This is a genomic window from Flavobacterium sp. KACC 22763 (assembly GCF_028736155.1).
In the GTDB taxonomy this organism is placed as follows: domain Bacteria; phylum Bacteroidota; class Bacteroidia; order Flavobacteriales; family Flavobacteriaceae; genus Flavobacterium.
The window spans coordinates 3,460,294-3,517,964 of the sequence record NZ_CP117879.1 but is presented as its reverse complement, the minus strand read 5'-3'; the positions used below and the strand labels follow the sequence as shown (position 1 = coordinate 3,517,964).

The following is a 57,671-nucleotide window of genomic DNA, read 5'->3' as shown; positions in this document are numbered from 1 at the left end:
TAAAACTTCTCTTCAGAAAGCATTCCGTATTCTAAAACGATTTTAATATCGTTCCATTTTGCTTCAAAATCAGTACGGTTTTCGTTAAATAAAGCTTTTAATTTATCTGCTACTTTACGAGTAATGTAGTTAGAAATTTTCTTAACCGCACCATCAGCCTGTAATCCAGAACGAGAAACGTTTAACGGAATATCTGGAGAATCGATCACACCTTTTAGCATCGTCAAGAATTCAGGAACAATTCCTTCTACGTTATCTGTAACGTAAACTTGGTTTTGATACAGCTGAATTTTATCTTTCTGGATCTGCATGTCATTTCCTAATTTTGGGAAATACAAAATACCAGTTAAGTTAAAAGGATAATCGACATTTAAATGAATGTGGAATAATGGCTCCTCAAACTGCATTGGATACAATTCTCTGTAGAAGTTTTTGTAATCTTCATCAGATAATTCAGAAGGCTGTTTTGTCCAAGCTGGATTTGGATTGTTAATGATGTTGTCAGTTTCAACAGTTTCATTAACGTAATCTTCTGGAGCATCTTCTGGTTTTGGAAGCGTTTCAGTTCTTGTTCCGAATTTAATCGGAATAGGCATGAATTTGTTGTATTTGTTTAATAAGCCACTGATTTTAGAATCGTCTAAGAACTCCAAAGAATCTTCTGCAATATGAAGAATGATTTCTGTACCACGTGAAGTTTTGTCAGCTGGTTCTAAAGTGAATTCAGGACTTCCGTCACATGTCCAGTGTGCAGCCGGTTCATCTTTGTACGATTTTGTAATGATTTCAACTTTTTCAGCTACCATAAAAGCAGAGTAGAAACCAAGACCAAAATGTCCAATAATTCCAGAATCTTTAGCAGAATCTTTGTATTTGTCTAAGAATTCTTCAGCACCAGAAAACGCTACTTGATTAATGTATTTTTCAACTTCATCAGCCGTCATACCTAAACCTTGGTCGATAATGTGGATTTTTTTACCTTCTTTGTCCACTTTAACTTCGATAATCGGGTTTCCGTATTCAACTTTAGCTTCGCCAATGCTGATAAGATGTTTTAATTTTAAAGTAGCATCAGTACCGTTAGAAACAAGCTCACGCAAGAAAATTTCGTGGTCACTGTACAAGAACTTTTTAATTAAGGGAAAAATGTTTTCTACTGAAACATTAATTTTACCTGTTGCCATATTTTTTAATTTTTGATTTAATTTGATGATTTTCATTTGTTCAAATAGAATACCAATTGTTTTTTGGGTGACAAAATGTCGGAAATGTTAATTTTGAAAGAAAATAATTGGATTCTAGAACTAAAAATATCTCAACGAATCGTATATTTGTGGTACAATAATTGTTAAAAAGACAAATATTAATCTAAAAAAATTGTACAAAATGAAGAAGAGTATTTTAATGTGTATGATTGCCGCTCTATTTTTTGCGTGTAAATCATCTTCGTCCACAACAGCTTCATCTTCTGAGGCTACTACACTTTCAACTAAACTTGACAAGAAAACGCAGGTAGCCCTAAAAGGAAATTGGGTTCTAACTAATGTATCTTATCCTGGTTCAGATTATATCAAAGTAAATTCTTTTGATCTTGCCGATTCTAAATGTTTTATTGGAAGTACTTGGAGTTTTATTTCTAATAATAATAAAGGAAATATGGCTTTAACATCACCAAGTTGTACTGGATTTTCTTCTCCAATTGTATGGAGTATAAACAGCCAAGGTTTGTTTGTGCTTAAAATTCTTAATGCAGGCGAAAAAGCTAAAAAAGTAAGAGATGGTTATTTGCTAAAAGTTGCTGGAGTAACTGAAAGTTCATTTCAGTTAGTAGATAATATAAATGTTGGAGGTCAGGTAAAAGATGTGGTCTACCAATTTCAAAGAGCTAATTAATATTTTAAAGGTATAAAAAATGAGAAAGATAAAGGTTTTAGGATTAAGTAGTTTACTGGTATTAGCTAGCTTTTTTACAAGTTGCGATTCAGTAAAAAATGCCAATAATACACAAAAAGGAGCTGGAATTGGTGCTGTTGCAGGTGGTGTTATTGGAGGTATTCTAGGAAATAATATTGGTCGAGGCGGTAACGCTGCACTAGGAGCGGTAATTGGAGCTGCTGTAGGTGGTGGAACTGGAGCTTTGATTGGAAATAAAATGGATAAGCAAGCTCGTGAAATCGATCAGGCGCTTCCAGGTGCTGATGTTGAAAGAGTTGGTGAAGGAATTCACTTGACTTTGAACGAAAACGCTGTTCGTTTTGATACTAATAAATCAACTTTAACTACTCAAGCAAAAGCTAATTTAGATAAGTTGATCCCTGTTTTTACAGATTACGGAGATACTAATATTGAAATTTTTGGTTATACTGATAATACTGGTAAACCAGAATATAACTTGACGCTTTCAGGACAAAGAGCCGCTTCTGTTCAAGCTTATTTAGTTTCTAAAGGATTAAAAGCAAGCCGTTTTAAAACTTCAGGTTTAGGAATTGCAGATCCGATTGCAACAAATGACACTCCAGAAGGAAGAGCGCAAAACCGTCGTGTTGAATTCTCTATTACAGCAAACGACAAAATGGTAAATGATGCAAAAGCGGAGGCTGGGAAATAATTTCAAAACAAAATAAAATATAAAAAAAAGCTGCTTCATAATTGAAACAGCTTTTTTTTGTTAATGATTCTTTTGCTTTGATTTTTCGTAAAAAGCATAAAGTTGATTGCAGTTTTCAATGACATTTTCTAAATCATTTTCTTTTAGAAATTTTTCTACAACAACTGCCTCTTCAGAATTGTTCTTAATGGATAAGTATTTTAAAAACCAATATTGATAATCGTTCAATTCGTTAATTTCTTCTGCTTTAATTGCTGATATTTTTTTGTTCAGCTTTTCAAAATCAAAGCGATATGCTAATTCGTAAAGGACTAAAAGTTCAAGTTTTTGTTTCTTTTGCAAATAGTTTTCGTCACTTTTCTTTAATTCATCTTTAGCATCTTTTAAATATTCATTAGCAACACGAACTATTCTTCCTTTAATATTGTTATTTACTAATAGAGAATAATTGTAATATTTCTGCGATATCCGAATAGCTGTATTGTATTTTTGAGTTTGGTAGAAACCAATTAATTCTGTGGCTAGATATTCTGTAGATAAACTATATTGTATTAATTCTCTTCTTAGATCAGAAGCAGTTTGATAACCTGTAAATTGATGAATAATTTTTCCGTTAGGATCAATAATAAATATACTGGGAAGAAGCCTAATCTGGTATTTATAAGCAATGTCCCGATTCACATCGACATCTATTTTTAAGGTTACAAAATCTTTAAGAATTGTTTGAATCTGGACATCATTCCAAGCATTTAAATCCATTTGCTTGCAAGGACCACACCATTTTGCAGTAAAATCTACAAGTATCAGTTTGTGTGTGCTTAAAGCTGCCTTTTGGGCATCTTCCATAGAAGTAAACCACGCTGCCTCAATTCTATATGATGTAAAAAGCAATATTATTAAAGGGAGCAATTTTTTCATAAATTAATTATAAATTTCAAACAAATAAAGTAAAAAAAAGATTACAGATAAAATTATGATGTTAATTTTTAAATAATTTTTCTGACAATAAACTTACTTAAGAAGAGTTTCATAATTGAAGCAGCTTTTTTTTGACTTTAGAAATTAAACATTGTAAATTTGACGTCTCATATTACAACTCATGCTCGACATACAAAATATATCTTTTTCGTACACCGAAAGCCCCGTTATAAAAAACATTTCTTTTTCTATTGAAAAAGGCCAGAACATTGCCATTATTGGCGAGAGTGGCTGCGGAAAAAGTACGCTGCTCAAGCTTATATATGGACTTTACGATCTGGACGAGGGAAAGATTTTTTATGAAGATAAACCAGTTTTGGGACCAAAGTTTAATTTGATTCCAGGAATGCCTTACATGAAATATCTAGCCCAAGATTTTGATTTATCTCCTTATGAAACTGTAGCAGAAAACGTAGGTAAGTTTCTATCAAATGGTTTTGCAAACATGAAAAAACTTCGTGTTCAGGAATTATTGGAGATGGTAGAAATGGATCAGTTTTCTAATGTAAAGACCAAATTCTTAAGTGGTGGACAACAACAGAGAGTTGCTTTGGTAAGAGTTTTGGCTTTAGAACCAGAAGTGATTTTGCTAGATGAGCCATTTAGTCAGATTGATGCTTTTAGAAAAAATGCATTGCGACGTAATTTATTTCGTTACCTAAAGCAAAAAGGAATTACCTGTATTATTGCAACGCATGACAGTACTGATGCTTTGTCTTTTGCAGATCAGGCAATCGTGATGCGAAACGGAGAAGTCTTAGTAAAAGATGATCCTTCAAAAATATATGAAGATCCGCAAATTAAATATGTCGCTTCTTTGTTTGGAGAAGTAAATGAAATTCCAACTCATTTATTATTATCGTACGAAGACGAAACTCATAAAACATTAGTTTATCCACATCAGTTTAAAATGGTTTCAGAATCAAAACTAATGGTAAAGATTAGAAGAACTTATTTTAGAGGAGGCCATTATTTGATTGAAACGGTTTATAAAAGACAATTGATTTTCTTTGAAAGCGAAATAGATTTACCGCTTGAGCAAGAAGTGTTTTTAGCATTAAATTATTTATAATTAGAGAATGTGTCAATTAGAAAATTAGATAATTTCTAATTGTTAAAATAATAAACCCGACAGGTTTCAAAACTGTCGGGTTTACTTTTGGAATCAAATTGTGATTTAGTTTTTCAGATATTTTTCTAAAAACTGATCTTGTTCCCATAATAAGTGTAGAATGTTTTCTTTAGCCACATAACTATGAGATTCTTTTGGAAGAATAACCATTCTTGCAGGCGCTCCCAAACCTTTTAATGCTTGAAAGTAACGTTCTGTCTGCAAAGTAAATGTACCTGGATTATTATCTGCTTCTCCATGAACTAATAAAATTGGCGTTTTCATTTTTTCGGCATTCATAAATGGAGACATGGTATTGTAAACTTCGGGAGCTTCCCAGTAATTTCTCTGTTCAGATTGGAATCCGAATGGGGTTAAAGTCCTATTGTAAGCGCCGCTTCTTGCTATTCCGCAGGCAAAAAGATCAGAATGTGTCAATAAATTTGCCGTCATAAATGCTCCGTAAGAGTGTCCGCCAACAGCAACTTTTTTGCGGTTAATATATCCTAAAGCATCGACAGCATCAATCGCAGCGGCAGCATTATCGACTAATTGCGAAATAAAGTTGTCGTTTGGTTCTGTAGTTCCTTCACCAATAATTGGAAAAGCGGCATCGTCTAAAACAACATATCCTTTTGTAACCCAATATACAAATGATCCGTAGTAAGGAAATGTAAATTCGTTAGAATTTTGAGTCGATTGCGAAGCGCTGTTTCTATCTTTATATTCGGCTGGATAAGCCCAGATTAATAAAGGCAATTTTTCTTTTTTAGTTTTATCGTAACCGGCAGGAAGGTATAAAGTTCCTGAAAGTTCTAATCCGTCTTTACGTTTGTACTTAATAACTTCTTTGCTTACGTTTTTAATGCTTTCAAACGGATTTTTGAAATCAGTAACTTGTGTTAAGCTATTTTGTTTTTTAATATTTCTGAAAAAATAATTCGGATATTCACTTTTTGACTGAATTTGAACTAAGACTTTGCCAGACTTAAAATCTTCAATTTCTAAAATATCCTCTTTTTTATCTTTGTATGGAGAAGTATAAATACGCTTTGATTTTAAAGTTTCCAGATTGAATTCGTCAACAAAAGGAAATTGTCCATCTTTGGTGTAACCTTCGCCAATTCTGTACAAGTTGTTTTTTTCGATAGCTAAAACATATTTATTATAGGCATTTTTTCTTGTTTCAAAAACTCCAGGATCTGAATAAACATCTTGAGAATTTCTATCGGTAATCAATTTTGGCTGCTCACTTGGATTTGATGGATTTATTAAAAAAGTTCTAGTATTTCTCGTGTCGTACCATTCTTCTGAAAGAACCGCTAAATTGTCGTTCCCCCAAGTAATATCGCTGAAACGCTGTGGTGTTTTTGCCAATGAAGAAGCTTCTTTGTCAAAAGGTGCATCCCAAAGAAAAACTTCATCTCTAAAATCAACTTTATTTGCTGGGTCTCCTTCATCTAAAGCCACAACATAAGATAAAGTTGCAGGTTTGTCGTTTCTCCACGCCATTTCTCTTTTTCCTTTTCGAACAGCCATAAAACCTTTTGGCATAATTTCGTTTAAAGGAACCTCGTTTACCACTTTAATTTCCCTTCCAGTTAAATCATAAATAATAGTTTTAGAAGGAAATCTATACAAAGGAACTACATAAGAAAATGGTTTTTGAATGGTAGTCAGCATAATGTAATTGCCGTCTGGCGAAATTCTTTCTCCAAAATACATAGCAGCTTCTTTATACAAAGCAGCATTGCCATTTAGTTTTACTTTGTACAATTCAGAAGTTATACAGTTTTCAAAATTAGCTTCGTCGTTTTTGTTTTTGAGCATATCAGGATAAGTTCTGTTTTGAGATTTCTCTCCCGATGTATTCGAAATAATTGGCCCGGTAGGCAGATCTTTTTTAGAATCTAAGAGTGGCTGTCTATTTTTAGGAAGCATTTTTACTAAGATAGTTTCACTGTCCAAAAACCAGCTAAACGGATTTCCAAGATTTGCATTTACTCTAGCTTCTGTAAGTTTTTCAGCCTGTGCTGTTGCCACATCCAAAACCCAAAGTTCAACACCCGAATTTGTAGTATTAGAGAATAAGATTTTTTTGTCGTTTGGCGACCAGAGAATGTTTGTTATTTTTGGATTTTCAGGAAGGCCTTTAACCTGAATTTCTTCCTTACCACTTATTTTTCTTAGTTTTAGATTGTTTAGGTAAGTTGCAGTGCTTGAAATATTAGTTATGGGATTAATTCTTAAACCTGCCAAACGAACTTCATCTTGATTCAGATCATCGAGTGTTTTATAGGTATTGCGATACATTAAGAGCATGTTTTCTTTTTTCGTGTCCATAGACACAGAAGGTGCTCTTTGGTAATCTGCCAAATCCAAAATGGATTTAGAAGGTTTTTGATAAGTTAGATTTTCTTGGGCAAAAGAGAAAAAACTTATATTTAAAAATAAAAACAGCGTGACCTTTAATTTCATAGTTTAAATTTTTGGTGTTTATAATAGTATTCAAAATGTTTGTCTAAAATACTTTTATGTTGTTACATCTTAGGTCTGATTTTTAATTTTTTTCAATGTTTGTGTCTTAATATTGCCTTTTCAAGAAGTAAATGATGATAAGTCACCTTAGAATTAAAATATATTAAATTGCTAATAACGAAAAAAAAAGTATTTTGTGTACGTATATTTTAAAGTATGCGTAAATTTGCAATCCAATTTTTTAATAAATAATAATAGATTATGTATCATTCAAAAATAGCTGGTTTAGGATATTATGTTCCTTCCAATGTCGTAACTAACGATGATTTGTCTAAGATAATGGATACCAATGATGAATGGATTCAGGAAAGAACTGGAATTCAAGAAAGAAGACACATCATTCGTGGAGAAGACACTACGACTTCAATGGGAGTAAAAGCAGCTAAAATTGCAATAGAACGTTCTGGTGTTGCCAAAGAAGATATTGATTTTGTAGTTTTTGCTACATTAAGTCCAGATTATTATTTTCCAGGACCTGGAGTTTTGGTTCAAAGAGATTTGGGTTTAAGAACAGTTGGAGCATTAGATGTTAGAAATCAATGTTCTGGTTTCGTTTACGCAATTTCTGTGGCAGACCAATACATTAAAACAGGAATGTACAAAAACATTTTGGTAATTGGTTCTGAAGTTCACTCTACAGGATTAGACATGACAACACGCGGACGTGGAGTTTCAGTAATTTTTGGAGATGGAGCAGGAGCAGCAGTTTTAAGCCGTGAGGAAGATTTAACAAAAGGAATCTTGTCCACTCATTTACACTCTGAAGGAGAACATGCTGAAGAATTGGCACTGCAAGCGCCAGGAATGGGAGCACGCTGGGTAACAGATATTATTGCTGACAATGATCCAAACGACGAAAGTTATTATCCTTATATGAATGGACAGTTTGTATTTAAAAATGCTGTAGTTCGTTTTGCAGAAGTAATCAATGAAGGATTAGAAGCAAATGGATTGCAGGTTTCAGATATCGACATGTTAATTCCGCATCAGGCAAATTTGAGAATTTCGCAATTCATTCAAAATAAATTTAAATTAACAGACGATCAAGTTCATAATAATATTCAGAAATACGGAAATACAACAGCAGCGTCTATTCCGATTGCTTTGACAGAAGCTTGGGAACAAGGAAAAATCAAATCTGGAGATACTGTTGTTTTAGCAGCCTTTGGAAGCGGATTCACTTGGGCAAGTGCTATCATTAAATGGTAAAATAATCATCTTACATTATATTTTTTTAAAACCTGCTTCTATATTTGGAGCAGGTTTTTTTATACAGATTTGTCAGGCTGAGCGGAGTCGAAGCCCACGTTTCAATAGGAGCGCCCTTCGACTCCGCTCAGGGAGACAAATCTTTGACGATAACATGTGATTGATTTCTATTTGTCAGGCTGAGCGAAGTCGAAGCCCCGTTCCAATTGGCACGCTCTTCCATTTAATATTTTTGAATTAAATTTCTTACTTTTATTTGCAAAATAGAAATTATGAAAAGATATTACGTTTACATATTGAAATGCTCTGATGGAAGTTATTACACAGGAATGACAAATGATATAAATAGAAGATTAAATGAGCATGATTATGGGTTAAATAAAGAAAGCTATACTTTTAATAAACGACCTTTAGAGTTAGTGTTTTGCACAGAGTTTAATGACGTTATCCAAGCAATAGCATTTGAAAAACAAGTAAAAGGCTGGAGTAGAAAAAAGAAAGAAGCTATAATAAAAGATAAATGGGAGGATTTGAAAAAACTTTCTCAATGTTTGAATAAAACAACTCATGAAAATTTTAATAAAAAGGATGTTTAGTAGTAAATTAGCAGTCGATTTTGCTCAGTAGAACACAAGCTATTTGTCAGGCTGAGCGGAGTCGAAGCTCACGTTCCAACAGGAGCGCCCTTCGACTCCGCTCAGGGAGACAAAGATTGAACATAATTGTTTTGAAGTTTGTAAGGCTGAGTGAAACGAAAGCCCTTTTAATAAAATCAAAATGAAAAAAAATCAACTAGAAATAGCTTGTTTTAATTATGAATCGGCATTAATTGCTCAAGCAAATGGTGCGGACAGAATTGAACTATGTGAAAACATGAAACTGGGAGGAACAACGCCAAACTCAATTTTAGTGGTAAAAGTCCGTGAAAGTTTAAATATAAAAATGCATGTTATTATAAGACCTCGAGGTGGCGATTTTGTTTATTCGGATGAAGAGCTTACCGAAATGAAGCAAGATATTAAACACTATAAAAAGCTGGGTGTTGACGGTTTTGTTTTTGGAATTTTAAAGGAAAACGGAAAAGTCAATAAAAAGCAGAATAAAGAATTGGTACATCTAGCGCATCCGCTATCATGTACTTTTCATCGTGCTTTTGACGTGGTTAAAAATCCAGAAAAATCGCTTGAATCTATTATTGACTGTGGTTTCAAAACAATTCTGACTTCTGGTCAAGGAGTAAATGTTGAAGAAGGAATTGTTGCTTTAGAAAGACTTCAAGAACTAGCCGGCGATAGAATAGAAATTATGCCTGGTGGTGGTTTGCGATCTTCGAATATAAAATTACTGCAAGAAAAATTAGATCTGACTTTTTATCATTCGTCTGCAATCACCGATAATTCTGAAATTGCAAATCCCGAAGAAATAAAGGAATTACGAAACTTCTTGTAATAATGTATAAAACAAAAAAAGTCTGGAGTTGGCAAGCTCCAGACTTTTTTTCTACAAGAAATTATTCAAAAATTATTTAAAATCTTCTCAGACAAGATTAGAACATTCCGCCCCCGCCTTGGCTAGTATTGTCCTCTCTTTGTTTGCGCTGTAATTTTTTGATTTTTCCACCTCCAAAGTTGTAAGTCAAACCAAAGTAAACCGTTTGGCTTTCCCATTTAAACTGACCTGCTTGAGGATAAGGATTTTCAGTATCGAAAGCATATTTCATAGTGTTGAATACGTCATTGAAACGAACACTTAAATTCATTTTGTTGTCTAGCAACGTATAACGCGTACCAATATCCATTTTGTACATTTCGTGGCTGTTGTTTTGAAGTCCATCTGTAGCGCCTCTATAGAATCCGAAAGCTAAAAAGCTTAAGCGTTTGTTTACTTTAAAGTTAGAATTCATACGTCCATTAAATGCAGCAACAGTAACTGTTTTATTTTTAGGCCCAATTTCATTTTTTTCTGGAATAAAACCATATATAACTCCTGATTGATCAATACTAGAAAAATCAATCGATGGCTGGATGTCCCACCATTTTGTAATTTTATAATTGAATGACATTTCAAATCCATAAGCAGTATTGTGATCAAAATTTGTATAACTCATAATTTGCTTTTGCTCACTTGGATCGTTAGGATCTGGATATAAAATTCTGCTGATTTGATCATTAATGCTTCTCACAAAAACACCCGCTGTAAAACTTCCTTTTTCAAGAGTTTTAGTATAATTTACTTCGACAGAGTTAGTAAATTGCGGTCTTAATTCTGGGTTTCCTATCGAAGTTACTAATGGAGTAGCAAATTCACGAATAGGTTTTGTCTGCTCTAAACTCGGACGGTCTACACGACGGCTGTAGCTTAATTGCAAAGTATTTTTCTCAGTGATATTGTATGTTAAATAAGCAGATGGATACAAAGTGATATAATCATCATCAAATTTAGTTTGCCCGTAATTTAAGTTTGCTTGTACTTTATAACTTTCAAAACGCGCTCCAACTTGATAGCTTAGTTTTTTGAATTTCTGTCCAAATGTTACATAAGCAGAATAAATATCTGTGTCATAAGTATAGTGAGACGTTTGGTCTGCTACTGGTAATAAAGGATTTCCAGTAATATAATCGTTAGCCGTTCTTGTAATTCTAGCTTCTGCACCAGCTTCAAGAGTTGTTTTTTCGTTTAACGGATTAACATAATCTACGTTTACAGTGCTTAATTTTCTAGTGCCTTGTAGAAAATCATCGTATACAACATCTGAAGCACTATTGTCAATTTTAGTGGTTTTAGTATCAAAAGAAGCATTTTGTGATTCTTTATTATCGCTATAGTTTGCTTCAAAATCTAAAGTGTGACCTTCTTTTTTAAAGATATGTTTGTATGCCAAATTGTATGTCCCAACTCTGTCAGGTCCCCAATATCTTGATTTTTGGAAAATGTTTGAAATGTCAGACCCCGTTACATTATTGTAATCAATATCAGTATCTACGTAACCTTTACCAGTTGATTTGTTTTGGTTGGTATAGATCGATAAAGTATTATGATCGTCAATTAAATAATCCATTCCGATTTTGTATAAGTACGAATCGTTATCATTCAATACATTAATGTTTTGAGTGATATCTTGATCAAATCTTTGTATGAAACCTTTATTTTGGTATGTTCCAAAGTTTTGTCCCACATTTCCAAAGAAATTTACTTTACCCGTTTTATAGTTTAAATCTAAAGACTGATTATACTTCGCAGTTTTACCAAAAGTAATACCTCCACTGTAAGTTCCATTAAAACCAGTATTAGCATTTTTATGCAAGACAATATTGATGATTCCAGACATTCCTTCCGGATTATATTTTGCACTTGGATTGGTAATCAGCTCAATTTTTTTAATAGAAGTAGACGGAATCTGTTTCAATAACTGAGCAGGATCAATGTTTGTAGGACGACCATCAATTAATACACGAACATTATCGTTTCCGCGAAGCGAAAGTTTTCCGTCCTGATCTACATTCACAGAAGGAATATTGTTCATAATATCTGATGCTGAAGCTCCAGCTGTAGTTAAATCTTTACCAACATTAACTACTTTTCTATCGATTTTTTGTTCAATAGTAGAACGTTCAGCAACAATATTTACACCTTTAAGCTGTGTAGCTTCTTCCTCAAGAGCTACATTTACAGTTGCCGATTTTTTGTTTTCGCTCAAAAGAACAGATCCAATATATTTTCTAAATCCGATATATTGAATTTCGATCGTGTAACTTTTTAAGGCAATATTTTTAAATGAAAAGTCTCCGTTGTCATCTGTATTTACTCCAGAAACTACTTTTCCATTTTCTTTAAGCGAAACAGTGGCGTAAGAAATCGGCGCGCTGTTTGACTTTTCTGTAATTTTTCCAGAAACATTTCCAGTATTCTGGGCTTGTGCAGTTGCGATTATTCCAAATAACGCAAACAGAAAGAATTTTAATTTCATGATTTTTTTACTGATTATTTTTGATTTGATTGATGATGATTTCGTTTTGTTAGCTTTTTCTTTTTGTTTTTCCTGACTTCAAAAAAAATTAAAGTCTCTATTAAGACTCTTTTAGGGTTGATATGTTACAAGAAATTTCAGAAAAAAGCATATTTTTTTTCTCATAGGCTGTTTTGTAATAGATTAGCCTTTTGGTTTTTTGATAATTTTAACAATTAATATTTATGCTTTTTTGTCAAATTGAAACTCTTTTCTTGAATTTAATATGTTTTTGATTTTCTCTAATTGATGAATAAGCAGTATCTTTGCTCACTTTAAAATAAGTTTACATGTCATTATCACAAATTCTTACACCTTCTATACAAAAAGCAATACAAACATTATTTGATGTTACTGTTGATAAAATCGAGTTTCAAACTACTAGAAAAGAGTTTGAAGGAGATATTACGATGGTAATTTTTCCTTTATTGAAGGTGATTAAAAGTAATCCGGTTGAATTGGGGAACAAAATTGGAAATTATCTAGTTGAGAATGTTTCTGAAGTTGCTCGCTTTAACGTAGTTTCTGGTTTCTTGAATATTGTTATTTCAGACAGCTATTATGTAAATTTCTTTAACGGAATAAAAGATCAAAAACAATTCGGATTTGTAGCTTCAAACCCAGATGAGAAGGCGATTATGGTAGAATATTCTTCTCCAAATACCAATAAACCTTTGCACTTAGGACACGTTCGTAACAATTTATTAGGCTATTCTGTTGCAGAGATTTTAAAAGCTTCGGGTAAAAAAGTCTATAAAACGCAAATTATCAATGATAGAGGAATTCATATCTGTAAATCGATGTTGGCTTGGGAAAAATTCGGAAACGGAGAAACTCCTGAAACTTCTGGTTTAAAAGGAGATAAACTAGTTGGTAAATATTATGTAGAGTTTGATAAAGCTTACAAAAACGAAATTAGCGGTTTGATCGAAGCTGGTAAAACTGAAGAAGAAGCAAAAAAACAAGCGCCAATTATTATTGAAGCGCAAGATATGCTTAAGAAATGGGAAGCTGGTGATGAAGAAGTGATTGCACTTTGGAAAAAAATGAACGAGTGGGTTTATGAAGGTTTTGCAACAACTTACGCCAATCTTGGAGTTAATTTTGATAGATATTACTACGAAAGCAACACATACCTTTTAGGTAAAGATGTTGTACAAGTAGGTTTAGACAAAGGTGTTTTTGAAAAAGATCCAGATGGTTCTGTTTGGATTGATTTGACAGACGAAGGTCTTGATCGTAAAATTGTTTTACGTTCTGATGGAACAGCAGTTTATATGACGCAAGATATTGGAACCGCAATTCAGCGTGTTAAAGACATGCCAGATGTTGGGGGAATGGTTTACACAGTTGGAAACGAGCAAGATCATCACTTCAAAGTTTTATTCTTAATCTTGAAAAAATTAGGTTTTGATTGGTCTTCAACTTTATATCATTTGTCATACGGAATGGTTGATTTACCTTCTGGAAAAATGAAAAGTCGCGAAGGAACTGTCGTAGATGCAGACGACTTAATGCAGGATATGACCGATACAGCGAAACAAATTTCTGAAGATTTAGGAAAACTAGATAGCTATTCTGCAGAAGAAAAAGCGAAATTGTATAAAACGATTGGTTTAGGAGCTTTGAAATATTACATTTTGAAAATAGATCCTAAAAAACGTATTTTATTTAATCCAGAAGAATCTGTAGATTTTGCAGGAAATACAGGACCTTTCATTCAATATACGTATGCAAGAATCCAATCGATAATCCGTAAAGCCGATTTTGATTTTTCTAATAAAATTGAAATCGAAGAGTTGCACGAGAAAGAGAAAGAATTGGTAAAACAAATCGAACTTTTCCCAGAAGTAATTCAGAATGCGGCTCAAAACCATAGTCCAGCATTAATTGCCAATTATACTTATGATTTAGTAAAAGAATATAACTCTTTTTATCAGTCAGTACACATTTTAGGAGAAGTTGATTTGACTAAAAAAATATTCAGAGTGCAGCTTTCTCAAAAAGTTGCAGAAGTAATTAAATCTGCATTCCAATTATTAGGAATTGAAGTTCCAGAAAGAATGTAAGATTTAAAAATATATACAAGGAGTCAAAAGCCAATAGTTCAAAACTATTGGCTTTTTTTATTGCTTTTTTGACTTTGATGGGATATGCGAGGTGAAATTCTTATATAATTTTGCGATGGCTTTTGTAAGTATTACAATGCAAGTGATAAAGTTTTAAGTCAATTCTTCTAATATTCATTTTTAACTATTTTGAATTAGTACACTTTTAGTGAAAAATGATTGAGATAAAAGAACCATCTAATTTATTGGATGGTTTTTTATTCTTAATGACATTGCTACATTCAATTTTCTTCTCGGAAAATATTTCCTTTTTCACAACCTCACACGAAAACTATATATTTGTAGTATTAATATTATATTTTATATTGTTAAAAGTAGTTTGATTCTTGTTAAAATTATTTTAATTTTTTAAGTTCGCCCTCTCTAATTAAAAAACAAAATAATGAAACAAAAATTTAAAGGATTAGCAATTCTGGTGTTTCTTCTTTTCACGCAAGTATTTTTTGCACAAGAGAAAACAATATCAGGAATTGTGTCAGATGGAAACGGACCTATTCCAGGTGCGAATGTTGTGGTAAAAGGAACCAGTAGTGGTGTTCAAACTGATTTTGATGGAAAGTATAAGATAAAGGCAAAGACAGGTGATGTTTTGGTTTTTTCTTACATGGGAATGAAAGATCAGATTATTACTATTGGTAATTCATCTTCTGTAAATGTTAAATTGCAAGAGGATGGAAAAGAATTAGATGAGGTTGTGGTCGTTGCATATGGTACAGCTAAAAAAACTTCTTATGTCGGATCGGCTACACAAATAAAATCAGAACAACTTGAAAATAGGCCACTGACAAATGCATTGTCGGTTTTGGAGGGATCAACATCTGGAGTTCAAATTCAAAGTTCTGCCGGACAGCCTGGTGCAGCTCCAGAAATTAGAGTTCGTGGTTTTAGTTCAATTAATGGATCAAATACTCCTTTGTATATTGTAGATGGTGTTCCATACGCAGGAGATATAAGTAATTTAAATTCAAGCGATATTGAAAGTTTAAGTGTTTTAAAAGATGCATCTTCTACATCTTTATATGGGTCAAAAGCGGCAAATGGTGTTATTATTATCACCACAAAATCAGGAAAGTCACAAAAGGATAAATTTACCCTTAATCTAAGTACTGGAATGACTTCTAGATCTATTAAAGATTATAAAAGAGTAAATGCTTTTGATTATTATCCTTTAGAATGGGAAGCGATTAGAAATAGTCGCCCAATGGGTAATCAAGCGGAAATAGATGCGGCGAATATTTATGCGTCTGCAAGAGTTCCTGTTGTATTGGTGACCAACCCATTTAATGTTCCTAATGGAAGCATAGTTGGAACCGATGGTAAATTAAATCCTAATGCAAAGTTATTGTATCCTCAAGATCTTGATTGGGCAAACCAGTTGGAAAGAGCAGGTGTTCGCAAAAATGTAGATTTCTCTTATCAAGGAAAATCTGAAAAATCAAATTACTTTGCATCTTTAGGTTATTTGGATGAAGAAGGATACATACAGAAATCAGGTTTTGAAAGAACAACGGGAAGGCTGAATTTAAATACAAGTTTAAAAGAGTGGTTTAGAACGGGGGTAAACATATCTGGGACTTTGACTAATTCTAAATTAGGAACTGATGGCGTTGAAAATACCAATTCGTTTAATAATCCATTTAGAACGATAAGAACAATGGGGCCAATTTATCCAGTTTTTGATCATACAGAAAATGGCGATTATGTACTTGATGTAAATGGTGATCGTGTTTATTCGACTGTGAGAGGATCAGGGGCTTCTAATGGACGTAACGTTGTTTATGAAACTTTAAATAATACTGATGTGGCAAAAGGATTAGCCCTTTCAGCACGAACTTTTTTTGAGATTTCATTTACTAAGGATTTGAAATTTACAACAAATGCTTCTATTGACAAAACATATAGAAATAGAACTTATTCCTATAATACTGAAATTGGAGATGGAGCACCAACTGGATTAATGGGCAAAGAAGATAAAATACTAACAGGGATTACATATAACCAGTTATTGAATTACTCGAAGAAAATTGGAGAACATTCATTCAATATATTACTAGGACATGAAAGTTTTGATTATGAAACAAATTGGACCAGTAGTAGTAAAACAGGTCAAGTAGCGCCAGATATTATTGAATTTGTTAACTATGCTACAACTACAGGTTTAACATCTTTTACAAGAAATTATGCAACAGAATCATACTTTTCAAGAGCCGGTTATGATTATATGAATAAGTATATTTTTTCAGCATCATTAAGAAGAGATGGGTCTTCCAAATTTGCTGAGAATAATCGTTGGGGGAACTTCTGGTCTTTAGGTGGAGCTTGGGTAATTTCTAAGGAAAATTTCTTAAAGGATTATACGTGGCTTAATGATTTAAAGTTTAGAGCTTCAATTGGGAAAGTTGGAAATGATTCTCATATAATTGGCGATACAAATGATGCAGGATCAAAAATTAATGGTTTAAATTATTATGTTAGCCAGCCTACTTATAGTTTAGGTTATGATAATGGAAATGAAGGTGGTATCGTAACATATGCTGCCGCGGCACCAGATTTAAAATGGGAAGTTAATACTCAGAAAGATATTGCTGTAGAGTTTGGTTTGTTCAAAAACAGATTAAAAGGAAGTGTAGAGTATTATAATAGAAATACTGATGGATTAATTTTTTCAGTGCCTAATCCTTTGTCTTCAGGATTAGACAATAGAGTAGAAAATATTGGTTCTATGGTCAATAAAGGATTTGAAATTTCGTTAGACGGTGTTATCATTAAAACAAATGATTTCTCTTGGAGTTTAAATGTTAACGCGTCAACAATTAATAATAAAATTACAGAACTTCCTCAGGGAGAAATTATTGACGGAACTAAAAAACTTTCAGTAGGCCATTCTATATATGATTATTGGCTAAGAGATTGGTATGGGGTAGATTCTTCAGATGGATATGCTTTATATGTCGCAGATCCAAAATTTGTAAATTCAAGTGATGCTTCAATAAGAGTTGTAAATGGTGTAAATGTGACAACAGATCAAAATAAAGCATTATACCATTACGCAGGATCAGCTATTCCAGATTTGTTTGGAAGTTTTGGAAATACATTTAAATACAAAGGACTTCAGTTAGATGTTGTTTGTGCATATCAAATAGGCGGACAAATGTATGACACTAATTATTCTGTTTTAATGCATACGGGTAGTAATTATGGATCTGCTTTAAGTACAGATATTTTTAGAAGATGGCAGAAGCCTGGTGATATAACAGATGTGCCTCGATTAGATGTTAATAGAAATACTTCGGCAAGTGCAGCTTCTGATAGATGGCTAATAGGTTCAGATTATTTATCATTAAGACAAGTCAATTTATCATATAAAATGCCTTCAGAGTTTATATCAAAATTCGAAATCGATAATGCTTCAATTTATGTGAACGGGGAAAATTTAATGCTGTTCACAAAGCGCCAAGGAATGGATCCAACTCAAACTTTTAATGGAACGACTCAAAATAGATATATACCATCTCGAGTAATTTCATTAGGAGTGAATTTAAATTTTTAACATTATGAAATCAAATTATATTAAATTAATAGTTGCTGTTTTAGCAATAACTATTTTAGGCTCTTGTTCGGATGATTTTTTAGATAAAAAGCCAACTGAATTTGTTGATTACGAAGGAGCGACAAAAACCACGGAGAATTTAATGACGCTTTTGAATGGTGTGCACAGGTCATTGTATTATCTCTACGAGGATCAGAGTCAAGGAGGTTTAGGCGGTCTAATGGAACAAATTGATATCGCAGGTGACGACGTGGTTTTTCCAATTACTAACGGATGGTTTTTGACTGTTTATAATTGGAGCGCAATGACTAATGAAAATTCTACAGAACTTCGTTTTGCCTATAGAACGTATTATAGAATTATTAGAAATGCCAACACAATAATAAATGCAACTGATGTGGCAATTGGCTCTGATGCTGATAAGAAAATTGTAAAGGGACAAGCTTTAATTTATAGAGCATTTTGTCACTATCAATTGGTACAGTTATTTGGTAAGAGATATATAAATGGTGATGCAAATTCTCAGCTTGGTGTGCCAATTATCTTGACAGTAGGAAATGACAAGTTTCCACGTTCAAGTGTTGAAGAGGTGTATGTTCAAATTAACAAGGATTTAGATGAAGCGAATAGTTTGTTAATTGGTTATACAAAACCGAATAATTCACATTTAGATTTGAAGGTAGCTCAAGGTTTAAAAGCAAGAGTAGCTTTGACTCAAGGAAATTGGTCAATTGCGGCTGAATATGCAAATAAAGCCAGAGCTGGAAAGACTTTAATGCCAATGTCTGAATATGCTTTAGGTTTTAATGATTATAATAATAAAGAATGGATGTGGGGAAGCCATATTAATGAAGTTCAAACTCAGTATTTTGGAAATTTTGGAGCTTATATGTCTAGAAACTTTAGTTCAACGGTAATTCGTTCTTGCCCAAAAGCGATCAATAGTAAATTATATAATATGATTCCGTCAACTGATGTGCGTTCTACGATTTTTGATAAAACAGGAAAACATACTGCATTGGCACTTCCTTCGAATTTTGCAAAGTTTCCATATACTAGTCAAAAGTTTTTGGCTGTTAGTACAGGTGATAGTAGATGCGATGTTCCATATATGCGTGTTTCAGAAATGTATCTGATAGAAGCAGAGGCAAAAGCAAGACTTGGAAACGCAGATGCAGCAACAGTACTTTTTGAATTTGAAAAAACGAGAAATCCTTCTTATGTGTTATCGACAAATTCAGGACAGGCCCTTGTTGATGAAATTTTGCTTCAAAGAAGAATTGAATTATGGGGAGAAGGCTTTAGATTTTATGATTTAAAAAGAACAAATTCGACATTGGATAGAACTGATTCTAATCATGATGTTGGTATTACAAATGGAGTTATGAATGTAGGACCCTCAGATAAAAGATGGCAATGGTTGATTCCAAAAGTTGAAATTGACGCAAACCCATTGATTATACAAAACGAATTGTAAATTCTTATAACTAGCGAGCTCGAAAAAAACGAGCTCGCTTTTTTTGTTAATGTATTTAATAGAATGTCTCTTAATTGTTAAGTTTAATTCATCATAAGCTTAAGAATCTAAAGATGAATTTTCGTGTAAAAAAGTATTAACAAGATTTGTAAGTGTCAATTTTATAAGTATGTTTACGGTAAGAAATAATTGGTTATTTTTTAGTTGAAAGTATCAATAAATCAAGGGAAAAACAATTGATGTTAGTGTAAAAATAAATACGAGGAAGCCGAAAATCGAGAGAGTAGGCAAAATTTTAAACCCAAAAACCAATGATCAAAAAAACTTTACTTTTCATGATGCTTCTTGTAGCGTGTACAGCAACAAAAGCTCAAGATTTAATTAACCCATCTTATGGATTTTCACACAGTAAAACAGCTTACATTACGTTAACAGATGGAACAGAACTTAGCGGAACTATTAGGGATATTGATAGAGACAAAGGGTTAATTGAATTTATTAAGTTACAAGACGCAGCTGGAAAAAAACACAAACTTAAACCAGAGGATATTAAGCACATGTACTTACCACCAAGCGGACTTGATAATTTAACTAAAAAGCTAGATTTTATTTCAGATTACCAAAAATGGAACGACGATAAATTGAACCAAGAGTACCTTAAAGAAGGTTACGCTTATTTTGAAACAGCAGATGTACAAGTAAAGAAAAAAACTTCAAAACTTTTAATGCAGTTATTGAATCCAGCATTCAGTAAAGAACTTAGAATATATTGTGATCCACGTGCAAAAGAAACTACTTCTTTTGGAGTTGGAGGTGTTAAATTTGTTGGTGGAGATGCTAAATCTTACTATGTTGCTAAAAAAGATGCACCTGCATTTTTATTAAAGAAAAAAGAATACAAAAAAGAATTTGCAACATTGTGGAGTGGATGTGATAAATTAATCACTGCATCTTCAGCAGATCCAAAATGGACAGATTTATCAAAACATGCTGTTACCTATTCTGAGTGTGCTCAGTAATTGTATGAAAAAAAATAAAAAAAAGCCGGAAGTTTTGAGACTTCCGGCTTTTTCGTTTTAACAACTAATTCTAACTTACTTAACAAATTTGTCAATGATTTTATCTGTTTCTGCTTTTGAAGCATCTGGTTTCAAATCAAATAAAAGAGAGTAAAGTGCTTTTCTGTCAACTTTAGCCTCTAAGTTTAAGTCTTGGTGTCTGTCAAAAAGCGTTTGCCATTTGTCGCGAACGTTTTTCCAAAGTGCGTTATTTTCTTTCCACCATTTTTGTCCTGCAATACATTTTGAATCTGGGACTTTTGTGTAAACATCAAAGCCTTTTTCTTGCGCTAATAAAACATCTTTTCCAGCATCGTCACGAACCAATTTATCATTGTCTTGCTCATGATTCCATCCTGTAGAAGTGATTTCGTGAATGTTTCTTCTTTTCAAAACATTGTAATCGTTACGTTTTGTCTGTTCTCTTCTTGGAAGCGGTGCATCGGCAACATTTGCCCAATAGTCTTGTCCATCAACATGTACCCAAGTTGAAGATCCTTCATATCTTGGACTATCATCTACTTGATATACTTTTTGAGTCCACTGTCCTTTAACCGCTTTTTTATCTAATTTTTTGTATTTCCAAGAATTGCCTTTGTCAAAAGTATATAAGTCTGTGTTTTCGTAAAGCCAATCTTGTCTCCAGTGTTTGATAATCATATCAGGACTTACAATAAGTAAATGCTGCATTACGATTTTGTTTGGGGTATCTTCTAGTAGCTCAACCCATTCTAAAGCAGATTCGTGTTTCGTTTCAGAAGGTTTATAAGTAAGAGAATCTTTAGGGTATGAGAAAGTTTCTGTGAAATTAAACTTCACTTCATAACAACCACACATAGATTTAATTGACTTGATGTCTTGTTGTTTTTTGTCCTGACTAAAACCAAGACTGCATGTTAAAGCCATAGCGGCTGACATAAATAGGCTTTTTGAAATCATAACTTATTGTTTTGTTTTTAAAATTTTCGCAAATATATAAATTTTATTTAGAACAATTAAAAATAGTTATATATTTGCATCGATTATTAAGACTGAATAAAAATAATGAATTTTAGAATTACTCTTTTTACTGTTGTGTTTTTTTGTCAAATTTCTGTATCTCAGAATGTTAAAAAAGATAGTGTGGAAACAAATGAATTATCGGAAGTTAAAGTTACTACTGCAACTAGAACAGAAAGAGTGCTTTCGTCATTGCCTTTGCCAATGACAATTATTACATCTGAAGCAATTATGAAGTCTGGTCTTACAAGATTAAATGAAATTTTAAGCGAGCAAACTGGTATTATTTTAATTCCTGACGAAAGTGGTTTTGAAGGAATTCAAATGCAAGGATTGGATGCGGCTTATACTATGATTTTAATTGATGGAGTGCCATTAGTAGGTAGAAGTGCTGGTGTTTTGGATTTATCAAGGGTTTCCGTGGGAAATATAGAGAGAATTGAAATCGTTAAAGGAGCTTCTTCAGCATTGTACGGTTCTGAAGCAATGGGAGGAGTAATAAATGTAATTACAAAAAGACCTAAAAAAGATACATTTACGGGAAGTCTTTCTTATAGGTACGCAACTTTTAATACCAATGATGCTAACACGAATTTGCTGTGGAAAAAGAAGAAATTTTCAGCTAATCTTTTTGCCAATTTTTATTCTACAGATGGTTATGATTTAGATAAAAGTACACCTCTAAAAAATGTAGAGCCATTTTATAATTTTACAATCCAACCTAAGATATATTACGATTTTTCAGAGAACTTAAAGCTAATTGTAAACAACCGTTTTTACGATATGAAAATGGATAATGTGGCAATTATCGATTCTGAAAACTATAAAGGCGATGCAAAAGAAAAAGAATGGAATTCGCAAATTAAATTTGAGCATAAATGGAGCTCAAAAGTGTATTCTGAATATGAGTTCTACACGACGAATTACCAAAATGATTCCTTTTTAAATGATAAGAATAATGTTCCTTATGAAAGTGCTTATTACAATCAATGGTTAATTCGTCCAGAAATTAGAACAACGATTTCATTAAAAAATGATAAACTAACAGGTGGAGTTGGATTAAATTATGAGACTTTAGACAGAACTTATTTTGAAAAACAAGTAAACTTTAATTCGCAATATGTTTACCTGCAATACGATTACAACCCAACGGAAAAATGGAATATTCTTGCTGGGTTTAGATATGATAATCATAGTGAATATGCTTCGCAGTTTAGCCCAAAATTAGCTGTCAATTATAAGGTTAATGAGAATTTTTCTTTAAAATCTTCTGTAGGATATGGTTACAAGGCTCCAGATTTTCGTCAATTGTATTTTGATTTTACAAATCCATCGGTTGGATATACGGTTTTGGGATATAATGTTGCAGAAGACCGTTTAAATCAACTTGAAGAACAGGGGCAACTTTTGTCTAGAGTAGATGGAGTAAATTTTGGTGAACCTCTGAAGCCAGAAAGCTCAATAAACGTGAATCTTGGAACTTTTTACAAGAAAAATAAATTAAGACTAGACGTGAATGCGTTCTATAATTCAATAGAAAATTTAATTGATACTCGAGTTGTTGCTCAAAAAACGAATGGTCAGAATGTCTTCAGTTATTTTAATATTAGTAAAATCTTTACGTACGGTTTAGAGTTTAATTCAACTTATGATTTTACAAAACAATTATCAGTATCATTTGGTTATCAGTTTTTAACGGCAAAAGACAAATCTGTTTTGGATAATTTCGAAGATTACCAATACATCCGCAACTCAGATTTACAAACCGTTCAAATTAAAAAATCTGATTATTTCGGATTGTTTAACAGGTCAAAACATACGGCCAATGTTAAATTCGCCTACACTATCCCTAAAATAAAAACCGACATCAACTTGCGTGTTTTTTACAGAAGTAAATACGGAATGTTTGATACAAACGGTAATCAGATACTTGACAAATATGACACATTTATCGATGGTTATTTCTTAACAAACCTGTCAATTTCAAAATATATCGGAGATAAATTCATGCTTCAGGCAGGAGCCAATAATTTATTTGATTTTACAGATCCTAGCCAAATTAGCAACTTGGCAGGCAGACAGTTTTTTGCACGAATTCAATATAATTTTTAATCAATATTTATTTAAACCTTTTACAAAATGAAAACAAAATTCTTAAAACTTTCGCTTTTAGCATTATTTATTTTTACAGCATCTTGCAGTAGCGATGACGATAAAAATGAAGTTGCACCAGTAGTAACTACAAAAGTTTCTAATTTAGACGCAACTTCAGCGGAATTTACAAAGTTCAGCTTCTCAGAAAACAAAGTGGTTACTGGTGATAAATGGGATATTGCTTTTAGTAAAACTACTATTCTGGTTAATGGAGGAGCTAAAAAAGCTGATGCAGAGCCAAGTAGAACCGGATCTGGTGCCGTAAGTATCGTATCAGGTACATTTTCAGGAGTAACATTGTTTCCTTCAGCCTCTACTTTTGTTCAAGATGGCGCTACAGCATATGCAATTCCTACGGGAAGCGGAAACGGTTGGTACAGCTATAATGCAACAACTCATGTTATTTCTCCAATCGCTGGTAAAGTTTTTGTTGTAAAAACTAATGACGGTAAATATGCAAAATTTGAAATATTAAGCTATTATAAAGATGCTCCAACAACACCATCGGAAACTTCTGTATCTGGATATTATACCTTTAATTTCGCGTATCAAGCAAACAGTACTACAACATTCTAATTAAAGGGTAATAAGCTTGGATAGTTTATTTTATACAGGTACTTTTAAATAAAAACATCAAAAATCTAGTGAATCATTAGCTTTGTTTTTTTTATTTTTTTTTGGCAAGAGGTTAGAATTTTTCTAGCCTCTTTTTTTTGTTCTACTTTCTTGTTAAAATGAAATAGAAACAAAATGTTATTCTATCTTTGCACAAATTTTTTCTGCAGTGAGTTAACCATAATTTAATTGGTTTAATTTTTGAATGCAGTTCCTCATATTTTATTATAATTATTTAAGTGAATACAAAGTCTTATTTTTTTCAGTCTTTTGCGATCGTTGCGTTAGCGCTGGTTGCTTTTATTGGGTTTAAACAAATCCTTCCAGATAAAATATTTTCTGAGACTAAGTTAGATTCTAAAAATATATTGATAGATAGTATGCTTTTAGAATCTGTTGCCGACGATTCATTATCGCTAGACAAAGACAGTATTGCAAAAAGTGAGCAAGCATTAAATGGGCAGAAAATTGTTTTTGATGAAACAGAAGGAATTGAATTTCCTGCTGAAACATTCGAAAACTATAAAGGATATCAATATCTGATTTCTTTCTATGAGAAATTGTATCAGTTAGAGAAAAATCCGCAGAATAAAGTAAGAATCGCTTATTACGGAGATTCTATGACCGATGGAGATTTAATCGTGCAAGATGTTCGTACCAATTATCAAGAACGTTTTGGAGGAAACGGTGTCGGTTTTGTTCCTATTACTTCAGAATCCGCAGCCTCTAGAGGATCTGTAAAATCAACTTATTCTAAAAACTGGAAAACGCAGTCTTATTTAAACGTAAAAAGACCAACAAGTCCTTTTGGCGTTAACGGGCATGTGTTTTTTGCAAATGATAAATCCAATTCAACTTGGGTTCAGTATGAAGCTGGATTGAACAAATATTCAACTTCTTTAGATAATGCAACATTATTTTACGGACGTTCGTCTAAAGTGGGAAAAGTGAATTTCATTATAGGAAAAGATACACTTAAGAAAAGTCTTTCTCCGAATAGTTTAGTAAATACATTGAAAGTTTCATCAGGAAGTTTAAAAGCTTTTAAAGCAAATTTTGTACAAGCAGATTCTATTCCGATTTACGGATTTAATTTTGATAATGGAAGCGGAGTTCATGTCGATAACTTCTCGCAAAGAGGAAATTCAGGACTTCCAATTTCGATGTTCAATGCCGATGTAATGAGAGCTTTTAATAATAGCTTAAGATACGATTTGATTATTCTGCACTACGGAACCAACGTTTTAAATTATGGAACAAAAAATTATTCTTGGTATGAAAAAGGAATGACGAAAACCGTTAATAAAATAAAAGAATCTTTCCCTGGAGTTTCTATCTTAATTGTTTCAACTGCTGATAAGTCAACAAAATATGATTTGGAAATGAAAACCGATTCGGCCGTAGTTCCTTTGATGAAAGCACAAAAACATTATGCATTGGAAACACAAGCAGGTTTTGTAAATCTATATACTTTGATGGGAGGAGACGGTTCTATGATAAAATGGGTTGATGAAACTCCAGCCAAAGCAAATAAAGATTATACGCATTTTAACCAGCGTGGCGCAAAAGCCATTGGTAATTTGCTGTATGGACAATTAAATAAAGGATACGAAGAATATAAAGTACTCAGACAAAAAAGAGATGCTGAAGGGACTAAGCCAAAACCAGTAAAAAGAGCCAGACCCGATTCCGTTTCAGTAACAAAAGATAGTGTATGATAAATAAACTTATGGTTTTCTTTTGTTGTCTTTTTTTTACAACAAATGAAAAAACTCCAAAAACAGACGTACAGCCAATACCAAAAAGCATGATTCAAAAAGTGGATACCGCAGCAATTGATGAGCCTATAGATGGTCAAATTTATAATGCAAAAGCAATAAGCGATCTTTTTCACAAGCTTGAAAAAAATGAAGGTGAGAAAAACCAAAAAATCAATATTGTACATATTGGTGATTCGCATATTCAAAGCGATTTGATGACGAATGAAATTAGAAAAAAACTGCAGCAGCAATTTGGTAATGCAGGACGCGGTTTGGTTTTTCCTTATCAATTAGCCAGAACAAACGGATCTTACAACGAGCGTTTTAGATCGAACAGAACTTGGGAGAGTTATAGAAATATATATCCCGTAAAGCAATGTCCAATCGGGATAAGCGGAATTGGGCTTTGGAGAGATTCAGGCGGATTTGTTTTAGAAATGAACGTAAAAGATCCTGCGTACAAATTCAATACAATAAAAATTATTACGCCTCAAAATCAGAATATGTTTGATTTGGCTACTTCTTCTAAAATCAATTCTATTCAGACAACAGAGCGAAGAGTCATTACGCATAAAATTAAGAAAGGTGAGGTGCTTGGAAGTATTGCAGATAAATACAATGTTTCGGTTGCCGAGATTAAAAGAGAAAATCATTTAAAGTCGAATAATATCCGTGCCGGGAGAACTTTAAAAATTTCAACAAACGAAACAAGAGCAAAAACCATTTCAATGTCAGAGTTTGTTCCGCTGGCAATCGAATCAGATTCTTTTTCACATTATTATAATTCAGAAAATGCTTTAAGCCGAATTTTCTTGATTCCAAATAAAGAAGCAAAGGATTACGAATTGAACGGAATTGTGTTAGAAAAAGATGCTCCAGGGGTTATTTATAGCAGTATTGGAGTAAATGGAGCTAAATATTCAGATTACAATAAATATCCATTGTTTTTTGATCAATTGAAATCATTGCATCCTGACCTGCTGGTTTTTTCGCTGGGAACAAATGAAAGCTATGAACACCTAGATCCAGAAAATTATATTAAAGAATTGCGAGAGTTTATCAATAATATAAGAGCACAAAAAATAGATGCTCCTATAATTGTAATGACACCTCCGCCATCATTGTTAAGACGAAAGCCAAATACCTATATTGATAATTATACAAGGCAAATTATAGATATAGCCCAAAAAGACGGTTTTGCTGTTTGGGATTTGTACGATGAGTTTGGAGGCATGAGCGGAATCAGGCAATTAAAAGTACAGGGATTAATTGGGCCAGACTGGGTTCATTATTCAAAAAAAGGATACGAGAAACAAGGAAATCTGTTTGCTCAGGCGTTTTTAAGATCATACGATAATTTTAAATTAAAGAAGTAAGTTGACAACAATAGATAGCATTAATAATTGGTTCATTCAAAATTTTGGTGCAATTACAATAGAACAAGTTAAAAGTTGGTTTGTTTATAATGAAGACGAAAAACTTTTATTCAATACCGGTTTATTCTTAGGTTTATTTCTGGTTTTCTATTTTGTGTATGGTTTTTTACGCAAAACATTTTATTTGAGATTAACGTATGTTATTCTCTTCTCATTATTCTTTTACTATAAATCGAGCGGTATTTATTTTCTGCTCTTATTGCTTTCGTCAGTTGTAGATTATGGTTTGAGCCAGATTATTTACCGAGAAAGCAGAGACGGAGTTAAGAAATTTTACTTGGTAATTAGTGTCATTTTGAATTTGGCACTTTTAGGCTATTTCAAATACATGAATTTCTTGATTGTGACTTACAATGATATGTTTCATGGTAATTTTGCACTTCATAATGTTTTCCTTCCTGTTGGAATTTCGTTCTATACATTCCAGTCGATGAGTTATATTATTGAGATTTATAGAGAAGAAATTAAACCGACAAAAAATTACATTGAGTATTTATTCTTCGTATCATTCTTTCCTCAATTAGTTGCAGGACCAATTGTTCGCGCAAAAGATTTCCTTCCTCAGATTTATCAAAAATTAAACTTAACAAAACAAGACGTAAACAATGCTTTATTTTTGATTATTGGAGGTTTAATCAAGAAGACCGTAATCTCAAATTATATCTCAGTAAACTTTGTCGATCGTGTTTTTGATACACCGATGAGCTACACTTCGTTCGAAAATTTAATGGCTTCGTACGGATATGCGATTCAGATTTACTGTGATTTCTCTGGATACTCAGATATGGCAATTGGTATAGCGTTATTACTCGGATTTAAATTGCCAGTCAACTTTAGAACTCCGTATAAGTCAACTTCGATTACCGATTTCTGGAGAAGATGGCATATTTCGCTTTCGACTTGGTTAAAAGACTTTTTATACATTTCTATTGGAGGAAACCGTAATGGATCTTTCGCAGGATATTTATTCCCAAGTTTATTTTTTTTCGGATTGTTGCTTTGGGGAATGTCTTGTTATAATGAAAGTATAATTCCGCTTATTATTGCAGGAATCAGTATTTTAATTTTTGCTTTGTCGTTTTTACTTTCAAGCAAAATCAAACAGACTTTAGTAACCAATTTCAATTTGTTTACTACAATGCTTTTAGGAGGTTTGTGGCATGGAGCAGGAGCACAGTTTATTGTTTGGGGAGCATTACACGGATTAGCTTTGGCAGTTCATAAAATATTCATGGAATTCTTTCCGTCGAAGAAAGGTAAAAGCCCAAATTTCTTGTGGAGATTTTTCTCAATCTTAATTACTTTTCATTTTGTGGTTTTCTGTTGGATATTTTTCCGCGCAAGAGATTTTGAAACGGCATTACAAGTAATTAATAATATCGGACAATTAACATTCGAACCAGAACTTTGGAAAACAATTGTTCTTGGATATAAAAATGTATTCGGATTAATGCTGTTCGGTTATGTTTGGCATTTCTTGCCAGAAACTTTCACTAACGGAATGAAATCGGTTTTCGACAAAACTCCATTATTAGTAAAAGCAATAATCTTGGGATTTGTTTACTGGATTGTTTATGCAACAGCAGTTGCCGGTTCGCAGCCATTTATATACTTCCAGTTTTAATTCTGGAGGTTCATAGCAACAAAGGCACAAAGATTTTATTCTTTGTGCCTTTTTCTTTTGCCACAGATTAGAAGGATTAAAATGATTTTTTTTCTCTCGCAGATTTAGCAGATCAAACAGATTTTAAACTGTTAAAATAAAAGTAATCTGCTAAATCTGCGAGAGAAAAATAATTCGAGAAATTAGAGTAATTCGTGGCAAAAAAACTTTGTGTCTTAGTGCCTTTGTGGCAAAAAAAGCATTTAAATAAAAATTGCCTGAAATATCTAATTAGATTATCTTTGCACTTCATATAAAGAAAATGATATGTTTGATAATTTAAGTGATAAGTTAGATAAAGCGTTCCATATATTAAAAGGGCACGGTAAAATTACAGAAGTAAACGTTGCCGATACCTTAAAAGAAGTTCGTCGTGCATTACTTGATGCCGATGTTAACTTTAAAATTGCTAAAGATTTTACAGCAAGAGTTAAAGACAAAGCAATTGGTCAGGACGTACTTACAACCTTACAGCCAGGACAATTATTAGTAAAACTGGTAAAAGATGAGTTGACAGAATTAATGGGTGGAGATGTTGCTGGTGTTAACTTATCAGGAAATCCAACTGTGATTTTGATGTCAGGACTTCAAGGTTCTGGTAAAACGACTTTCTCTGGAAAATTAGCAAACTTCTTAAAAACTAAGAAAAACAAGAAACCACTTCTTGTAGCCTGTGATATCTACCGTCCAGCGGCGATTAATCAGTTGCATGTTGTGGGAGATCAAATAGGTGTTGAGGTTTACTCAGAACCAGAAAATAAAAATCCCGTAGAAATTGCTCAAAATGCAATTAAACACGCTAAAGCAAACGGTTTCAATGTTGTTATCGTCGATACAGCAGGTCGTTTAGCAGTAGATCAGGAAATGATGGACGAAATTGCACGTGTTCACAAAGCAATTCAGCCACAAGAAACATTGTTCGTTGTAGACTCTATGACAGGACAAGACGCTGTAAATACAGCAAAAGCTTTCAACGATATCTTGAACTTTGATGGAGTTATCTTAACGAAATTAGATGGTGATACTCGTGGTGGAGCGGCACTTTCAATCAAATCGATTGTAAACAAACCAATCAAATTTGTTGGTACTGGAGAAAAAATGGAAGCAATTGATGTTTTCTATCCAGAACGTATGGCTGAGCGTATCTTAGGGATGGGAGACGTTGTGTCTCTTGTTGAAAGAGCTCAGGAACAATTTGACGAAGAAGAAGCAAGAAAACTTCAAAAGAAAATTGCTAAAAACGAATTTGGTTTTGATGACTTCTTAACGCAGATTCAGCAAGTGAAGAAAATGGGTAATATGAAAGACTTGGTTGGAATGATACCAGGTGCTTCAAAAGCGATGAAAGACGTTGAAATCGAAGACGACGCTTTCAAACATATCGAAGCGATCATTTATTCGATGACGCCAGGAGAAAGAAGCAAACCAGCCATTATCGACGTAAAAAGAAAAGCCAGAATCGCAAAAGGTTCAGGAACTAAAGTCGAGCAAGTAAATCAGCTGATGAAGCAGTTTGACCAAATGAGCAAGATGATGAAAATGATGCAAGGTCCAGGCGGAAAAAATCTGATGAAAATGATGGGAGGTATGAAAGGGATGCCGGGTGGTATGCCAGGAGGAATGCCGAAATAAAATAAGAAAAGTTTCAAGTTTAAGGTTTCAAGTTAAGAGACCAAAACTTGAAACTTTTTCACTTAATATATAAAGAGTTTCGTTTTGACATGAAACCTGAAACTTGAAACAAAAATTAAAACCTGAAACAACACACAATGCAACTACTAGACGGTAAAAAAACATCTAACGACATTAAAAACGAAATTGCAATCGAAGTTCAATCTATAAAAGCAGCTGGAGGAAAAGTGCCTCATTTGGCAGCGGTTTTAGTGGGAAACAACGGAGCAAGTTTAACTTACGTAGGAAGTAAAGTAAAATCATGCCAAGAAATTGGTTTTGATTCAACTTTAGTTGCTTTGCCAGAAACGATTACAGAAGACGAATTATTAGCAAAAATTAAAGAATTAAACGAAGACGACAATCTAGACGGATACATCGTTCAATTGCCTTTGCCAAAACATATCGACGAACAGAAAATTTTATTAGCAATCGATCCAGACAAAGATGTTGACGGATTCCACCCAACAAACTTTGGTAGAATGGCACTTGAAATGGAAAGTTTTATTCCAGCAACTCCATTCGGAATTATGGAATTGTTAGAGCGTTACAAAGTAGAAACATCAGGGAAACATACTGTTGTAATAGGTAGAAGTCATATCGTGGGACGCCCAATGAGCATCTTGATGAGCCGTAAAGGAAATCCTGGAGATTCTACAGTTACATTGACTCATAGCCGTACTAAAGACTTAGCAGAATTCACTAAAAATGCCGATATCATTATCACAGCTTTAGGAGTTCCAGAATTCTTAAAAGCAGATATGGTAAAAGAAGGAGTTACGGTTATCGACGTTGGAATTACACGCGTAGATGACGCTTCAAACCCAAAAGGATACGTTATCAAAGGTGATGTTGATTTTGACGGAGTAAGCAAAAAAGCATCGTTCATTACGCCAGTTCCTGGTGGAGTAGGACCAATGACAATTGCGATGTTGTTAAAGAATACACTTTTAGCAAGAAAAATGAGAAGCGCAAGAAATAAATAATATTGCGTCAAAATATATTCTAAAGCCTGTTCTATATAGAACGGGCTTTTTTATGGAATTAGCTTAAAATTTTTAAACACATAGAAACATAGAATTTGAATTCTAAAAAAGAATACAAAAGAGAAACAAATTTCTCCAACATAGTAACTTTACCTCTAACTATGTTTGTTTTAATAAGTGAAACGCCTTTTCTACACACGGAATATCTATGTTTCTATGTGTTTAAAAACCATTTTAATATATAATTAATAGTTTAAAGTTTCGGTTCTTAAAAATAAAGGATACTTTTGCAGCACTTTAAAAAATAACACTTCTCCAAATGGACGATTATTATTATTCGTTAGTATTAAATTAAGCAGCTTTTGAAATTTCAAAATGCTGCGCTAAAAACCTGTATTTTGAAATGAAAGCCTTTTACACAAACAACAACGGATTAGTAGAAATCCAAAAATGGACTTCAAATTGCTGGATTCACATCGAATCTCCAACAGAATCAGATAAAAATTATTTATTAGAAGAGCTTCAACTTCCTGAAGCCTTTTACAATGATATAGAGGATATTGATGAAAGACCTCGTATCGAAATCGAAGACGGTTGGACTTTGATTATTATGCGTATTCCCATTAAAAGTGGCGACGTAAAAATTCCTTTTCATACCGTTCCGCTCGGAATCATTTTTAAAGAAGATATTTGCGTAACTATCAGTTTTTATAAAACAGAAATCATAAAAGATTTTGTAGCTTATTCTCAGCGTAAAAACATCGATATAGAAGATAATTTCAACTTAGTTTTAAGATTGCTTTTATCATCGAGCGTTTGGTACTTGAAATATTTGAAACAAATTAATCATAAAATAAAACTGGCAGAAGATAATTTAGAGAAATCTATCAAAAATGAAGAATTGCAAGCCTTGCTTCAAATCGAAAAATGTTTTGTATTCTTTATCACGTCGCTAAAAGCAAATGATGTTTTATTCCAAAGAATCAAAAACTTAAAAGCGCACAAAGCCAATTACGATCCAGAATTATTAGAAGATGTCGAAATCGAGTTAAACCAAGCGCAGGATACAGCCAATATCTACAACAACATCTTAACCGGAATGATGGATGCTTACGCTTCTGTAATCTCCAATAATATGAATAATATTATGAAACAGATGACATCCATTTCGATCATTTTGATGATTCCAACCCTAATTGCTAGTTTGTACGGAATGAACGTACCAAACGGTCTAGAAGAAAGCAAATATGGGATCTGGATTCTGCTTTTAATTTCAATTATTCTATCTTCTTTTGGAGTCTTTTTATTCAAACGCAGAAGATGGTTCTAAAACTTTAAATTTATGTAAAGCCTATTCGTTAAGAATGGGCTTTTTCGTTTTTATATTTTGGGCGTGACCCCAACCCATTGAGAGGGCAAATATACTTTGCGCTTATACGCCCTCTCAACGTGTCGGGGTCGGGCTATCCGCGCTACTTCGGTAGCATGCTCCTATCCCTCACGCAACTTTTCGGAGAGATATTGGATATCTTTTAAAAATCTAGTCCCTACGGGACAAAAAAACGACGTAAATTATTATTCTACCAATATTTAATCTCTCCGAGATAACTCCGCTAGGAGTTAAATATCGGTAGCTACCCAGCCATTTTTAAATCTGTACAGATAACTCCGGTAGGAGTTAAATATTGGTAGCTATCCGGTCATTTTTAAATCTGTACAGATAACTCCGGTAGGAGTTAAATATTGGTAGCCATCCGGTCATTTTTTAATCTGCACAAACAACTCCGCTAGGAGTTAAATATCGGTAGCCATCCAGCCATTTTTTATCTGCATAAACAACTCCGCTAGGAGTTAAATATCGGTAGCCATCCAGCCATTTTTTAATCTGCACAAACAACTCCGCTAGGAGTTAAATGTCGGTAGCCATCCAGCCATTTTTTATCTGCATAAACAACTCCGTTAGGAGTTGAATATCGGTAGCTAAAATTATTAATGCCAGAATAGAATATCCCATAGGGATTACACATTTCAAAGGAAGAGAATACAGATCAAGATATAAATCAATTTTATTTTCAATTATTTTTTCAAGTTTTTACTTGCCAATTCAAAATAAATAATAACTTTGTATCGCAAAGTACTTTAATTATGAATCAAAAGCACCAAGAAGATTTAGCACATATTCGTTCCATGATGGAGCGCTCTTCAAGATTTATATCGTTAAGCGGACTTTCAGGAGTTTTCGCAGGTCTTTCGGCTTTAATTGGTGGAATCTATGTATACCAGTTGTTCAAGGCAAATGGAATGGATTATTTAACTGACGAACATAGATTGTATTCTGCCAATTTAGTTTCAGAATTATTCTGGATAGGAATTGGAATTTTAGTTTGTGCATTTGCATTCGGAATCTTTTTTACCATTAGAAAAAGCCGAAAATACAACTTGCCAATTTGGACGTCTGCCACCAAGAAAATGCTTTTCAATTTGGCGGTTCCTTTGTTTGCAGGAGGTGTTTTCTGTTTGGCTTTAATGTATCACGGATACTTTGGGTTGGTTGCGCCATCTACTTTGCTGTTTTATGGTTTAGCGCTTATTAATGCAGAAAAATATACTTTTTCTGATGTAAAATATTTAGGTTTCTGCGAACTTTGTTTAGGATTAATTGCTCTTTTCTATATCGGGTATGGGTTGATTTTCTGGATTCTTGGATTCGGAATTCTACATATCTTATACGGATTAGTAATGTTCAAAAAATATAAATAATTGAATGGGAATTATTGACAAACTAAATAAAGATTTCGAAAGCCGTGTCAGACTGGGTATCATGTCCGTTCTGATGGTTAACGACTGGGTAGATTTTACCGAGATGAAAACGCTTTTGAATATCACCGATGGTAATTTAGCAAGTCATTCTTCTGCACTGGAGAAATCCGAATATATCGAAATTAAGAAAGAATTTGTGGGCAAAAAGCCGAAAACATCTTATCAAGTAACACCGCTAGGCCGCGCGGCGTTTAAAGAACACCTTTCTTACCTCGAAAAATTAATGAAATCTTAGAAACTAAAATTTTTTATCTAAAAACTTTGAATTACAAAGTACTTTTAAAAATTAAAATCATGAAAAAACATCAAATTATCTTCGCATGTACAGCGGTTTTTATACTGCTTTTTTACAACGAATCTGTCGGAATCAATATTTCTATTTTTGGCGTTTTGCTGACGCTTTTAATTAGCTATTTCTTTCAAGAAAAGTTAGTTGACAGATCACATCTTATTTTGGTTATGACTTCTATTTTATCTTGTTTTGCTTTTGCTTGGTATGGAGATGCGGCATCGTTTTTTGCTTTAGCATTATCAATTTTATTTTTGCAATTCAAAACTCATGATGGAGAGCTCAAAACGATACAAATCTTTCCATTAATAATTTTAAACGGATTTACATCAGTAGGACGTATTTTTCTTTTCAGTCAATGGCTTCCAGAAAGAAAAATTCATAACGATTTTGCTAAAAAATTAGTGGCGTTTGTTATTATTCCAGTCATTTTTCTTGGTTTGTTTTTTATCGTTTATTCTTTTGGAAGCGATCATTTCTCTTCATTATTTACAGATTATGAGTTAGATATCAATCTACCGCAATTAATTGCAATGTGCATTTTAGGATTTTATATTTCGTTTAGTTTTTGGAATTACTGGGTTCCAGATGCTTGTTACGAATTCAATCCGAAGCTAAACAATGATTTTAGTGATATTTCTGAAGTCAAAAATCAAAGTACATTTTCGTTTCTTGATTTGGACTTCGAAAGAAAAAGCGGGGAAATCACATTGTTTCTTTTGAATATTATGCTTTTAGTTTTTATTGGAACTTACAACTACGAGCAATTTTTTGAAGTTGTAGAAAAAACAAACTTAAGCGCTGACACACACGAACGCGTAAATGCTGTAATTTTTTCAATTCTAATGGCAGTTGGCGTAATCTTATTTTACTTTAAAGGTGGATTTAATTTTGATGAGAAAGCTAAATCTTTAAAAAACTTGGCTAAAGTTTGGCTTGCATTAAATGTGGTTTTAATTGTAAGTGCTATGATTAAAAATACAGAATATGTTTCTTTTTATGGTTTAACGTATAAACGTCTTGGAGTTTATGCTTTTTTAATCTTGGCTATTATCGGATTGTCAGTTTCATTTCAGAAAATAAGAAAACAAAAAACGAATGCTTATCTTTTCAATCAGATGGTTTGGTACTTTTATGGAACAATTCTTTTATGCAGTTATGTGAACTGGGGAAGTTTAGTGACTAATTATAATATTTCTGTGAACAAAGGAGTTGAACCTGTTTTTTTAAGTGGTTTGAATTTTAATGATGATATCCGTCGTGAATATTTCAAGCAAAATAATTTAGATGGGAAATATACAGAAGGAGTAAGGGAAGAATTGATTTCAAATTATCAAAATTCAAGTTTTTTATCGAAAGCTTTGTATTATGATTTTTTGGATAAAAAGAAATAACAAAAAATCCCATTCAAACGAATGGGATTTTCTTTATTTATTATCTCCTCTTTTTTTAAATCTAGGATCATGTTTTGAGATAAAGTTTTTTCTTCTAGTTGGAGTTGCACTTGAAGCTGAACTTTCTACTTTAGGAAAACTTGCTTCTTCCGTTTTACTAGAAGGTTCAATTAACTGATTCAATTCTTTTATTTCAGCATCGGTTAAATCTCTATACCTTCCAACAGGAACATCCAAAGATATATTAATGATTCTAATACGTTTTAAGGCTGTAACTTCATAACCCAGATATTCAGACATTCTTCTGATCTGACGGTTTAATCCTTGCGTTAAAATGATTTTGAAAGTGTATTTGCTAATTTGCTCTACTTTACACTTTTTAGTAACTGTATCCAGAATTGGAACACCATTTCCCATTCGTTGAATAAAACGTTCAGTAATAGGTTTGTTTACCGTAACAGTATATTCTTTTTCGTGGTTATTTCTAGCACGAAGAATTTTGTTTACAATATCGCCATCATTAGTCATAAAAATTAATCCTTCACTGGCTTTATCCAATCGTCCAATTGGAAAAATACGTTTTGGATAATTAATATAATCTACGATGTTATTTTTAACTTCTAAGTTGGTAGTACATTCAATTCCTACAGGTTTATTGAAAGCCAGATAAACCATTTTTTCGTTTTTCTCTACGATTAATTTTCCATTAATACGTACTTCATCATCTGGAAAAACTTTAGTCCCCATTTCAGCCACAGCGCCATTTATTGTTACGCGTCCTTCTTCAATTAATTTATCAGCTTCGCGACGAGAACAATAACCTGTTTCACCAATAAATTTATTAAGACGTTTTAAATTTTCTTCCATACTGCAAAAGTAGACAAAAAAAAAGATTTTAGATTTCAGATTTTAGACTTTAGATAGGCAAAACTTAGAACCTTGAAAAAAAATCTTTGTCCCTTTGACCCTCTGCACCTTTGAACCTTTTTTTACGAATCATAAAAAATCGAACTATCTTCAGGTGTTTCTTTTCTGTCGAACATTCCGTAGTCACGAACTACGGTTGCAATTCGTAAATGATAATCTTTAAAAACTTCATTTCTGCCTTTTGCCTGTGCCACACGATGCATCTCGAGATTTCTCCATTGTTGAATACTTTCTTCATCTCTCCAAAAAGATAAAGACAAAATTTTTCCAGGATCAGCTAAACTCTGAAATCTTTCTATCGAAATAAAACCATCAATATGGCTTAATTCAGGTTTTAAATTTGCAGCGATATCTAAATATTCTTCTTTCTTTCCCTCGTTGGGAATGACTTCAAAAATTACAGCAATCATTTTAATTTTAGATTTTAGATTAAAAAAGCTTAGAATCTTAGCGACTTAGCGGCTCAGAAACTTCAGAAAATAGAAACTCAATCACTTTATCATACAATTCATCATCATGCATTCCGTGACCTAAACCAGTGGTTTCAATAAACTGGCTATTTTTCCAATTGCTTGCTATTTTTTGTCCTTCGGCGAAAGCCACAATTTTATCAGAAGTATCGTGAGCAATGAATCCAGGAATAGTAAATTCGGATGCAAATTTTTGTCCTGAAAAATCTTCTAGTTTAAAGTTGAAACGATTTATGAATTTAGTTTCTAAAAGCGGAAGCATTTTTCTGTTCAAACTCAGCATTGCGATATAGTTATCAATCAAAGTTTTTAAATCAGAAGGAGCGCCAAGAATAACCATTTTGTTGATGCTGGTATTCGGAAACAAATATTGATGATAAACGCAGGCAGCACCGCCGATAGAATGTCCAATAATAATTTCTGGCTGATATTTCTCAACTGCTTTATTGATAAATTCAGCGTAAAGCGGAACATTAAATTCTTTTCCGCTGCTTTGTCCATGAGCAGGAGCATCAATTGCAATAATGGTACTTCCTGATTTTTGAAGATGTGGTAAAGTTTTTTTCCAGCGAGAAGCATTGCTTTCCCAGCCGTGAACCAAAAGTATCTTGGTCTGATTTCCTTTCCAAATGTAAGTTTGAAAATGGTGTTCGTTATGATGAAACGTTTCTGTTTCTGTATGTCTCAAAACTTTTGGCAGCTCTTCTTTTTTTAATCTGCCAATTCTAGGCTGGCTAAAAAGAGCATAAGAAAGTTCCATGGCTTTTTGCGGACGAACATAACTCAAAAAATTAATGTAAGATCCAACCGATTTTAATGTGATGAACCGAATTCCTTTTTTAATTCCCAAAACTTAAATTTTTTTCTAAAGGTAAAAAAAGGTCTGCCACGAATTACACAAATGACCACGAATTTTTATTCTCAGCATTATAGATTAAAAAAATAATTTGTGCAAATTCGTGGAATTAGTGGCAAAAATAAACGCAAAAAAAAGTCCCGATTTAATCGGGACTTTGATATTTAGAATTTTGCGAACAATTGTTCCATTTTTTCTTTTTCTTCTTCAGCTAATTGCGTATCAACTAAGATTCTTCCAGAGTGCTCATCAGTGATGATTTTCTTTCTTGAAGCAATTTCAACCTGAGTTTGAGGTGGAATTGTAAAGAAAGATCCAGCAGAAGCTCCTCTTTCGATAGAAACTACAGCCAATCCGTTACGAACACTGCTTCTGATTCTGTTGTAAGCAGCCAATAATCTGTCTTCGATTTGTGCAGCATACTCAGCAGATTTCTCAGTTAAGAAAGTTTCTTCTTTCTGAGTTTCAGCCATAATAGCATCTAATTCAGATTTTTTATGTTTTAAATGAGAGCTTTTAGCATCAAGTTTTTCTTTTAAGTTAGAAATAACTTCTTTTTTGTGCTCAATAGAAGCTTTCATTTCTTTGATTTGCTTTTCAGCCAATTGAATTTCTAATTCTTGAAATTCAACCTCTTTTGTTAAAGAATTAAATTCTCTGTTGTTACGTACTGATTCTTGTTGTTTTGTGTACTTTTTAATCACCTCTTTATGCTCCTCAATAGCAATTTTCTTTGCTTTGATTTGCTCCTCAATCACTTCAAGTTCACCTTTCAGTTTCTCTGAACGAGTGCTCAAACCTGCAACTTCATCTTCTAAATCTTCAACCTCTAAAGGAAGTTCTCCTCTAACGTTTCTGATTTCGTCAATTCTAGAGTCAATAAGCTGTAAGTCGTATATTGCTCTTAACTTGTCCTCAACACTTAATTCTTTCGTATTCGTCATATTTTATAAGTACTTAACTGGATTTGTATTTTCTTCCGATAAAATGATTGCAAAATTAAGAATTTTTTTTCGAAGATAATCAACAATATAATTTTTTGTATAGCGTTCGCTCTCAAAATGACCAATATCTGCTAAAAGTAACTTGTTTTCGGCTTCGTAAAATTGGTGATATTTTAAATCGGCTGTCAAAAAAGCATCGGCTCCAGCTTGAATTGCATTTTTTATGGCAAAACTTCCTGAACCTCCTAGTACAGCGACTTTTTTTATTTTTTTTTCTAAAAAAGCAGAATGACGAATTCCATCGGCAATCATTTTATCTTTTACAAAGTGAAGAAATTCTTGTTCATCCATTTCAGTTTCAAATTCACCAATCATTCCCAAACCAATATTTTGATGTGAATTTTCAAGATTATAAATTTCGTAAGCTACTTCTTCGTAAATATGATTCGCAAAAAGTGCTTTTAAAATGCGGGATTGCAAGTGTTTTTCAAAAGTAACTTCAATTTTTATTTCCTGGGTTTCGGTTAGTTCATGACGTTCACCAATTACGGGATTACTTTCAGAGTTTCCTTTGTAAGTTCCAGTTCCCTCTGAGTTAAAACTGCAATTATCATAGTTGCCAATTGTTCCTGCGCCAGCTTCAAATAATGCTTTACGGACTTTATCCGTATTATCTGGAACGGTATAAGTAATTAGTTTTTGAATGAAATTCTGTTTTGGAATTAAAACTTTGGTATTCACTAAACCTAATGCATCACAGAAAATTTTATTCACGCCTTGAGAATGATTGTCGAGCGCGGTATGAACGGCATAAATGGCAATATCATTTTTAATTGCTTTTAAAATAGCGCGTTCTACATAATTTTTACCCGTAATTTTTTTAATTCCTGAAAATAATATCGGGTGAAAACAAACTACCAAATTGCAATTTTTAGCAACCGCTTCATCAATTACATTTTCTAAAGCATCATGGCAAACTAAAACACCAGCACTTTCAGTTTCCGAATTGCCAACTAAAAGTCCAACGTTGTCAAAATCTTCGGCGTAAGCCAAAGGTGACATTTCTTCAAGAACTGCGATTATTTCTTTAATTTTCATTTTAAGATTTGTTTCAAGTTTTAGGTTTCATGTTTCAAGTTCTATTACTTGTGCCAAAACCTTGAACAAATTAACGAAAAAAAATACAGTTTCATAAATCTGGCTTTTGAGTGTCTTCATGAAGTGATTTGATTTTGTATATTTGCGTAATTAATAAAATATTAATTTTTAATAATTTATTAATTGTAAGGTTATAATTTAATTTAGTAAGTCATGACTACAATAAAAATTAACGAACGTACGAAGACAGGAAAAGCATTTATGGAAATGTTCGAAGCTTTTTTTAAGGGTCTTGATGGCATTGAAGTTGTCGAAACGAATGAATATGGGCAGGTTAATGAAGAAAAGAGTACTTACAATCCAGAGTTTGTAGAAATGGTTTTGAAATCTGCCAAGGATAAAAAAAGTACAGAAATAAATCCTAATGATGTATGGGGAAGTTTAGGATTGAAATAAAAGAATTAGCTAAAAAACACATTATTCAGCATTATAAATCAGGAGATAGAAAGAGTATTAAAAATATCGAGAAAATTCTTTTAGAGCTTTCTGAAACACCTTTTGAAGGAATAGGTAATCCTGAGCCTTTAAAGTATGAACTTACTGGTTTTTGGTCGAGACGAATAAATCAAAAAGACAGAATGATATATTATCTAGAAGATGATACGGTGACAATTTTTGTCGTTTCTGCAAAAGGTCATTATTCAGATAAATAACTTCTATGAACATACTTCGAAAAATACTTTTCCCATTCGCTATTTTATACGGATTTATAACTTCGATCCGAAATTTCTTTTTTGATAAAGGGATTTTAAAATCGACTTCATTTGATCTTCCTGTAATTGCAGTTGGAAATTTGAGCGTGGGCGGAACTGGGAAAACGCCGCAAATAGAATATTTGATTCGTTTATTATCTGATAAATATAAAGTGGCAACTTTGAGCCGTGGTTACAAGAGAAAGTCAGAAGGTTTTGTTTTGGCCAATGAAAATTCGAACGCTGAGATTTTAGGAGATGAACCTTTTCAGTTTTATCAAAAATTTCCAAATGTTATGGTGGCGGTTGATGCCAATCGCACAAATGGAATTCAGCAATTGCTTTCTCAAAACGGAAAACCAGAAATCATTTTATTGGATGATGCCTATCAGCACCGAAAAGTAAAAGCTGGATTTTATATTTTACTGACTTCCTATGGAGATTTATACTCAGATGATTTTATGCTGCCAACAGGAAATTTGAGAGAGAGTAGAAGTGGGGCAGAAAGAGCCAGTATAGTGGTTGTTACAAAATGTCCGAAAATTTTAACGGAAGAAGAACAAACTGAGATCAGATTGAAATTGAAGTTAAAAACGGCACAGCAAGTCTTTTTTACTTTTATAGATTACGATATGGTAGTTTATGGCAAAAGCGAAAAAAATGCAGTTAGCGATATCAAATCAGAACCTAAGCTATTGTTGGCGGGAATTGCAAAACCAAAACCGTTTTTCGATTATTTAAAAAATGAAAGTGATGAATGTCTTACTTTTCCAGATCATCACCATTTTTCTGATGCAGATTTAGATTCGATAAAAATCAAAGCGAACGGAAGAAAAATAATTACAACCGAGAAAGACTACGTGCGATTAAAAGACTCAGAATTGGTTGATCAATTGTATTATCTGCCAATAAAAAGCTCTTTCATTAACCATCAACAAGACTTCGATACTACAATTTTAGAGTATGTAAAAGAAAACTTAGAACCTTAGTATCTTAGCATCTCAGAACCTTAGCTAATTAAAAAACTTAGCAATAGTGCTGTAGAATACGTCTGGGACAAAAGGTTTTGTAATAACATCATCCATCCCGAAAGAAAGAAGCATATCTCGATTTTCGTCAAGCGAAATAGCCGTTAAAGCGATAATTGGAGTTGCTTTATCAAATTCGCGAATTAATTTCGTAGCCGTCGTTCCGTTAATCCCAGGAAGATGCACGTCCATTAAAATCATATCAAAACGTTTGACTTTTAAAAGTTCTACAGCATCTTCTCCATTGTCAACAATCTCGCAGGTAATGTTTTTGTTCTCCAACATTTTACGAGTGATCATCTGATTGATTTTGTTATCCTCAATCAATAAAATAGATTTGTTTTTCAATTGTTTGTCGTTATAAGGTTTTACTTCTTCGATTACTTCCAATGGTTCGTTGTTAATTTTGAAATTTAATTTGAAGGTAAATGTAGAACCTTTGCCAACTTCACTTTTTAGTTTTATTTCACCTCCTAAAAGTTCTATCAATTTTTTTACAATGGTAAGACCAAGACCAGTTCCGCCGTATTTTCTGTTTACTTCTATAGAACCTTGAGAAAAACTTTCAAACACAGATTGAAGTTTGTCTTCAGGAATTCCAATTCCAGTATCGACGATTTCGAAATAAACCGTTGCATCTTCTCCTTCTTGCGAATACAGTTTTGCAATAACATTTACATGTCCGTTCTGAGTAAATTTTAAAGCATTGTTGATTAAGTTTAGTATGATCTGAGATAATTTGGTAGGATCTCCAATTAAATTGTCAGGAATCGCTTTATCTATCTCTAAATTAAAGTAGTTTTTGTTGGCCGTTGCCAGCTCTTTTAATGAACTTTGAATATTAAAAAGCAATTCTTTTAAGTTAAAGCTAATATTTTCAACTTCAACTTTAGTCGAATCAATTTTATTAATTTCTAGAATTTCATTGATAAAAGTGGTTAAATAGTTTCCAGAGAATTTTAAAGACTCTAAGTATTTGAGCTGTTTTTTCTTTGGTTTATCTTCGAGTAGGATATGAGTTATCCCGTTAATGGCGTTCAACGGCGTCCGGAGTTCGTGGCTCACAGTCGAAAGAAACTCAGATCGAGCTTTGGATGCTTTTTCCGCTTTGTTTTTGGCTAAAATTAATTCCTTGTTTTTTTCGCGAAGCAGTAAATTGTTCTGATTTCTTATAATATTGTTTTTGTACAGAGCCAAACTCAAAAGCGATAGAATAGAAATTAAGGCAATTGCCAAAATGCTGACTAGCTTGGAGTAGCGATAGGTTTTAAGCTGAAACTTTTCTTCGTTTTCTTTTTTAATAGTATTGTTTAATGATTGATTTTTTTTGAATTTTTCATATTCGTCCAAATCAATTTTGGCATTTTTTAATTTTAATAGATAATTTTCAATCTGATAATGTTCGTCTAAGTAAGAATAAGCTAAATCATAATTTTTATTTTGTTTATAGTATTGGCTTATCGCTAATACAATTTTCGATTTTTTTGGAAGATCACTAATTTTATCATTATAATCTAACGCTTTATCAAAATATATAATAGCCGAATCATTTCTTTTGAGTTGCCCTTCAATTAAACCAAGCTGATAATACGCATCAATTTTTGTTTTTATAATTGCGTTATTATCTGGTTTTTGGGTAATTATTTTAAAAGTTTTTACAGCTGATTTAAGATCGTTGTTCGTTTTAAAAGCCAAAGCCTTTTGATAGTTTAAAACTTCTGCATTGTCTTTAATGTCTAGCTGTTTTAATAAATCTTGAGCTTTTGAATAATAGACAGTAGCTGTTTTATAATCTCCTTTGGCGGTATTGGTTACCGCGATATAATGCAGAGCCAAAACTTTTGTGCAGCTAGGTTTTAAGGTGTCAAATAGAGAAACTGTTTTGTGGAAGTTTTTTAAGGCATCTTCAAATTTTCTCTGATTGTAATAGATTTTACCAAGTTTGAAAGTCTGATTGGCTAGGTTCTCTTTTTTGCCATTTTCTTCACAAAAATTAATTGACTTTTCTGTGTAAAAAATGGCCTGATTGTACTTTTTACTGTTCAGATTAGTATTTGCAAGCTTGTTATAATAGGTCACGCTATCCGTATTCTTTTTGGCTTGAGAATACAAAAACGAGTTAAAAAAACAAACAACAATAAAAAGACAGTATTTCATGTATGGCAATGCTTTTACAATGAATCTTATTATTTTCTTATCAGTAAAATTAAATCAATCAATCTTGATGAATAGCCAATCTCATTATCATACCAGCCTACAACTTTTACCATTTTGTCAATAACCGAAGTTAGCTGAGCATCAAATAAACAAGAATGCGTGTTGCCAATTACATCAACCGAAACAATTGGATCTTCGGTATAATCTAATATTCCTTTTAAATTTGTTTTTGAGGCTTGTTTAAATGCTTTATTTATTTCTTCAATGCTTACAGCGCGTTTTACATTGAAGGTTATGTCTGTTAATGAACCGTCTGGAACTGGGACTCTGATGCCACAGCCACCCATTTTATTGTGCAATTTAGGAAAAATTTTTGTTAATGCCTTAGCTGCACCTGTAGTTGTTGGAACAATCGACTGGCTAGCACCTCTCGCACGACGCAAATCCTTATGTGGCTGGTCGTGAAGACTTTGGTCTGTCGTGAACGAATGTATAGTCGTAATGTAAGCTTGTTCAATTCCGCATAATTCTTCAATGATTTTAATCATCGGAGCGGCATTGTTTGTGGTACAGCTTGCATTTGAAACTATATCTTCATTTCCATCCAAAATATGTTCGTTTACACCAAGAACTACTGTTTTTATAGTATCAACTTCTGATGGAGCAGAAAGGATTACTTTTTTTGCTCCAGCTTCAAGATGCGCATTTAATTCTTCATGCGTTTTATATTTACCTGTCGATTCGATTACAATGTCAATCGAATGCGATTTCCAGTCTATATTTGAAATGCTTTTTTCGTGAAAAAAGAAAAAATGCCTTCCGTCTACAATGATGCTATTTTCGTCATGACTTACTTCAGCTTTCAAAACGCCATGAATACTGTCATATTTAATTAAATGCGACATGGTTTTGTTATCTGCAATGTCATTTATAGCAACGACTTCGATTTCAGGGTGATTTAAAAGCAATCGGAATAAATTTCTTCCAATTCTTCCAAATCCATTAATGGCAATTCTTGTTTTCAATTATTTGGTTTATTCGTTTAATCGTTAAAATCGTTTAATTGTTTTAAACCGTTAAACGTCTCTGCGATTAAACGATTAACCAGTTAAACGATTAATCTGAAATTTATAAAATATGTTTTTGTGCTTTGTAAGAAGAACGAACAAGAGGTCCGCTTTCGACATGTCTAAAACCTAAATCAAGACCAAATTTTTCATATCTGGCAAATTGTTCAGGCGTGATAAATTCTTTTACAGGAAGATGTTTTTTACTTGGCTGTAAATATTGTCCAATTGTTACAACATCAACATTTGCATTTCTTAAATCAGTCATAGTCTGAAAAACTTCTTCTTCAGTTTCTCCAAGACCAAGCATAATTCCAGATTTTGTTCTGTTGATTCCTTTTTCTTTCAAATAACGAAGCACTTCTAAACTTCTGTCATATTTTGCCTGAATACGAACTTCGCGAGTCAAACGTCGTACCGTTTCCATATTATGAGAAACAACCTCAGGGTTTGCTTCTACAATACGATCAAGGTTTCTTTCGATTCCTTGAAAATCTGGGATCAAAGTTTCAAGAGTAGTTTGAGGATTCATTCTTCTGATAGCTCGAACAGTTTCCATCCAAATGATAGAACCACCATCTTTAATATCGTCTCTGTCAACGCTAGTAATTACAGCATGTTTAATGTTCATAATCTTAATAGAACGAGCCACTTTTTCAGGTTCGTCCCAATCTACTGTCTCAGGTCTTCCAGTTTTTACACCGCAGAAGCCACATGAACGCGTGCAGACATTTCCTAAAATCATAAAAGTTGCAGTTCCTTCACCCCAGCATTCTCCCATATTTGGGCAGCTTCCAGAAGTGCAAATGGTATTTAAACTATATTTATCAACTAAACCTCTAAGTTCAGTATATTTTTGTCCGATAGGTAATTTTACTTTTAACCACTTTGGTTTTGTGGTAGATATTTTTTCAGTGGCTGTTTCCATATATCAATGTTCAAAGTACAAAGATACGGAATGTAGTTTATTTTGAGATGTTTATTTGCTTTTCCTTTGCATATTATCTTTATAAAGAATATTTAAGATAATTTAATTCAAGTGTTAATAGATTGTTTTTTAATTTTTTTTAAGGTGTGTTTTTTGATTTATATCTAATATTTTAATGATGTGTTTGGTTTTTATGGAATATAAAAGTTAGGTCTTAATCTGTTACAAATTTGGCTTCTTGGGAACTCGCGAGATTTATGCTGTGCTAATTTTGCTCTTAATTTAATAGTTAAGAAACATGAAAAATAGAATAATTGTATTAGGAGTTTTATTTGCAATTTTAAGTTTTACCAAAACAAATGCACAAATACTTTCAGATAAAACTATGGGAGCTTTAGGCAAAGGCGTTTCAGGATTTACTTTTAGTGATGCCGATGCTGCAGCTTTGGCCAAGCAGTCTATTGCGGAATTGGATGCAAACAATCCGGTTGCCGGTCCAAAAGATGGATATTCAATTCGTTTAGATCGTTTGTTTGGAAAACATACAACAAGCGAAGGAGTTACTTTAAATTATAAAGTATATTTAGTAAAAGACATAAATGCTTTTGCATGTGCAGATGGAAGTGTTCGTGTGTTTGCAGGTTTAATGGATATTATGGATGATAATCAGTTGTTGGCTGTTATTGGTCATGAAATTGGACATGTTGTTAATCATGATACGCGAGATGCCATAAAAGCGGCTTATAAAAAAGAAGCTTTATTAGATGCAGCGTCATCTCAATCAGGAAAAGTAGAAACTCTTACTCAATCTCAACTGGGGCAAATAGGGAGCGCTATGATTGATAGCAAGCATAGTAGAAAACAAGAATCTGAGGCAGATAATTTCTCTTATGATTTTATGAAGAGAAATGGTTATGATGTGAATGCTGTAGAATCTGCTTTTAGAATTCTTCAAAATTTAAGCGAGGGAGCAGAGGCATCTTTCATGACTAAGATGATGAGTTCACATCCGGATTCTGGGAAAAGATCAGAAGCGGCTAAAAAAAGAGCAACAAAAGATGGCTTGTATCATGCTTATGAGCAGCAGAAAATTGTCAATACAGCTCCTGTAACTGCAACAAAAAAGACAACCACAACAACAAAGAAAGCAAGTACAGCAAAAAAGAAATAAGCTATACATGATTCAAAAACCGGTAAACCTAAAAAGTTTGCCGGTTTTTCTTTTTTAGTATAGAATCAAAAACGGTTGTAGATTGATTATCAGCTCATAAAAATGTTATATCTTTATTTGTTGAAAAACAAGTTTTGTGTAAAATTAAAATAGCATTTTGTTATGCTACATTTGTTGTTAAATTGTAATTATAAAAAATATGAAAAAGAAATTTATAATAGTAGGACTTTTATTTACAGCATTTGGTTTAACTAAAATGACTGCACAGATTAATTTTGGAGATAAAGCAATTGGGGCAGTTCAGAAAGGAGTTACCGGTTTTACTTTTAGCAATGCCGATGCGGCAAAATTATCTAAAGAAGCTGTAGATAAATTAGATGCAGAGCATGAAATTGCAGGACCAACAGATGGTTATGCTATACGATTAAATCGTGTTTTTGGAAAACATGCAGCAGGTGACGGATTTACTTTAAACTATAAAGTTTATAAACTAAAAGAAGTAAATGCTTTTGCAACCGCAGACGGAAGCGTGCGTGTGTATTCAGGGTTAATGGATATCATGGATGACAACGAATTAATCGCCGTAATCGGACATGAGATCGGACACGTAGCAAACAACGATTCTAGAGATGCTATTCGTGCAGCTTATCAAAAAGAAGCATTAATGGATGGTGCTGCCTCTCAATCGGCAACAGTGGCAACAGTTACAGATAGCCAGCTCGGAAAAATTGGAAGTGCTATCATCGATAGTAAATATAGCCGCAAACAAGAATCGGAAGCAGATTTATTTGCTTATAATTTCATGAAGAAAAACGGTTACAATGTAAATGCTGAAGAATCTGCTTTTAGAATTTTGGCAAAAATGAGCGAAGGTTCACAAGCTTCATTTATTGATCAAATGATGAGCTCACATCCTGATTCTCAGAAAAGAGCCGATGATGCTAAGAAAAGAGCGGAAAAAGATGGTTTGTATAAACCGTATGTGCAGCAGAAAATTGTAAACACAGCTCCAGCAACAACGACGAAAAAAACAACTACAACCACAAAGAAAACAACGACGACAAAAAAGAAGTAAGCGTTATTTCTTAAATTATAAAACCCAGCAAATTTCTGTTTGCTGGGTTTGTTTTTTTTTATCCTAATACATGAAAAGCTAGAATCTTCTGCACTTCATAAACATTAACCGATTTGTTGAATTGCTTTACAATACTTGGGTGCTGTTCGCTAGAAATCCAGATTTTTAATTCGGCGTCTAAGTCAAAAGTTCCTGCAGTTTCTACACTAAATCTTGTGATGCTTTTGTAGCCAATAGATTTATATTCTGTTTTGCTTCCCGTGATTCCTTGCACATCGACTAAGATTAATCTTTTATTAGTAAAAATGAAAGTGTCGCGGATAAGTTTGAAACCCATTTCGATTTCTTCATTTGCTGTTAAAAGCTGTCCGTATTTCTTAATTAAATCTTCTTGGCTTACTGAACCTGCATTGCCAAGAATAGCTGAAAATATTCCCATTACTCTGTTTTAATTTAGTTAAAATGATTTCCGTTTTGAAGGAGTAAATGTAGTGGATTTTGTTATTTTTTCTGAATCGATTTGAATTTAATTATGAATGGAATTATTGTTATTGCAATTAAAAAAGAGGCTATAAAAGTGACAACTAAATTACCAAAGTTTAAAGCTTTTGGATTTAGTATAAATCGCATAAATAAAATTGCTGTGGTAAATAAAATTACAGAACTCCAATATAATTTATTAATCGAAATTGTAGAATTGTCTGCTATTGGCAATCCAAAGATAGATATCAATAGAATAATGCTTCCAATCAAGCTACTGAAATGCTGAGCTATTTTCCAGAACGGAATTTCTGTTCCAAAGATTGCTATCGTGTTTTTCAAAGTTTCAATTTGATTGACAAAATAACCGTGTTTATGGGTAAAGGCATCCCATAAAATATGAGAAAATATTCCGATCAGTAAAGAGATTAAAACGATAAGCCAATTTCTTTTAAAATAAACATTCCAGTTAAAATCTGTAAAAACCAGAATTCGGCTTCTGATAAATGAAGGAAGATTTTGAAATAATAGATTTCTTGTAAAATTGTGAAAAAGGAAAGTCAATAAAAGAGCAAGAGGTAAATCAAACCAAAAAATGCCGTTTAAAGTGTGACTGTAATCGCTTTTAACTTTCATTCGCAGAAAATATTCAAAATCTGGTGTTAAACTTCCAACTACTAATGCTGTTATAGAGAACCATGATTTTGGTAAATATCTCAAAGGAAGAATTATTGCTGGATGCGAAAAAGTGAAAGGCATTAAGTTGATTTTTAGTTTTGATTTAGGAATTAAATGTAACAAAAAAGCAGAACCTAAGTTCTGCTTTTCTCACTTTTCAAAATATTTATATTATTCTACTTCTGTTTTTATTGTAATAGGAAGATTGTATGCAGTTCTCACTCGTTTTCCGTCAAGAATTCCTGGAGCCCATTTTGTTTTTAATGATTTTAAAACTCTAATGGCTTCTTTCCCCATTCCGTAGCCTGGATCATTTCTAACAATAATGTCCGTAAGCGACCCATCTTTCTCAACTACAAAAGAAACATACACTCTTAGTGTTTTCTCTACGTCAAGTTCTGGTCTTTGGAAATTGTTTCCAACATACTTGTAAAACTGAGCAATACCTCCTGGAAATTCAGGTTGTTTGTCTAAAATTGCAGAAGAAACAGGCCCTTCGATTTTAGGAGCTACTGAAGCAACAACTCCATTGCCTTCTCCACCTCCTGTTGCAGGCATTGGATTGACCGCAGTTCCATTTCCATTTGCATTGTCTACAGTTGGTACATTTTCCGTGTTTGAAGCAATTTTATCAACTGCCTCTTCTGGTCTTGTCATCACTGGATTTGTTAATTGAGTTGCGTCTGTTGATTTTACAGCACTTTGCTCAACTACTGGTGCAGGCGGAGCTGGCGGCGGTGGCACAACAATTGGGTCAACGTTTACAATCGTTGGTTCGTAAATCTGAGGTTCTGGATCAACTTCAGCAGGTGAAGTCATAATTTTACTAATAAGTACCGGTGCACTTCCTAAAGCCGTTATTAACAATAAACCCATAAAGAGAGCTGTAACAGAATTTTTGGAATTCTCCTGACGTAATTGATATGCGCCGTATTCTTTGTTTTTGTTCTCGAAAACAAGATCGGTCCACTTGTTTTCATAAATGCTTAATTTAGACATAATTTTTGGGTTTTAAGGTTAAGTAACTTTAAATCATACGCAGAAAAGGTTTTAGGTTTGAGCTAACAACGTAAATGTTGTAGTTTTAATGTTGTGGAAATGTTTTTATTTTAAGAATAAACATGAGAATAGTTTATTCTTTGACTAAAGATAGTAAATTATCTGTTACGTTCGATAATTTCAGCTAATAATTTTTTAGCACGTAAAAGCTTTACTTTGACACTGCTTAATGGTTCATCAATCTTAGCGGCAATTTCCTGATAAGACATTTCCTGAAAATAGCGAAGCTGAATTACTTCTTGATAATGCGGTTTGAGTTCTTTGATGCATAGAAGCAGACGCGAAAGATTCTGTTCTTTGATTAATGCATCTTCTGCAGATGGAGTAGGGTCGGCAATGTTGTATGCCTGTTGGTCTTCGTTGTCTGTGATTTCTATAAAAAGATTGGTTTTCTTTTTTCGAAGCAAATCAATATAGACGTTTTTTGCAATTGCGATAAGCCAGGTATTAAACTGGAATTCTGAATTGTAAGAAGCAATTTTGTCAAAAGCTTTGGAGAAAGTTTCTATCGTAATATCTTCTGCGGTGGTTTCATTTTCGGTACGTTTGAGCATAAACGAATACACCTCATTCCAATAATGATCTAATAAAAAAGTAAAGGCGATCTGATCGCCTTTTTTTGCTTTTTCTATTTTAGAATTTATTTCCAATATACGGGTTTTGAAAAGATATTAGTTATAAAGATATTAATTTGCGTTAATATAAGCGCTATCTCAACAACTGGAAACCAAATTTTAATATCTTTTTCTTTTAGTTTTCCTGCGGAACATCCAACGACGGTCCATACTATTGTATAGCGCGTTGCTAAAATTGCTAATACGGCAATCCATTGAAATTGAAACGCTAATAGTATAATAACTAATAGAAAGAAAAATAATTGTGATAGGAAGAATAATCCCAGCTGCATTTTGTCAAAAAACTTGTAATGTTCTGCAGTAGAAATATGTCTTCTTTTTTGAGTGAACCATTCTTTATAGGTTTTCTTAGGTTCGGAATAGGTAAAACTTTCAGGTGTGTAACAAATAGTAGTGTTAGCTTTATTTGCGGCTTGGTTAATGAACAAATCATCATCGCCAGAACGAATCTGAATATGGTCGATAAAACCATTTACATTAAAAAACTCTTCTTTTTTATAGGCAAGATTTCTGCCGACTCCCATATAAGGAAGCCCCATTTTTGCCCATGAAAAATATTGCATTGCAGTAAGAATAGTTTCAAAGCGAATGATTTTATTTAAAAATGAGCGCTCTACTTTTTCATAACCTCCGTAACCCAAAACTATTGTTTTGTTCATGGTAAACTGCGAAGTCATAGAGGTAATCCAATCTTTAGAACTTGGGAAACAATCTGCATCTGTAAAAAGTAAATAATCTTTCTTTGCTGCCTTTATTCCAAGTGTTAAAGCGTATTTTTTGTTTCCCCAAAAAGCTTCATTGTTTTCAACTTTTACCAAACGGATATTAGAGAATTCTTTTTCAAATTCTTCAAAAACTTCAAGAGTTTCATCGCTTGATGCATCGTCAATTAAAACAATTTCAAAATCAGGATAATCTTGTTGTGCCAAAAGTGGAATATATTTTTTGACATTCTCCTCTTCGTTTTTAGCACACACAATTACAGAAACAGGAAGATTTTTAGGCTTCACGTGCTGTGGTTTGGCAAAAGCAAATTTTCCAAAAACTCCGAGATAATAAAAAAGTTGAACTGCAACAATAGCAATAAAAAAGTAAAATATGTATATAAGCATCTGATTTATTTGATTCTATTAATTTCACGTTCTGCGACTGCAAATGTACTTATCAATTCGCTAAATTCAATAGCTAAAGCCGATTTACTTTCGGCATTTTGACATTTCTTTTGCAACAGCAATAGACTGAGGGTTTTCGGTTTTTTCCAATTCAGAAATTATGTTTTTGTAATTGTGATCGTCACGATTTTGAGAGAGTTTTTTGGTGGCTTGAATTTCTTCAATTTCGATTTCAAAACCAAAGATTCCTCGTGCCTCACGCATTGTTTTTTCAGATAAAGCTTCAACTCTAATAGGGTTTTCAGAGTTAGCTTCGTATTTATCTACAAGCTTTTTTAGTTGTTCTATTGAAGTTTCATAATCAACAATCTTAATTTTTCCGTAAACATGCACGGCTATATAATTCCAAGTCGGAACATTTTCATGATCGTACCAAGAAGATGAAATATAACTATGCGGACCAGTAAATACAGCCAAAACTTGGTCATTTTCTTTAAAACCTTCTGCTTGCGGATTCAGTTTTGAAATATGACCTTGCAAGATTTCTTTTCCATCAGCATTCAGTTCCAGTTCTATCGGAATGTGTGTTGCGCATAACTTTCCGTTAGTCTGATTAATCAGGATTCCAAAACTGTTTTCTTTCAAAAAAGCTCTTATTTCTTCCTGATTTTCGTTTTTGTATAAATCTGGAGTATACATTGTTGTCTTTTTTTTGCCACGAATTACACGAATTTCCACTAATTAAATTCGTGTTAATTTGTGTAATTCGTGGCGAATATTTTTTTAAATCACATTTACTTCTGCCTCAATTTGAATGCCGAATTTTTCAAAAACCGTTTTTTGCACTTCTTTTGAAACGGCTAAAATTTCTTGACCAGTTGCGTTTCCGTAATTCACCAAAACCAAAGCTTGGTTTTTGTGAACTCCCGCGTCTCCAAAACGTTTTCCTTTAAAACCAGCTTGTTCAATAAGCCAACCAGCTGGGACTTTTACTTCAGTTTCTGAAACTTCGTAGAATTTCATTTCTGGGAATTTCTGATGGATTTTCTCAAAATCAGATTTCAATAAAATCGGATTTTTAAAAAAGCTTCCGCTGTTTCCTAATTCTTTTGGGTCTGGAAGTTTGCTTTGTCTGATGGCAATTACAGCATTGCTCACATCTTTTAAAGTGGGTTCTGTAATGTTATTTTTTGCCAATTCAGCCAAAATATCTCCGTAAGAAGTATTGATTTTATGATTGTGTTTGGTCAGTTTAAAAATGACCGAAGTAATGATATATTGGTCTTTTACTTCATTTTTGAAAATACTTTCGCGGTAGCCAAAATTGCATTCAGCATTGTCAAAAGTTTTTATTTCTTGAGTAGCAATATTCATCGCTTCGCAAGAAATAAAAGTGTCTTTAATTTCGGTTCCATAAGCTCCGATGTTCTGAACTGGAGTTGTACCAACATTTCCAGGAATAAGAGACATGTTTTCTAATCCGCCAAAATTATTGTCGATTGTCCATAAAACGAAATCATGCCAAGTTTCGCCAGCCTGACTCTCAACCCAGACAAAATCTTCGTCTTCTTTAATTGTTTTTTTACCTTTTAAATCAATATGAATCACCAAAGCGTCAATATCTTTGGTTAAAAGCATATTGCTTCCGCCGCCAAGAATGAATTTTTTCTCGTTTTTGTTTTCTTCTAAAATAGTTTTTAATTCAGCAATAGAATGTACGGCAACAAATTGTTTAGCGCTGGCCTCAATGCCAAAAGTATTGTAGTTTTTTAAAGAAAAATTGGATTGGATTTCCATAAATAAAAAGGCTTTTTAAGTTCCGAAACTTCGGAAAAATTCTGAGATCAAAAGTAACGATTATAATTTATTTGAATCAATTTTCTATAAAAAGACTTTTCTCAAAATTTTACTTTATGGCTTCAATAAATTGTTGCATTTCTTTCATTGTGCCAATTGTAATTCTGGTCCATTTTCCGTTTTCTTCGTAGATTTTTGTTCCTTGTATATTGTGATTTTCTAATTGTTTGAAATAATCTTTTTTATAATTATCTAAAGAAAAATAGATGAAGTTAGTGTGTGAAGGAATGCAAGTTAAATTAAGTTTAGTAAGCCGTTCAATAGTATATTTTTTTACCTCTTCATTTGCGATGTGTACTTGTTGAATAAATTTATCATCATTTAATGACGCGATTGCTGCAGTTGCTGATACCACACTGACAGATAAATTTGGCGTGGATTTTAAAGCGCTAAGTTCTTCAATTGTTGATGAAGATGCAACGGCATAACCTATACGCGCACCGGCCAGACCATACATTTTTGAAAAAGTTTTGGTAATGATTATATTTTTATTTTCGATTACAAGATCACATAACGATTTTTCTTTTGTGAAATCTAAATAAGCTTCATCCACAAAAATAATTGCTTTTTTGGAAGCTTCTTTTACAAAAGAAACTAGTTGCTCATAATCGCAAATTGTTCCAGTCGGATTATTAGGATTGCAGATATACACCATTTTTGTATTTGAATCAATTGCTTTTAACATTGCTGATAGGTCATGTTTTTTATCGGCAGTTAGCGGAACTGTGATTTTTTTTAACCCTAATTTTTCAGAAGGAAATGTCCAATAATTGAAAGTTGTTTCGGCCAGTATAAAATTACCTTTTTGTAATGCAGTATACTGAAGAACCAAGTCTAGAATTTCTGTTGAGCCAGCACCAAGTAAAATATTCTGGTTTGAAAGATTATTTTTTGTAGCAATATGGGCAATTAATTCGTCTGAAAGATTCCAACCATATCGATTGCTGCTATTGATGCTTTTTTGCATGGCAGCGCGAGCAAGTGGAGAAGGCCCATACGGATTTTCATTTGATCGTAATAATATGGGCGATTGGTCTAAATCTGGAAGTATATATGTTTCTGATGGAGTATTTGCGAATGTTTCGAATGATGTGAAGCTTAATCCGATTGCGCCTAGACCTATTTGTTTTAACCAGTTTCTTCTATTGTTCATATTTCATATAGATTAAATTAGATACTGTAATAAGTAATATGTCGATAGGGAGTGGAAAATGTTACTACCTATTTTAGAGTCTGTTTTTTTGTAAGTTTGAATTAAATAATAATGTAATTATGGCAAAATCAATTAGTAAAAACGGACTAGTGTTTTTTCTTATTCTAAATGCATTTTTGTTAATGCCTTCTTTTGCTCAAACTAATATAGTTGGAGAATGGAAAACAAAAGATATAATTGGATATGCTGATGTTGCAGAATTCTCTTTGACAAAAGTAGAGGAAATCAATTATGGCCACCGTTTAACATTCAAGTCAGATGGTACTTTTTTTTGTGATACGCCAGTGAAATGTCTTAATGATTGCTTCGTTTTTACTTCTGGAACATATAAGCAAGTTGATAGTGACCATATACAATTGATCGTAAAAGATGTTCATTTTGTTGGTTTAACTTGCAGGATAAAAAATCTAAATAAAGAAGATATTATTAGAGATTTAGGTTTTTTTTACATTCATAAAGAAGGAGAAACAATTCGATTGATTGCAAATAATGGGATTTTGAAGGATCATGAAAAGCTTTCTTTGGTTTATCCCAAATAATTTTTTTAACCGCAAATATGCAAAGTTTGCAAGCTTCGCGTTCATAGCGTAAACCCTTGCGAACTTTGCGGTTAAATATTTCTAGAATTCAACAACTCATGATATTTCTTTGAAATAACCTTCATATTAATATCATAATTCGCATTTTCTTCCACAAATTTTCTATTTCGATTAATCGCTTCATTTCGCAATTGGGGATTTTCAAAAGACCAGATTAATTCTTCGACTAGCATTTCGATATGATCCACTTCAATCAATTGACCGTTTTCTCGATGTGTAATCCAGCTTTGGTTTCCTGGGATGTCTGAAACTATTGGATAACAATTGCAAGCCATTGCTTCAAACAAAGATGCGGAGACACCTTCAGTAGTTGGCATGCTGATGTAAATATTTGATTGCTGCAGTAATTTTGGAAGTTCCGTGTTCGGAATTCTTCCTGTAAAAATCACTTTATTTTCAATTTGGAGTTCTTTTGCTAAATCTTTTAAGTATTGCAATCTGTTTCCATCGCCAACAATTGTCAAAGAGAAATCAATTCCTTTTTGGGTTAAAATTCCGAAAGCTTTTAAAATAGAATCATGACGATATTCTGGCTGCAGTGAACGTGTTACAATGGCTTCAATTTTATTTGAATTATTAGTTGAAGGTGTAAAAATCGACAAATCAATTCCTTTCGGGAGAACTAAGACCTTGTTCATGTCAACATTGACTTCTTTCATGTGAATTGCCATTACAGGCCCCCAAGCATGAATTAAATGCGCTTTCTTAAAAGCATATTTTTGAATAAATTTTTTAAAAGGATACAATTTAGACTCTTCTGGCCATAAATCGGTACGACCTTGCTGTGCGATTGCTATCGTTTTAGAACCTGATATTGCTGCAAGAAAACCATAACTGGTAGTTCTTTCTGCAATCACGATATCTGGTTTTTCTTTTTTAATTATTTTTCGAATGGAAATAGGAGCGAAGAAATACTCTAAAATACGTTTAGATCTTTGGCTGTTTGATGTTTGAAGTTCCCAAGTGATAATTTCAAAATCACCAAATTCTTTCAGGCCTTTCATCCAAGTGATAGCATCGGCACGATAAGATTCTCCAAGAAAAAGTATTTTCCTATTCATTCAATTATTTGTTTTTTGCCACAGATTAAAAAGATTAAAAGGATTTTGGAATT

50 protein-coding genes (1 of these 50 running past the window's edge) are annotated in these 57,671 nt (G+C 33.0%); 27 read left to right on the top strand and 23 right to left on the bottom strand.

Features of this window, described 5'->3' with window-relative positions:
- On the bottom strand, positions 1-1,184 hold the 5' portion of the coding sequence (gene htpG, locus PQ463_RS14460; RefSeq protein WP_274254295.1) for a molecular chaperone HtpG. The gene continues 700 nt to the left of window position 1, outside the view; 1,184 of the gene's 1,884 nt are visible here — the first part of the coding sequence; its start codon is at positions 1,182-1,184; its stop codon lies beyond the left edge, outside the window.
- 202 nt (positions 1,185-1,386) lie between these two features.
- On the opposite strand from htpG, the gene PQ463_RS14455 reads away from it, so the two are divergent.
- Together PQ463_RS14455 and PQ463_RS14450 are read left to right on the top strand one after the other, a co-directional pair.
- Entirely contained in the window at positions 1,387-1,893 is a 507-nt protein-coding gene (locus tag PQ463_RS14455) for a lipocalin family protein (protein ID WP_274254294.1), read from the top strand.
- Between the two features lie 19 nt (positions 1,894-1,912).
- Positions 1,913-2,608, top strand: coding sequence for a YiaD family glycine zipper/OmpA-like lipoprotein (locus PQ463_RS14450; protein WP_202005807.1), 696 nt, complete (start codon positions 1,913-1,915; stop codon positions 2,606-2,608).
- 60 nt (positions 2,609-2,668) lie between these two features.
- Here PQ463_RS14450 and PQ463_RS14445 read toward each other — a convergent pair whose 3' ends face one another.
- Complete coding sequence (locus PQ463_RS14445) at positions 2,669-3,526, bottom strand: thioredoxin family protein (protein ID WP_274254293.1); 858 nt, start codon at positions 3,524-3,526, stop codon at positions 2,669-2,671.
- A gap of 181 nt (positions 3,527-3,707) precedes the next feature.
- Between PQ463_RS14445 and PQ463_RS14440 the strand changes: the two genes are divergently transcribed.
- Positions 3,708-4,658: an ABC transporter ATP-binding protein gene (locus PQ463_RS14440; RefSeq protein WP_274254292.1), complete on the top strand. Its 951-nt coding sequence runs from the start codon at positions 3,708-3,710 to the stop codon at positions 4,656-4,658.
- A gap of 105 nt (positions 4,659-4,763) precedes the next feature.
- Here the strand turns inward: PQ463_RS14440 and PQ463_RS14435 are convergent, their stop codons facing one another.
- Complete coding sequence (locus tag PQ463_RS14435) at positions 4,764-7,175, bottom strand: alpha/beta hydrolase family protein (protein WP_274254291.1); 2,412 nt, start codon at positions 7,173-7,175, stop codon at positions 4,764-4,766.
- 261 nt (positions 7,176-7,436) lie between these two features.
- Between PQ463_RS14435 and PQ463_RS14430 the strand changes: the two genes are divergently transcribed.
- From PQ463_RS14430 to PQ463_RS14420, 3 genes are all read left to right on the top strand, one after another.
- Entirely contained in the window at positions 7,437-8,444 is a 1,008-nt protein-coding gene (locus PQ463_RS14430; RefSeq protein ID WP_095929390.1) for a 3-oxoacyl-ACP synthase III family protein, read from the top strand.
- A gap of 272 nt (positions 8,445-8,716) precedes the next feature.
- Entirely contained in the window at positions 8,717-9,040 is a 324-nt protein-coding gene (locus PQ463_RS14425; protein WP_274254290.1) for a GIY-YIG nuclease family protein, read from the top strand.
- A gap of 181 nt (positions 9,041-9,221) precedes the next feature.
- Positions 9,222-9,893 carry a copper homeostasis protein CutC gene (locus tag PQ463_RS14420; protein WP_111379940.1) on the top strand — a complete coding sequence of 224 codons (672 nt, stop codon included), beginning with the start codon at positions 9,222-9,224 and terminating at the stop codon, positions 9,891-9,893.
- Between the two features lie 97 nt (positions 9,894-9,990).
- Here PQ463_RS14420 and PQ463_RS14415 read toward each other — a convergent pair whose 3' ends face one another.
- Entirely contained in the window at positions 9,991-12,411 is a 2,421-nt protein-coding gene (locus tag PQ463_RS14415; protein ID WP_274254289.1) for a TonB-dependent receptor, read from the bottom strand.
- A gap of 329 nt (positions 12,412-12,740) precedes the next feature.
- Here PQ463_RS14415 and argS point away from each other — a divergent pair, with 329 nt between their 5' ends.
- The 4 genes from argS (at position 12,741) to PQ463_RS14395 (ending at position 20,625) form a co-directional block, all read left to right on the top strand.
- Entirely contained in the window at positions 12,741-14,519 is a 1,779-nt protein-coding gene (argS, locus tag PQ463_RS14410; protein WP_274254288.1) for an arginine--tRNA ligase, read from the top strand.
- A 442-nt stretch (positions 14,520-14,961) separates the two neighbouring features.
- Positions 14,962-18,129 (top strand): SusC/RagA family TonB-linked outer membrane protein, encoded by a 3,168-nt coding sequence (locus PQ463_RS14405; protein WP_274254287.1) that lies wholly within the window; start codon positions 14,962-14,964, stop codon positions 18,127-18,129.
- A 4-nt stretch (positions 18,130-18,133) separates the two neighbouring features.
- Positions 18,134-19,606, top strand: coding sequence for a RagB/SusD family nutrient uptake outer membrane protein (locus tag PQ463_RS14400; protein ID WP_274254286.1), 1,473 nt, complete (start codon positions 18,134-18,136; stop codon positions 19,604-19,606).
- Between the two features lie 311 nt (positions 19,607-19,917).
- Positions 19,918-20,625 carry a hypothetical protein gene (locus PQ463_RS14395; protein WP_274254285.1) on the top strand — a complete coding sequence of 236 codons (708 nt, stop codon included), beginning with the start codon at positions 19,918-19,920 and terminating at the stop codon, positions 20,623-20,625.
- 75 nt (positions 20,626-20,700) lie between these two features.
- Here the strand turns inward: PQ463_RS14395 and PQ463_RS14390 are convergent, their stop codons facing one another.
- Positions 20,701-21,603 carry a DUF6607 family protein gene (locus PQ463_RS14390; RefSeq protein WP_111379951.1) on the bottom strand — a complete coding sequence of 301 codons (903 nt, stop codon included), beginning with the start codon at positions 21,601-21,603 and terminating at the stop codon, positions 20,701-20,703.
- Positions 21,604-21,786: 183 nt separating this feature from the next.
- Between PQ463_RS14390 and PQ463_RS14385 the strand changes: the two genes are divergently transcribed.
- The 8 genes from PQ463_RS14385 (at position 21,787) to PQ463_RS14350 (ending at position 33,278) form a co-directional block, all read left to right on the top strand.
- Positions 21,787-23,775, top strand: coding sequence for a TonB-dependent receptor plug domain-containing protein (locus PQ463_RS14385; protein WP_337992868.1), 1,989 nt, complete (start codon positions 21,787-21,789; stop codon positions 23,773-23,775).
- A gap of 27 nt (positions 23,776-23,802) precedes the next feature.
- The gene (locus PQ463_RS14380) at positions 23,803-24,393 is read left to right on the top strand and encodes an HmuY family protein (RefSeq protein ID WP_274254283.1); all 591 of its coding nucleotides are present in this window, start codon (positions 23,803-23,805) and stop codon (positions 24,391-24,393) included.
- A gap of 278 nt (positions 24,394-24,671) precedes the next feature.
- Entirely contained in the window at positions 24,672-26,150 is a 1,479-nt protein-coding gene (locus PQ463_RS14375) for an SGNH/GDSL hydrolase family protein (protein ID WP_274254282.1), read from the top strand.
- Positions 26,147-27,568: a GDSL-type esterase/lipase family protein gene (locus PQ463_RS14370; protein WP_274254281.1), complete on the top strand. Its 1,422-nt coding sequence runs from the start codon at positions 26,147-26,149 to the stop codon at positions 27,566-27,568. Before PQ463_RS14375 ends, PQ463_RS14370 begins: the two co-directional genes overlap by 4 nt.
- Position 27,569: 1 nt before the next feature.
- Positions 27,570-29,252 (top strand): MBOAT family O-acyltransferase, encoded by a 1,683-nt coding sequence (locus tag PQ463_RS14365; RefSeq protein ID WP_274254280.1) that lies wholly within the window; start codon positions 27,570-27,572, stop codon positions 29,250-29,252.
- A 306-nt stretch (positions 29,253-29,558) separates the two neighbouring features.
- Positions 29,559-30,923: a signal recognition particle protein gene (gene ffh / locus PQ463_RS14360; protein ID WP_095929402.1), complete on the top strand. Its 1,365-nt coding sequence runs from the start codon at positions 29,559-29,561 to the stop codon at positions 30,921-30,923.
- 137 nt (positions 30,924-31,060) lie between these two features.
- Positions 31,061-31,948, top strand: coding sequence for a bifunctional 5,10-methylenetetrahydrofolate dehydrogenase/5,10-methenyltetrahydrofolate cyclohydrolase (locus PQ463_RS14355; RefSeq protein WP_111379962.1), 888 nt, complete (start codon positions 31,061-31,063; stop codon positions 31,946-31,948).
- A 403-nt stretch (positions 31,949-32,351) separates the two neighbouring features.
- Positions 32,352-33,278 (top strand): magnesium transporter CorA family protein, encoded by a 927-nt coding sequence (locus PQ463_RS14350; RefSeq protein WP_111379964.1) that lies wholly within the window; start codon positions 32,352-32,354, stop codon positions 33,276-33,278.
- 435 nt (positions 33,279-33,713) lie between these two features.
- On the opposite strand, the gene PQ463_RS14345 is transcribed toward PQ463_RS14350, so the two are convergent.
- Positions 33,714-33,839: a hypothetical protein gene (locus tag PQ463_RS14345; protein ID WP_274254279.1), complete on the bottom strand. Its 126-nt coding sequence runs from the start codon at positions 33,837-33,839 to the stop codon at positions 33,714-33,716.
- A 254-nt stretch (positions 33,840-34,093) separates the two neighbouring features.
- On the opposite strand from PQ463_RS14345, the gene PQ463_RS14340 reads away from it, so the two are divergent.
- From PQ463_RS14340 to PQ463_RS14330, 3 genes are read left to right on the top strand one after another with little or no spacing between them, the layout of a single operon-like run.
- Positions 34,094-34,708, top strand: a complete 615-nt coding sequence (locus PQ463_RS14340) for a hypothetical protein (protein ID WP_274254278.1) — start codon at positions 34,094-34,096, stop codon at positions 34,706-34,708.
- Between the two features lie 4 nt (positions 34,709-34,712).
- Positions 34,713-35,003, top strand: a complete 291-nt coding sequence (locus PQ463_RS14335; protein ID WP_008464519.1) for a winged helix-turn-helix domain-containing protein — start codon at positions 34,713-34,715, stop codon at positions 35,001-35,003.
- A 59-nt stretch (positions 35,004-35,062) separates the two neighbouring features.
- Complete coding sequence (locus PQ463_RS14330; RefSeq protein WP_274254277.1) at positions 35,063-36,451, top strand: DUF4153 domain-containing protein; 1,389 nt, start codon at positions 35,063-35,065, stop codon at positions 36,449-36,451.
- Positions 36,452-36,484: 33 nt separating this feature from the next.
- Here the strand turns inward: PQ463_RS14330 and rluF are convergent, their stop codons facing one another.
- The 5 genes from rluF to PQ463_RS14305 all read right to left on the bottom strand — a co-directional run bounded on the left by rluF (position 36,485) and on the right by PQ463_RS14305 (position 40,746).
- Positions 36,485-37,318 carry a 23S rRNA pseudouridine(2604) synthase RluF gene (gene rluF, locus PQ463_RS14325; RefSeq protein WP_274254276.1) on the bottom strand — a complete coding sequence of 278 codons (834 nt, stop codon included), beginning with the start codon at positions 37,316-37,318 and terminating at the stop codon, positions 36,485-36,487.
- Between the two features lie 122 nt (positions 37,319-37,440).
- Complete coding sequence (locus tag PQ463_RS14320) at positions 37,441-37,788, bottom strand: antibiotic biosynthesis monooxygenase family protein (RefSeq protein WP_274254275.1); 348 nt, start codon at positions 37,786-37,788, stop codon at positions 37,441-37,443.
- Between the two features lie 37 nt (positions 37,789-37,825).
- Positions 37,826-38,698 (bottom strand): alpha/beta fold hydrolase, encoded by an 873-nt coding sequence (locus tag PQ463_RS14315; protein WP_274254274.1) that lies wholly within the window; start codon positions 38,696-38,698, stop codon positions 37,826-37,828.
- A 170-nt stretch (positions 38,699-38,868) separates the two neighbouring features.
- Positions 38,869-39,648, bottom strand: coding sequence for a zinc ribbon domain-containing protein (locus PQ463_RS14310; protein ID WP_091496387.1), 780 nt, complete (start codon positions 39,646-39,648; stop codon positions 38,869-38,871).
- A gap of 3 nt (positions 39,649-39,651) precedes the next feature.
- A complete protein-coding gene (locus PQ463_RS14305; RefSeq protein WP_274254272.1) occupies positions 39,652-40,746 on the bottom strand; it encodes a Nif3-like dinuclear metal center hexameric protein in 1,095 nt (364 codons plus the stop codon).
- 213 nt (positions 40,747-40,959) lie between these two features.
- On the opposite strand from PQ463_RS14305, the gene PQ463_RS14300 reads away from it, so the two are divergent.
- Genes PQ463_RS14300 through lpxK form a run of 3 tightly spaced genes read left to right on the top strand, consistent with a single transcriptional unit; the run spans position 40,960 to position 42,487 of the window.
- On the top strand, positions 40,960-41,202 hold the full coding sequence (locus tag PQ463_RS14300; RefSeq protein WP_274254271.1) for a DUF2683 family protein: 243 nt from the start codon (positions 40,960-40,962) through the stop codon (positions 41,200-41,202).
- Positions 41,178-41,459 carry a Txe/YoeB family addiction module toxin gene (locus PQ463_RS14295; RefSeq protein WP_274254270.1) on the top strand — a complete coding sequence of 94 codons (282 nt, stop codon included), beginning with the start codon at positions 41,178-41,180 and terminating at the stop codon, positions 41,457-41,459. The genes PQ463_RS14300 and PQ463_RS14295 overlap by 25 nt, the downstream gene beginning before the upstream one ends.
- Before the next feature lie 5 nt (positions 41,460-41,464).
- Positions 41,465-42,487, top strand: coding sequence for a tetraacyldisaccharide 4'-kinase (gene lpxK, locus PQ463_RS14290; protein WP_274254269.1), 1,023 nt, complete (start codon positions 41,465-41,467; stop codon positions 42,485-42,487).
- A gap of 24 nt (positions 42,488-42,511) precedes the next feature.
- Here lpxK and PQ463_RS14285 read toward each other — a convergent pair whose 3' ends face one another.
- From PQ463_RS14285 to lipA, 3 genes are all read right to left on the bottom strand, one after another.
- Positions 42,512-44,683 carry a tetratricopeptide repeat-containing hybrid sensor histidine kinase/response regulator gene (locus PQ463_RS14285; protein ID WP_274254268.1) on the bottom strand — a complete coding sequence of 724 codons (2,172 nt, stop codon included), beginning with the start codon at positions 44,681-44,683 and terminating at the stop codon, positions 42,512-42,514.
- Between the two features lie 29 nt (positions 44,684-44,712).
- Positions 44,713-45,708, bottom strand: coding sequence for a type I glyceraldehyde-3-phosphate dehydrogenase (gene gap, locus PQ463_RS14280; protein ID WP_111424495.1), 996 nt, complete (start codon positions 45,706-45,708; stop codon positions 44,713-44,715).
- A gap of 103 nt (positions 45,709-45,811) precedes the next feature.
- Positions 45,812-46,678, bottom strand: coding sequence for a lipoyl synthase (gene lipA, locus PQ463_RS14275; protein WP_274254267.1), 867 nt, complete (start codon positions 46,676-46,678; stop codon positions 45,812-45,814).
- A gap of 298 nt (positions 46,679-46,976) precedes the next feature.
- On the opposite strand from lipA, the gene PQ463_RS14270 reads away from it, so the two are divergent.
- Complete coding sequence (locus tag PQ463_RS14270; RefSeq protein WP_274254266.1) at positions 46,977-47,849, top strand: M48 family metalloprotease; 873 nt, start codon at positions 46,977-46,979, stop codon at positions 47,847-47,849.
- Between the two features lie 199 nt (positions 47,850-48,048).
- A complete protein-coding gene (locus PQ463_RS14265; protein ID WP_274254265.1) occupies positions 48,049-48,924 on the top strand; it encodes a M48 family metalloprotease in 876 nt (291 codons plus the stop codon).
- 58 nt (positions 48,925-48,982) lie between these two features.
- Here PQ463_RS14265 and PQ463_RS14260 read toward each other — a convergent pair whose 3' ends face one another.
- The 8 genes from PQ463_RS14260 to PQ463_RS14225 form a co-directional block, all read right to left on the bottom strand.
- Complete coding sequence (locus PQ463_RS14260) at positions 48,983-49,363, bottom strand: PH domain-containing protein (protein ID WP_095929421.1); 381 nt, start codon at positions 49,361-49,363, stop codon at positions 48,983-48,985.
- Between the two features lie 62 nt (positions 49,364-49,425).
- Complete coding sequence (locus PQ463_RS14255; protein WP_274254264.1) at positions 49,426-50,163, bottom strand: DUF4184 family protein; 738 nt, start codon at positions 50,161-50,163, stop codon at positions 49,426-49,428.
- A 90-nt stretch (positions 50,164-50,253) separates the two neighbouring features.
- Positions 50,254-51,081 carry an energy transducer TonB gene (locus PQ463_RS14250; RefSeq protein WP_274254263.1) on the bottom strand — a complete coding sequence of 276 codons (828 nt, stop codon included), beginning with the start codon at positions 51,079-51,081 and terminating at the stop codon, positions 50,254-50,256.
- A 158-nt stretch (positions 51,082-51,239) separates the two neighbouring features.
- Positions 51,240-51,791, bottom strand: coding sequence for an RNA polymerase sigma factor (locus PQ463_RS14245; protein ID WP_111424500.1), 552 nt, complete (start codon positions 51,789-51,791; stop codon positions 51,240-51,242).
- Positions 51,782-52,888 carry a glycosyltransferase gene (locus tag PQ463_RS14240; protein ID WP_274254262.1) on the bottom strand — a complete coding sequence of 369 codons (1,107 nt, stop codon included), beginning with the start codon at positions 52,886-52,888 and terminating at the stop codon, positions 51,782-51,784. The genes PQ463_RS14245 and PQ463_RS14240 overlap by 10 nt, the downstream gene beginning before the upstream one ends.
- An 84-nt stretch (positions 52,889-52,972) precedes the next feature.
- Complete coding sequence (locus tag PQ463_RS14235) at positions 52,973-53,587, bottom strand: FMN-binding negative transcriptional regulator (protein ID WP_274254261.1); 615 nt, start codon at positions 53,585-53,587, stop codon at positions 52,973-52,975.
- 84 nt (positions 53,588-53,671) lie between these two features.
- Positions 53,672-54,685, bottom strand: coding sequence for a UDP-N-acetylmuramate dehydrogenase (gene murB, locus PQ463_RS14230; protein ID WP_274254260.1), 1,014 nt, complete (start codon positions 54,683-54,685; stop codon positions 53,672-53,674).
- A 109-nt stretch (positions 54,686-54,794) separates the two neighbouring features.
- Entirely contained in the window at positions 54,795-55,898 is a 1,104-nt protein-coding gene (locus tag PQ463_RS14225) for a pyridoxal phosphate-dependent aminotransferase (RefSeq protein ID WP_274254259.1), read from the bottom strand.
- Positions 55,899-56,017: 119 nt separating this feature from the next.
- On the opposite strand from PQ463_RS14225, the gene PQ463_RS14220 reads away from it, so the two are divergent.
- Positions 56,018-56,497 carry a hypothetical protein gene (locus tag PQ463_RS14220; protein ID WP_274254258.1) on the top strand — a complete coding sequence of 160 codons (480 nt, stop codon included), beginning with the start codon at positions 56,018-56,020 and terminating at the stop codon, positions 56,495-56,497.
- Positions 56,498-56,568: 71 nt separating this feature from the next.
- On the opposite strand, the gene PQ463_RS14215 is transcribed toward PQ463_RS14220, so the two are convergent.
- Positions 56,569-57,618, bottom strand: coding sequence for a glycosyltransferase (locus PQ463_RS14215; RefSeq protein ID WP_274254257.1), 1,050 nt, complete (start codon positions 57,616-57,618; stop codon positions 56,569-56,571).
- Positions 57,619-57,671: the final 53 nt, after the last annotated feature.

Coding starts and splice junctions, on each gene's coding strand:
- PQ463_RS14455 (WP_274254294.1), top strand. CDS start 1,387: ATGAAGAAGAGTATTTTAATGTGTATGATTGCCGCTCTATTTTTTGCG.
- PQ463_RS14450 (WP_202005807.1), top strand. CDS start 1,913: ATGAGAAAGATAAAGGTTTTAGGATTAAGTAGTTTACTGGTATTAGCT.
- PQ463_RS14445 (WP_274254293.1), bottom strand. CDS start 3,526: ATGAAAAAATTGCTCCCTTTAATAATATTGCTTTTTACATCATATAGA.
- PQ463_RS14440 (WP_274254292.1), top strand. CDS start 3,708: ATGCTCGACATACAAAATATATCTTTTTCGTACACCGAAAGCCCCGTT.
- PQ463_RS14435 (WP_274254291.1), bottom strand. CDS start 7,175: ATGAAATTAAAGGTCACGCTGTTTTTATTTTTAAATATAAGTTTTTTC.
- PQ463_RS14430 (WP_095929390.1), top strand. CDS start 7,437: ATGTATCATTCAAAAATAGCTGGTTTAGGATATTATGTTCCTTCCAAT.
- PQ463_RS14425 (WP_274254290.1), top strand. CDS start 8,717: ATGAAAAGATATTACGTTTACATATTGAAATGCTCTGATGGAAGTTAT.
- PQ463_RS14420 (WP_111379940.1), top strand. CDS start 9,222: ATGAAAAAAAATCAACTAGAAATAGCTTGTTTTAATTATGAATCGGCA.
- PQ463_RS14415 (WP_274254289.1), bottom strand. CDS start 12,411: ATGAAATTAAAATTCTTTCTGTTTGCGTTATTTGGAATAATCGCAACT.
- argS (WP_274254288.1), top strand. CDS start 12,741: ATGTCATTATCACAAATTCTTACACCTTCTATACAAAAAGCAATACAA.
- PQ463_RS14405 (WP_274254287.1), top strand. CDS start 14,962: ATGAAACAAAAATTTAAAGGATTAGCAATTCTGGTGTTTCTTCTTTTC.
- PQ463_RS14400 (WP_274254286.1), top strand. CDS start 18,134: ATGAAATCAAATTATATTAAATTAATAGTTGCTGTTTTAGCAATAACT.
- PQ463_RS14395 (WP_274254285.1), top strand. CDS start 19,918: ATGATCAAAAAAACTTTACTTTTCATGATGCTTCTTGTAGCGTGTACA.
- PQ463_RS14390 (WP_111379951.1), bottom strand. CDS start 21,603: ATGATTTCAAAAAGCCTATTTATGTCAGCCGCTATGGCTTTAACATGC.
- PQ463_RS14380 (WP_274254283.1), top strand. CDS start 23,803: ATGAAAACAAAATTCTTAAAACTTTCGCTTTTAGCATTATTTATTTTT.
- PQ463_RS14370 (WP_274254281.1), top strand. CDS start 26,147: ATGATAAATAAACTTATGGTTTTCTTTTGTTGTCTTTTTTTTACAACA.
- ffh (WP_095929402.1), top strand. CDS start 29,559: ATGTTTGATAATTTAAGTGATAAGTTAGATAAAGCGTTCCATATATTA.
- PQ463_RS14355 (WP_111379962.1), top strand. CDS start 31,061: ATGCAACTACTAGACGGTAAAAAAACATCTAACGACATTAAAAACGAA.
- PQ463_RS14350 (WP_111379964.1), top strand. CDS start 32,352: ATGAAAGCCTTTTACACAAACAACAACGGATTAGTAGAAATCCAAAAA.
- PQ463_RS14340 (WP_274254278.1), top strand. CDS start 34,094: ATGAATCAAAAGCACCAAGAAGATTTAGCACATATTCGTTCCATGATG.
- PQ463_RS14335 (WP_008464519.1), top strand. CDS start 34,713: ATGGGAATTATTGACAAACTAAATAAAGATTTCGAAAGCCGTGTCAGA.
- PQ463_RS14330 (WP_274254277.1), top strand. CDS start 35,063: ATGAAAAAACATCAAATTATCTTCGCATGTACAGCGGTTTTTATACTG.
- rluF (WP_274254276.1), bottom strand. CDS start 37,318: ATGGAAGAAAATTTAAAACGTCTTAATAAATTTATTGGTGAAACAGGT.
- PQ463_RS14320 (WP_274254275.1), bottom strand. CDS start 37,788: ATGATTGCTGTAATTTTTGAAGTCATTCCCAACGAGGGAAAGAAAGAA.
- PQ463_RS14310 (WP_091496387.1), bottom strand. CDS start 39,648: ATGACGAATACGAAAGAATTAAGTGTTGAGGACAAGTTAAGAGCAATA.
- PQ463_RS14305 (WP_274254272.1), bottom strand. CDS start 40,746: ATGAAAATTAAAGAAATAATCGCAGTTCTTGAAGAAATGTCACCTTTG.
- PQ463_RS14300 (WP_274254271.1), top strand. CDS start 40,960: ATGACTACAATAAAAATTAACGAACGTACGAAGACAGGAAAAGCATTT.
- PQ463_RS14295 (WP_274254270.1), top strand. CDS start 41,178: ATGGGGAAGTTTAGGATTGAAATAAAAGAATTAGCTAAAAAACACATT.
- lpxK (WP_274254269.1), top strand. CDS start 41,465: ATGAACATACTTCGAAAAATACTTTTCCCATTCGCTATTTTATACGGA.
- PQ463_RS14285 (WP_274254268.1), bottom strand. CDS start 44,683: ATGAAATACTGTCTTTTTATTGTTGTTTGTTTTTTTAACTCGTTTTTG.
- lipA (WP_274254267.1), bottom strand. CDS start 46,678: ATGGAAACAGCCACTGAAAAAATATCTACCACAAAACCAAAGTGGTTA.
- PQ463_RS14270 (WP_274254266.1), top strand. CDS start 46,977: ATGAAAAATAGAATAATTGTATTAGGAGTTTTATTTGCAATTTTAAGT.
- PQ463_RS14265 (WP_274254265.1), top strand. CDS start 48,049: ATGAAAAAGAAATTTATAATAGTAGGACTTTTATTTACAGCATTTGGT.
- PQ463_RS14260 (WP_095929421.1), bottom strand. CDS start 49,363: ATGGGAATATTTTCAGCTATTCTTGGCAATGCAGGTTCAGTAAGCCAA.
- PQ463_RS14255 (WP_274254264.1), bottom strand. CDS start 50,163: ATGCCTTTCACTTTTTCGCATCCAGCAATAATTCTTCCTTTGAGATAT.
- PQ463_RS14250 (WP_274254263.1), bottom strand. CDS start 51,081: ATGTCTAAATTAAGCATTTATGAAAACAAGTGGACCGATCTTGTTTTC.
- PQ463_RS14240 (WP_274254262.1), bottom strand. CDS start 52,888: ATGCTTATATACATATTTTACTTTTTTATTGCTATTGTTGCAGTTCAA.
- PQ463_RS14235 (WP_274254261.1), bottom strand. CDS start 53,587: ATGTATACTCCAGATTTATACAAAAACGAAAATCAGGAAGAAATAAGA.
- murB (WP_274254260.1), bottom strand. CDS start 54,685: ATGGAAATCCAATCCAATTTTTCTTTAAAAAACTACAATACTTTTGGC.
- PQ463_RS14225 (WP_274254259.1), bottom strand. CDS start 55,898: ATGAACAATAGAAGAAACTGGTTAAAACAAATAGGTCTAGGCGCAATC.
- PQ463_RS14220 (WP_274254258.1), top strand. CDS start 56,018: ATGGCAAAATCAATTAGTAAAAACGGACTAGTGTTTTTTCTTATTCTA.
- PQ463_RS14215 (WP_274254257.1), bottom strand. CDS start 57,618: ATGAATAGGAAAATACTTTTTCTTGGAGAATCTTATCGTGCCGATGCT.